This is a genomic window from Microlunatus spumicola (assembly GCF_039536445.1).
Classification (GTDB): Bacteria; Actinomycetota; Actinomycetes; order Propionibacteriales; family Propionibacteriaceae; genus Microlunatus; species Microlunatus spumicola.
On sequence record NZ_BAAAYR010000002.1, the window covers coordinates 149,501 to 205,566 of the forward strand.

Annotated in this window: 53 protein-coding genes and 1 tRNA gene (1 of these 54 cut by a window edge); 28 read left to right on the forward strand and 26 right to left on the reverse strand. The window is 73.1% G+C overall.

Features of this window, described 5'->3' with window-relative positions; translation table 11 throughout:
• Positions 1-23: 23 nt before the first annotated feature.
• From ABD665_RS09680 to dnaK, 5 genes are all read right to left on the reverse strand, one after another.
• Positions 24-1,043, reverse strand: a complete 1,020-nt coding sequence (locus ABD665_RS09680) for an LLM class flavin-dependent oxidoreductase (protein WP_204910844.1) — start codon at positions 1,041-1,043, stop codon at positions 24-26.
• Positions 1,044-1,263: 220 nt separating this feature from the next.
• Positions 1,264-1,710 carry a heat shock protein transcriptional repressor HspR gene (locus ABD665_RS09685; protein WP_204910843.1) on the reverse strand — a complete coding sequence of 149 codons (447 nt, stop codon included), beginning with the start codon at positions 1,708-1,710 and terminating at the stop codon, positions 1,264-1,266.
• Positions 1,711-1,763: 53 nt separating this feature from the next.
• Positions 1,764-2,942: a molecular chaperone DnaJ gene (gene dnaJ / locus ABD665_RS09690; protein WP_204910842.1), complete on the reverse strand. Its 1,179-nt coding sequence runs from the start codon at positions 2,940-2,942 to the stop codon at positions 1,764-1,766.
• 32 nt (positions 2,943-2,974) lie between these two features.
• Positions 2,975-3,700 (reverse strand): nucleotide exchange factor GrpE, encoded by a 726-nt coding sequence (grpE, locus tag ABD665_RS09695; protein ID WP_204910841.1) that lies wholly within the window; start codon positions 3,698-3,700, stop codon positions 2,975-2,977.
• On the reverse strand, positions 3,697-5,583 hold the full coding sequence (gene dnaK / locus ABD665_RS09700; protein ID WP_204910840.1) for a molecular chaperone DnaK: 1,887 nt from the start codon (positions 5,581-5,583) through the stop codon (positions 3,697-3,699). Before dnaK ends, grpE begins: the two co-directional genes overlap by 4 nt.
• 586 nt (positions 5,584-6,169) lie before the next feature.
• Between dnaK and ABD665_RS09705 the strand changes: the two genes are divergently transcribed.
• Positions 6,170-6,685, forward strand: a complete 516-nt coding sequence (locus ABD665_RS09705) for a DoxX family membrane protein (RefSeq protein WP_204910839.1) — start codon at positions 6,170-6,172, stop codon at positions 6,683-6,685.
• 15 nt (positions 6,686-6,700) lie between these two features.
• Here the strand turns inward: ABD665_RS09705 and ABD665_RS09710 are convergent, their stop codons facing one another.
• The gene (locus ABD665_RS09710; RefSeq protein WP_344742101.1) at positions 6,701-7,192 is read right to left on the reverse strand and encodes an RNA polymerase sigma factor; all 492 of its coding nucleotides are present in this window, start codon (positions 7,190-7,192) and stop codon (positions 6,701-6,703) included.
• Positions 7,193-7,308: 116 nt separating this feature from the next.
• Between ABD665_RS09710 and ABD665_RS09715 the strand changes: the two genes are divergently transcribed.
• Together ABD665_RS09715 and ABD665_RS09720 are read left to right on the forward strand one after the other, a co-directional pair.
• Positions 7,309-8,043 (forward strand): response regulator, encoded by a 735-nt coding sequence (locus tag ABD665_RS09715; protein WP_204910838.1) that lies wholly within the window; start codon positions 7,309-7,311, stop codon positions 8,041-8,043.
• Between the two features lie 110 nt (positions 8,044-8,153).
• A complete protein-coding gene (locus tag ABD665_RS09720) occupies positions 8,154-9,704 on the forward strand; it encodes a sensor histidine kinase (RefSeq protein ID WP_344742104.1) in 1,551 nt (516 codons plus the stop codon).
• A gap of 18 nt (positions 9,705-9,722) precedes the next feature.
• On the opposite strand, the gene ABD665_RS09725 is transcribed toward ABD665_RS09720, so the two are convergent.
• Positions 9,723-10,757, reverse strand: coding sequence for a substrate-binding domain-containing protein (locus tag ABD665_RS09725; protein ID WP_204910836.1), 1,035 nt, complete (start codon positions 10,755-10,757; stop codon positions 9,723-9,725).
• Positions 10,758-10,952: 195 nt separating this feature from the next.
• Between ABD665_RS09725 and ABD665_RS09730 the strand changes: the two genes are divergently transcribed.
• From ABD665_RS09730 to ABD665_RS09750, 5 genes are all read left to right on the forward strand, one after another.
• Complete coding sequence (locus ABD665_RS09730) at positions 10,953-12,290, forward strand: extracellular solute-binding protein (RefSeq protein WP_204910835.1); 1,338 nt, start codon at positions 10,953-10,955, stop codon at positions 12,288-12,290.
• Positions 12,287-13,243, forward strand: a complete 957-nt coding sequence (locus tag ABD665_RS09735) for an ABC transporter permease subunit (RefSeq protein WP_204910834.1) — start codon at positions 12,287-12,289, stop codon at positions 13,241-13,243. Before ABD665_RS09730 ends, ABD665_RS09735 begins: the two co-directional genes overlap by 4 nt.
• Positions 13,244-13,319: 76 nt before the next feature.
• Positions 13,320-14,198 (forward strand): carbohydrate ABC transporter permease, encoded by an 879-nt coding sequence (locus ABD665_RS09740; RefSeq protein WP_344742108.1) that lies wholly within the window; start codon positions 13,320-13,322, stop codon positions 14,196-14,198.
• 63 nt (positions 14,199-14,261) lie between these two features.
• Positions 14,262-16,397: a GMC oxidoreductase gene (locus tag ABD665_RS09745; protein ID WP_204910832.1), complete on the forward strand. Its 2,136-nt coding sequence runs from the start codon at positions 14,262-14,264 to the stop codon at positions 16,395-16,397.
• Positions 16,394-17,134, forward strand: a complete 741-nt coding sequence (locus ABD665_RS09750; protein ID WP_204910831.1) for a TIM barrel protein — start codon at positions 16,394-16,396, stop codon at positions 17,132-17,134. The genes ABD665_RS09745 and ABD665_RS09750 overlap by 4 nt, the downstream gene beginning before the upstream one ends.
• A gap of 55 nt (positions 17,135-17,189) precedes the next feature.
• Here ABD665_RS09750 and ABD665_RS09755 read toward each other — a convergent pair whose 3' ends face one another.
• Positions 17,190-18,956: an Ig-like domain-containing protein gene (locus tag ABD665_RS09755; RefSeq protein ID WP_344742111.1), complete on the reverse strand. Its 1,767-nt coding sequence runs from the start codon at positions 18,954-18,956 to the stop codon at positions 17,190-17,192.
• 93 nt (positions 18,957-19,049) lie between these two features.
• Positions 19,050-20,948: an ABC transporter transmembrane domain-containing protein gene (locus ABD665_RS09760; protein WP_204910829.1), complete on the reverse strand. Its 1,899-nt coding sequence runs from the start codon at positions 20,946-20,948 to the stop codon at positions 19,050-19,052.
• A gap of 152 nt (positions 20,949-21,100) precedes the next feature.
• Between ABD665_RS09760 and ABD665_RS09765 the strand changes: the two genes are divergently transcribed.
• The 6 genes from ABD665_RS09765 (at position 21,101) to ABD665_RS09790 (ending at position 27,987) form a co-directional block, all read left to right on the forward strand.
• Entirely contained in the window at positions 21,101-23,233 is a 2,133-nt protein-coding gene (locus tag ABD665_RS09765; RefSeq protein WP_204910828.1) for a mannosyltransferase YkcB-related protein, read from the forward strand.
• A 45-nt stretch (positions 23,234-23,278) separates the two neighbouring features.
• Positions 23,279-24,580, forward strand: a complete 1,302-nt coding sequence (locus ABD665_RS09770; RefSeq protein WP_344742114.1) for a glycosyltransferase — start codon at positions 23,279-23,281, stop codon at positions 24,578-24,580.
• Positions 24,581-24,684: 104 nt separating this feature from the next.
• A complete protein-coding gene (locus tag ABD665_RS09775) occupies positions 24,685-25,113 on the forward strand; it encodes a GtrA family protein (RefSeq protein WP_344742116.1) in 429 nt (142 codons plus the stop codon).
• A 15-nt stretch (positions 25,114-25,128) separates the two neighbouring features.
• The gene (ligD, locus tag ABD665_RS09780; protein ID WP_425562138.1) at positions 25,129-26,082 is read left to right on the forward strand and encodes a non-homologous end-joining DNA ligase; all 954 of its coding nucleotides are present in this window, start codon (positions 25,129-25,131) and stop codon (positions 26,080-26,082) included.
• A 154-nt stretch (positions 26,083-26,236) separates the two neighbouring features.
• Positions 26,237-27,007, forward strand: coding sequence for an SDR family oxidoreductase (locus ABD665_RS09785; protein WP_204910826.1), 771 nt, complete (start codon positions 26,237-26,239; stop codon positions 27,005-27,007).
• Positions 27,008-27,036: 29 nt separating this feature from the next.
• The gene (locus ABD665_RS09790) at positions 27,037-27,987 is read left to right on the forward strand and encodes a LysR substrate-binding domain-containing protein (protein WP_204910825.1); all 951 of its coding nucleotides are present in this window, start codon (positions 27,037-27,039) and stop codon (positions 27,985-27,987) included.
• 6 nt (positions 27,988-27,993) lie between these two features.
• Here the strand turns inward: ABD665_RS09790 and ABD665_RS09795 are convergent, their stop codons facing one another.
• Positions 27,994-28,572, reverse strand: a complete 579-nt coding sequence (locus ABD665_RS09795) for a DUF6197 family protein (protein ID WP_204910824.1) — start codon at positions 28,570-28,572, stop codon at positions 27,994-27,996.
• 101 nt (positions 28,573-28,673) lie between these two features.
• Here ABD665_RS09795 and ABD665_RS09800 point away from each other — a divergent pair, with 101 nt between their 5' ends.
• Positions 28,674-29,180 (forward strand): 2'-5' RNA ligase family protein, encoded by a 507-nt coding sequence (locus tag ABD665_RS09800; RefSeq protein WP_204910823.1) that lies wholly within the window; start codon positions 28,674-28,676, stop codon positions 29,178-29,180.
• An 81-nt stretch (positions 29,181-29,261) separates the two neighbouring features.
• Here the strand turns inward: ABD665_RS09800 and ABD665_RS09805 are convergent, their stop codons facing one another.
• Genes ABD665_RS09805 through ABD665_RS09820 form a run of 4 tightly spaced genes read right to left on the reverse strand, consistent with a single transcriptional unit; the run spans position 29,262 to position 33,239 of the window.
• The gene (locus ABD665_RS09805) at positions 29,262-30,197 is read right to left on the reverse strand and encodes a glycine betaine ABC transporter substrate-binding protein (RefSeq protein WP_204910822.1); all 936 of its coding nucleotides are present in this window, start codon (positions 30,195-30,197) and stop codon (positions 29,262-29,264) included.
• Between the two features lie 53 nt (positions 30,198-30,250).
• Positions 30,251-30,937 carry an ABC transporter permease subunit gene (locus ABD665_RS09810; protein WP_204910821.1) on the reverse strand — a complete coding sequence of 229 codons (687 nt, stop codon included), beginning with the start codon at positions 30,935-30,937 and terminating at the stop codon, positions 30,251-30,253.
• Positions 30,934-31,590 carry an ABC transporter permease subunit gene (locus tag ABD665_RS09815; RefSeq protein ID WP_204910820.1) on the reverse strand — a complete coding sequence of 219 codons (657 nt, stop codon included), beginning with the start codon at positions 31,588-31,590 and terminating at the stop codon, positions 30,934-30,936. The genes ABD665_RS09810 and ABD665_RS09815 overlap by 4 nt, the downstream gene beginning before the upstream one ends.
• Entirely contained in the window at positions 31,587-33,239 is a 1,653-nt protein-coding gene (locus ABD665_RS09820) for an ATP-binding cassette domain-containing protein (protein ID WP_204910819.1), read from the reverse strand. Before ABD665_RS09820 ends, ABD665_RS09815 begins: the two co-directional genes overlap by 4 nt.
• A gap of 245 nt (positions 33,240-33,484) precedes the next feature.
• On the opposite strand from ABD665_RS09820, the gene ABD665_RS09825 reads away from it, so the two are divergent.
• The 6 genes from ABD665_RS09825 (at position 33,485) to ABD665_RS09850 (ending at position 39,286) form a co-directional block, all read left to right on the forward strand.
• Positions 33,485-35,749 (forward strand): (Fe-S)-binding protein, encoded by a 2,265-nt coding sequence (locus ABD665_RS09825; protein WP_344742123.1) that lies wholly within the window; start codon positions 33,485-33,487, stop codon positions 35,747-35,749.
• Between the two features lie 158 nt (positions 35,750-35,907).
• Positions 35,908-36,081 (forward strand): zinc transporter permease, encoded by a 174-nt coding sequence (locus tag ABD665_RS09830; protein ID WP_204910818.1) that lies wholly within the window; start codon positions 35,908-35,910, stop codon positions 36,079-36,081.
• Between the two features lie 154 nt (positions 36,082-36,235).
• Positions 36,236-37,150 (forward strand): metal ABC transporter solute-binding protein, Zn/Mn family, encoded by a 915-nt coding sequence (locus ABD665_RS09835; RefSeq protein ID WP_204910817.1) that lies wholly within the window; start codon positions 36,236-36,238, stop codon positions 37,148-37,150.
• Positions 37,150-38,013, forward strand: coding sequence for a metal ABC transporter ATP-binding protein (locus ABD665_RS09840; RefSeq protein WP_204913753.1), 864 nt, complete (start codon positions 37,150-37,152; stop codon positions 38,011-38,013). Before ABD665_RS09835 ends, ABD665_RS09840 begins: the two co-directional genes overlap by 1 nt.
• Positions 38,013-38,903, forward strand: coding sequence for a metal ABC transporter permease (locus ABD665_RS09845; RefSeq protein WP_204910816.1), 891 nt, complete (start codon positions 38,013-38,015; stop codon positions 38,901-38,903). The genes ABD665_RS09840 and ABD665_RS09845 overlap by 1 nt, the downstream gene beginning before the upstream one ends.
• A complete protein-coding gene (locus ABD665_RS09850; RefSeq protein ID WP_204910815.1) occupies positions 38,903-39,286 on the forward strand; it encodes a transcriptional repressor in 384 nt (127 codons plus the stop codon). Before ABD665_RS09845 ends, ABD665_RS09850 begins: the two co-directional genes overlap by 1 nt.
• Positions 39,287-39,400: 114 nt before the next feature.
• On the opposite strand, the gene dcd is transcribed toward ABD665_RS09850, so the two are convergent.
• From dcd to ABD665_RS09870, 4 genes are all read right to left on the reverse strand, one after another.
• Positions 39,401-39,976 carry a dCTP deaminase gene (gene dcd, locus ABD665_RS09855; RefSeq protein ID WP_204910814.1) on the reverse strand — a complete coding sequence of 192 codons (576 nt, stop codon included), beginning with the start codon at positions 39,974-39,976 and terminating at the stop codon, positions 39,401-39,403.
• Between the two features lie 57 nt (positions 39,977-40,033).
• On the reverse strand, positions 40,034-41,137 hold the full coding sequence (locus tag ABD665_RS09860) for an RDD family protein (protein ID WP_204910813.1): 1,104 nt from the start codon (positions 41,135-41,137) through the stop codon (positions 40,034-40,036).
• Positions 41,138-41,233: 96 nt separating this feature from the next.
• Entirely contained in the window at positions 41,234-42,406 is a 1,173-nt protein-coding gene (locus tag ABD665_RS09865) for an FHA domain-containing protein (RefSeq protein ID WP_204910812.1), read from the reverse strand.
• A gap of 100 nt (positions 42,407-42,506) precedes the next feature.
• On the reverse strand, positions 42,507-43,361 hold the full coding sequence (locus ABD665_RS09870) for a siderophore-interacting protein (protein ID WP_344742131.1): 855 nt from the start codon (positions 43,359-43,361) through the stop codon (positions 42,507-42,509).
• A 165-nt stretch (positions 43,362-43,526) separates the two neighbouring features.
• Here ABD665_RS09870 and ABD665_RS09875 point away from each other — a divergent pair, with 165 nt between their 5' ends.
• Positions 43,527-44,561, forward strand: a complete 1,035-nt coding sequence (locus tag ABD665_RS09875; protein ID WP_204910811.1) for a methyltransferase — start codon at positions 43,527-43,529, stop codon at positions 44,559-44,561.
• Between the two features lie 93 nt (positions 44,562-44,654).
• Here ABD665_RS09875 and ABD665_RS09880 read toward each other — a convergent pair whose 3' ends face one another.
• The 5 genes from ABD665_RS09880 to ABD665_RS09900 all read right to left on the reverse strand — a co-directional run bounded on the left by ABD665_RS09880 (position 44,655) and on the right by ABD665_RS09900 (position 50,080).
• Positions 44,655-46,823: a YhgE/Pip family protein gene (locus tag ABD665_RS09880; protein WP_204910810.1), complete on the reverse strand. Its 2,169-nt coding sequence runs from the start codon at positions 46,821-46,823 to the stop codon at positions 44,655-44,657.
• Positions 46,823-47,572: an ATP-binding cassette domain-containing protein gene (locus ABD665_RS09885; RefSeq protein ID WP_204910809.1), complete on the reverse strand. Its 750-nt coding sequence runs from the start codon at positions 47,570-47,572 to the stop codon at positions 46,823-46,825. Before ABD665_RS09885 ends, ABD665_RS09880 begins: the two co-directional genes overlap by 1 nt.
• The gene (locus ABD665_RS09890; RefSeq protein WP_204910808.1) at positions 47,569-48,180 is read right to left on the reverse strand and encodes a TetR family transcriptional regulator; all 612 of its coding nucleotides are present in this window, start codon (positions 48,178-48,180) and stop codon (positions 47,569-47,571) included. Before ABD665_RS09890 ends, ABD665_RS09885 begins: the two co-directional genes overlap by 4 nt.
• A gap of 173 nt (positions 48,181-48,353) precedes the next feature.
• Positions 48,354-49,376 (reverse strand): 1-aminocyclopropane-1-carboxylate deaminase, encoded by a 1,023-nt coding sequence (locus ABD665_RS09895; protein WP_204910807.1) that lies wholly within the window; start codon positions 49,374-49,376, stop codon positions 48,354-48,356.
• A 221-nt stretch (positions 49,377-49,597) separates the two neighbouring features.
• Positions 49,598-50,080 carry a pyridoxamine 5'-phosphate oxidase family protein gene (locus ABD665_RS09900; protein ID WP_204910806.1) on the reverse strand — a complete coding sequence of 161 codons (483 nt, stop codon included), beginning with the start codon at positions 50,078-50,080 and terminating at the stop codon, positions 49,598-49,600.
• A gap of 96 nt (positions 50,081-50,176) precedes the next feature.
• Here ABD665_RS09900 and ABD665_RS09905 point away from each other — a divergent pair, with 96 nt between their 5' ends.
• The gene (locus ABD665_RS09905; RefSeq protein ID WP_204910805.1) at positions 50,177-51,178 is read left to right on the forward strand and encodes a Rossmann-fold NAD(P)-binding domain-containing protein; all 1,002 of its coding nucleotides are present in this window, start codon (positions 50,177-50,179) and stop codon (positions 51,176-51,178) included.
• 20 nt (positions 51,179-51,198) lie between these two features.
• Here the strand turns inward: ABD665_RS09905 and ABD665_RS09910 are convergent, their stop codons facing one another.
• Complete coding sequence (locus ABD665_RS09910) at positions 51,199-51,444, reverse strand: hypothetical protein (protein ID WP_204910804.1); 246 nt, start codon at positions 51,442-51,444, stop codon at positions 51,199-51,201.
• A gap of 99 nt (positions 51,445-51,543) precedes the next feature.
• Between ABD665_RS09910 and ABD665_RS09915 the strand changes: the two genes are divergently transcribed.
• Positions 51,544-51,924 carry a VOC family protein gene (locus ABD665_RS09915; protein ID WP_204910803.1) on the forward strand — a complete coding sequence of 127 codons (381 nt, stop codon included), beginning with the start codon at positions 51,544-51,546 and terminating at the stop codon, positions 51,922-51,924.
• Positions 51,925-51,997: 73 nt separating this feature from the next.
• Complete coding sequence (locus ABD665_RS09920; protein WP_204910802.1) at positions 51,998-52,327, forward strand: antibiotic biosynthesis monooxygenase; 330 nt, start codon at positions 51,998-52,000, stop codon at positions 52,325-52,327.
• Here ABD665_RS09920 and ABD665_RS09925 read toward each other — a convergent pair.
• Together ABD665_RS09925 and ABD665_RS09930 are read right to left on the reverse strand one after the other, a co-directional pair.
• Positions 52,263-52,739, reverse strand: coding sequence for a hypothetical protein (locus ABD665_RS09925; RefSeq protein ID WP_204910801.1), 477 nt, complete (start codon positions 52,737-52,739; stop codon positions 52,263-52,265). The genes ABD665_RS09920 and ABD665_RS09925 overlap by 65 nt on opposite strands.
• Positions 52,740-52,781: 42 nt before the next feature.
• Positions 52,782-52,855: transfer RNA gene (locus ABD665_RS09930), tRNA-Gly, on the reverse strand.
• Positions 52,856-53,010: 155 nt separating this feature from the next.
• On the opposite strand from ABD665_RS09930, the gene ABD665_RS09935 reads away from it, so the two are divergent.
• The 3 genes from ABD665_RS09935 to ABD665_RS09945 form a co-directional block, all read left to right on the forward strand.
• On the forward strand, positions 53,011-53,829 hold the full coding sequence (locus ABD665_RS09935) for a DUF1707 domain-containing protein (protein WP_204910800.1): 819 nt from the start codon (positions 53,011-53,013) through the stop codon (positions 53,827-53,829).
• Between the two features lie 175 nt (positions 53,830-54,004).
• The gene (locus ABD665_RS09940) at positions 54,005-54,496 is read left to right on the forward strand and encodes a PH domain-containing protein (protein ID WP_204910799.1); all 492 of its coding nucleotides are present in this window, start codon (positions 54,005-54,007) and stop codon (positions 54,494-54,496) included.
• A protein-coding gene (locus ABD665_RS09945; protein ID WP_204910798.1) for a PH domain-containing protein crosses the window boundary here: on the forward strand, positions 54,493-56,066 show its 5' portion. Its footprint extends 820 nt past the window's final position; the window shows 1,574 of its 2,394 coding nt (coding positions 1-1,574); it begins with the start codon at positions 54,493-54,495; its stop codon lies off the right edge, out of view. Before ABD665_RS09940 ends, ABD665_RS09945 begins: the two co-directional genes overlap by 4 nt.

The window sequence follows — 56,066 nt, forward strand, 5'->3', positions numbered from 1 at the left end:
CCCCGTTGATGTCGAGGTGAGGGTCAGCGCCAGCCGAGGGCCGGGGCCACGTCCTTCACGATCGACTCCAGGATGTGCAGGTTGTACTCGACGCCCAGCTGGTTCGGGATGGTGAGCAGCAGCGTGTCCGCCGCGTCCACCGCCTCGTCCTCCTTGAGGTCGCGGACCAGGTCCTCGATCTCGCCGGCGTACGTCTTGCCGAAGCGCGCCGCGCCGCCGTCGAGGATCCCGACCTGGTCGGAGCTGCGGGTCTCCCGGCCGAAGTAGGCCCGGTCGAGATCGGTCGTGATCGGGAAGACGCTCCGGCTGACCGAGACCCGCGGGGTGCGCTCGTGGCCGGCCGCGGCCCACGCGTCGCGGAAGACCTGGATCTGCTCGGCCTGCAGCTGGTGGAACGGCACGCCGGTGTCCTCGGACAGCAGCGTGGAGCTCATCAGGTTCATGCCCTGCTGGGCGGTCCACTCTGCCGTCGCGCGGGTGCCGGCGCCCCACCAGATGCGGTCGCGCAGGCCCGGGGCGTGCGGCTCGAGGCGCAGCAGGCCGGGCGGGTTCGCGAACATCGGGCGCGGGTTCGGCTGGGCGAAGCCCTCGCCCTCCAGCACCTGCAGGAAGACCTGCGTGTGCTCGCGCGCCATGTCGGCGTGGTCCGTGCCCTCGCGGGGGACGTAGCCGAAGTAGCGGTAGCCGTCGACGACCTGCTCGGGCGATCCCCGGCTCACGCCGAGCTGCAGGCGCCCGTTGCTGATGAGGTCCGCCGAACCGGCGTCCTCGGCCATGTAGAGCGGGTTCTCATAGCGCATGTCGATGACGCCGGTACCCAGCTCGATGGTGCTGGTCCGGGCGGCCATCGCCGCGAGCAGCGGGAACGGCGACGCGAGCTGGCGCGCGAAGTGGTGCACACGCACGTACGCGCCGTCAACGCCGAGCTCCTCCGCGCCCACCGCGAGGTCGATGGTCTGGTGCAGGACGTCCGAGGCCGACTGCGTCTGCGAGTGCGGCGACGGGTTCCAGTGACCGAAGGACAGGAAGCCGATCTTCTTCATGGTGTCCTCAACACTAGTTGAAGCCTAAATCTTCCGCCAGGCTTGGAGCGCAGAACGCCCCCTGAGCTTGTCGAAGGGCCACGGAGTGGTCGGCGCCCGATGCGAGAACAGGAGCCGACCTCTTCGAGGCCCTTCGACAGGCTCAGGGGGCGTTGCTGGGCCCTTCGACAGGCTCAGGGAGCGTTGCTGGGCCCTTCGACAGGCTCAGCGGGCGTTCTGCTCAGCGCGAGCCGATGGCGCGGGGGGCGCGCCAGGGGCGGTCGGCCCCGCCCATCTGGACGCCGCCGGCGGGGTCGGCCGTGAAGACCCGGCTCCCCGGCGGGGCGGAGCGGACGAGGTGCAGCAGCTGGGTCAGGTCGTTCACCCGGGTGCGCAGCTCGTCGATCTCGTCCTGCATCACCAGGACGCGACGGATGCCCTCGAGGTTGACGCCCTCGTCCTGGCTGAGGCGCTGGACGAGGCGGAGGCGGGCGACGTCGCGGCGCGAGTAGCGCCGGCCGCGCTTGGCCGTGCGGCGGGGCACCACCAGGCCCATCCGGTCGTACGTACGCAGGGTCTGCGGGTGCATGCCCGCGAGCTGCGCCGCGACCGAGATGACGAACACCGGCGCGTCGTGGTCGATGTGGCTCGGCACGTGCTGGGGGTCAGCTCCGTGTTCTGCCGTCATCGTTCCTCCTTCGCGCCGGTGTCTCGTCTGTCGTGGTCCTGCGGTGGGTCGGCTCAGGTCGTCCGGGCGAAGAGCCGCGCCCGCGGGTTGCCCGCACCGACGGCCTCGCCGTACGAGGTGAGCGCCTCGCGGGCCTGCTCGTTGAGCGACTGCGGCACGACCACCTCGACGGTGACGAGCAGGTCGCCCTTGCCGCCGTCGCGCTTGGTCACGCCCTTGCCGCGGACCCGGAAGGTCCGCCCGTTGGGCGTGCCCTGCGGGACGCGCAGCTTGACCGGGCCGCCGTCGAGCGTCGGCACCTCGATCTCCGCGCCGAGCGCCGCCTCGTTGAACGTGACGGGCGCGGTCAGGGTGAGGTTGTCGGCCTTGCGTCCGAAGATCGCGTGCTGGCTGACGTGGACGACGACGTAGAGGTCGCCGGCCGCGCCGCCGTTCTCGCCGGCACCGCCCTTGCCCTTGAGCCGGATCCGCTGACCGTCGGTGACGCCCGCGGGGATCCGGACCTGCATGGTCCGGGTCGACCGCGCGCGGCCGGAGCCGTGGCAGATCGGGCAGGGGTCCTCGACCACCATGCCGCGGCCGCGGCAGTCGCGGCACGGCTCGGTGACGGCGAAGACGCCGCCCGCGGCCGAGGTCTGCATCCCGCTGCCCTCGCAGGTCGGGCAGACCTTCGGGACGGTCCCGGCCTTGGCGCCGGTGCCGTGGCAGGCGTCGCACGCGGCGTCGGACACCATCTGCATCGGGACGGTGACGCCCTGGATCGAGTCGGTGAAGTCGACCGTCACCTCGCCCTCGACGTCGCTGCCCCGACGGGGGCCGCGGGTCGTCGAGGTCCGCGTACGCGTCTGCCCGTTCTGGCCGAAGAGCCCGCCGAACAGGTCACCCAGCCCGGCGTCGCCCGCCGCGCCGCCCGCGTTGCGGAACAGGTCCTCCATGGAGGGCCCGCCCTGCCCGCGGCCGCCGCCGTTCGAGCCGGGGAAGCGGAAGCCGCCCCCGCCGAACAGCCGGCGAGCCTCGTCGTACTCCTTGCGCTTCTCCGTGTGGGAGAGCACGTCGTTCGCCTCGGAGACGTCTTTGAAGCGCTGCTCCGCCGCCGGGTTCCCCGGGTTCTGGTCCGGGTGGTTGTCCCGGGCCAGCTTGCGGTAGGCCTTCTTGATCTCCTCGGGCTTGGCGTCCTTCGAGACGCCGAGGACCTTGTAGAAGTCCTTCTCGATCCAGTCCTTGGTGCTCATCGCACGCCTCCTCTCAGGAGGTCAGGGGGTTTCTAGGCCTGCTCGGACGAGCGGGGCTCGTCCGTCACGGTCTCGGCCGTGCCCGGGGTCGGCTCCGCGACGGGCTCGGGAGACGAGCCGTCCGGCTCCGCGACGGCGACCCTGGCCGGGCGCAGCACGCGCTCGCCCACCCGGTAGCCGGGCTGCAGGATCTCCACGCACGTCGGCCCGGTCACGTCGGGCGACAGGGAGTGCAGCAGCGCCTCGTGCACGTGCGGGTCGAAGGGGTCACCCTTCTCGCCGAACGCCACCAGCCCGTGCTTGGCGGTCACGCGGACGACCTCGTCGCCCACCGCCTTGAACGCGCCGGTCAGCTCGCCGTGCTCCTCCGCCGAACGGACGTCGTCGAGGACGCCGAGCAGGTCCTTCAGGACCGACTCCTCGCCCGTCTTGCGGGCCACGTCGCGGTCCCGGTCGACGCGGCGCTTGTAGTTGACGTACTCGGCCTGCAGCCGCTGCAGGTCAGCGGTCCGCTCGGCCAGCGCCGTCTCGAGCTCGGTCACGCTGCTGTCCTTCTCTGCGACCGGGATGTCGCCATGCTCGCTGGAGGGGTTGGTCGTGCCGGGGGCCCCGCCGGGGGCGGGAGCCGCGTCCTGCGGCTCCCGCACCTGGTAGGTGTCCGGGTCGATGCGGCGACGGTCGCGGACCGTCGGCCCGCTCTGCTCGCCCTGCTCGTGGTCCCCGCTGCGCCCGGGGTCGGACCCTGGGTCGGAGCTCATCGAGCGGAACCGGCGTTGCTGTTGTCGTCGTCGATGACCTCGGCGTCGACCACGTCGTCGTCGTCAGCGCTGGCGCCGTTCGACGACGAGCCGTCGGCCGACTGACCGTCGGTCGCGCCGTCGGTCGAGCCCTGCTGCGACGCCTGCGCGGCGGCGTACATGGACTGACCCAGCTGGGCGGCCGTGGTGTTCAGCTTCTCGACGGCCGACTTCACCGCGTCGTCGTCCGTGCCCTCGAGCGCGGTCTTGACCTCGGCGATGGCCTCCTCGACGGGCGCCTTGGTGGCGTCGTCGATCTTGTCGGCGTTCTCGCTGATCAGCTTCTCCGTGCGGAAGACCAGGTTGTCGGCCTCGTTGCGGAGCTCGATCGCCTCGCGACGCTTGCGGTCCTCCTCGGCGTGCGCCTCGGCCTCCTGGACCATCCGGCTGATGTCGTCCTTGCCCAGGGCGGAACCGCCCGTGATCTGCATGGACTGCTCCTTGCCGGTGGCGAGGTCCTTGGCGTGCACGTGGACGATGCCGTTGGCGTCGATGTCGAACGCGACCTCGATCTGCGGCACGCCACGGGGGGCCGGCGGCAGGCCGGTCAGCTCGAAGTTGCCGAGCGACTTATTGTCGCGGGCGAAGTCACGCTCGCCCTGGTAGACCTGGATCATCACGGACGGCTGGTTGTCGTCGGCCGTGGTGAAGACCTCGGAGCGCTTGGTCGGGATCGTGGTGTTGCGCTCGATGATCTTGGTCATCACGCCACCCTTGGTCTCGATGCCGAGGCTCAGCGGGGTGACGTCGAGCAGCAGGACGTCCTTGACCTCACCCTTGAGCACACCGGCCTGCAGGCTGGCGCCGAGGGCGACGACCTCGTCGGGGTTGACCGACTTGTTCGGCTCCTTGCCGCCCGTGAGCTCCTTGACCAGGTCGGCGACGGCCGGCATGCGGGTGGAGCCGCCGACGAGGATGACGTGGTCGATCTTGCCGACGCTGATGTTCGCGTCGCCGAGCACCGCGTTGAACGGGGTGCGGCAGCGGTCGAGCAGGTCGGAGGTCAGGCGCTGGAACTCGGAGCGCGTGAGCTTCTCCTCCAGGTGCAGCGGGCCCGAGGCGCCGAGCGTGATGTACGGGAGGTTGATCGAGGTCTCGCTCGCGCTCGACAGCTCGATCTTCGCCTTCTCCGCAGCCTCCTGCAGGCGCTGCTTGGCGATCTTGTCCTGGCTGAGGTCGGTGCCGTTCTTGTTCTTGAACTGCTTGACCAGCCAGTCGACGATCCGGGAGTCCCAGTCGTCGCCGCCGAGGCGGTTGTCGCCCTTGGTGGCCTTGACCTCGAAGACGCCGTCACCGATCTCCAGCAGCGACACGTCGAACGTGCCACCACCGAGGTCGAAGACGAGGATCGTCTGGTCGGAGCCGCCCTTGTCGAGGCCATACGCGAGCGCGGCCGCGGTGGGCTCGTTGATGATGCGGTCCACGGTCAGGCCCGCGATCTCGCCGGCCTCCTTGGTGGCCTGGCGCTCGGCGTCCGAGAAGTACGCCGGCACGGTGATCACGGCGTTGGTGACGGACTCACCGAGGTAGGCCTCGGCGTCCCGCTTCAGCTTCTGCAGCACGAACGCGCTGATCTGCTGGGGACGGTAGGACTTGTCGTCGATCTTGACGGTCCAGTCGGTGCCCATGTGGCGCTTGACGGACCGGATGGTGCGATCGACGTTGGTGACGGCCTGGCGCTTGGCGACCTCGCCGACCAGGACCTCGCCACCCTTGGTGAAGGCGACCACCGAGGGGGTGGTGCGGCTGCCCTCGGCGTTGGGGATGACGGTGGGTTCCCCACCCTCGAGCACGGCGACGACGGAGTTCGTCGTGCCCAGGTCGATGCCGACTGCACGAGCCATGGTGTGTGTTCCTCCAGATTGGGAGTGTGGTCTTCCGGTGCTTCCGGACGTTCCCCGGGATCTCCCGGTCGTCCTTGAGTGCACCTGGCTCAACTATGCCACCGGCAGGATCATTCCCTCAATCCAGGTTGAGCCTTCGGGGCTCAACCAGGGTTGTTCCTCGGCGGCCCGCACCTGGTCGGGGGTTCGTACGGGTCGCGAACGAGCGCTCGAGGCACACCGTTCCGACGAAGGCACACCGTCCTGACGAAGGCACACCGTCCTGACGAAGGCACACCGTCCTGACGAAGGCACACCGTCCTGACGAAGGCACACCGTCCTGACGAAGGCACACCGTCCTGACGAAGGCACACCGTCCTGACGGAGGCACACCCTGCAGGGTGTGCCTCCGCGAGCAGGGTGTGCCTCCGCGAACAGGGTGTGCCTCCGCGAACAGGGTGTGCCTCCGCGAACAGGGTGTGCGCGACGGTCGAGCGGAGGGCGTACGACGGTGGTCGGTGCCGATGACCCCGGCGTGGCACCCCGCTCCGGACACGCGGGCTGACTAGCGTCGACGCTGTCGGCGCCACCCTGCACAGGAGATCCCATGAGCCGCTTCGTCTCGTTCTGGCGCAGCTTCGCGCTGCTGGTCGCGCGGCTCGGGCTGGGCGGCATCCTGCTGCTGCACGGCGCCCACCGCTACCAGGCCGGCATCTCCACCCAGACGGAGTACCTGGCGCAGTTCTCGACGCCCTACCCCGAGATCGCCGCGTACGGCGCGACGACGTTCGAGATCGTCGGCGGGATCTTCCTCATCCTCGGCGCCCTGACGCCGCTGGTCGGCCTGGGCGTCCTGGTCCAGCAGGTGCTGACGATCGTGTGGACGAGCTACTACAAGGGTCCCGACCTGCTGAACGCCGACGGCACCTACAACGGCGGCTTCGAGTACTCCGTGGCGCTGGGCCTGCTCGGGCTCCTGTTCCTCGTGTCCGGCGGCGGCGTCGTCAGCCTGGACCGGGTCTTCCGCCGCAAGAAGCAGCCCGTCGAGGCCGACGAGCCCGTCGAGACCACGGACGACCCGGCCGTCCCGCCGCGCGCCTTCCCGGTGCGCGCGAACGTCTGACCGCTCTCCCCCGGCCTAGTCCCAGCCGCCCGTACGCCGTAGCGCCGCCACCCCGTCGGCACCGGCCCGGCGTGCGGCCGCCTCCGTGCCCCCGACGACCAGGGCCACCTCGGCCCAGCTCAGCCCGCCCAGGTGGTGCAGGGTGACGGCCCAGCGCTGCCGTTCCGGCAGGGCGGCCACCGCCTCCCGCACCGCGACCGCCTCCGCCGCCCCGCCGGGCTCGTCGGCTGCGGGGCCGACGGGTCCGTCGCCCACCGTGTCCGTCGGCACGGCCCGCCGGCGCTCGCTCCGGACGACGTCGACCGCCTTGCGGTGCGCCACGGTGACCAGCCAGGCCTGCAGGTTCGTCGCCGGGTCGAGGTCGGGGTAGGCGCGCAGCGCCGCCAGGAACGTCTCCTGCCAGGCGTCGTCGGCCTCGCCGGACGCGCCCAGGACCGCCCGGCAGACGCGCAGCACGACGGGCCCGTGCTCCCGCACGACGCGGTCGAACGGTGGCAGCCCCGGCACCCCGCGACGCTAACCCGCGGCGCTGACGAAGGACCCGCCGCGCAGTCCCCCGGCTTCACAGGAAGTTGACAGAATAGGCACAGCCCAGCACCACCCCACGATGCGAACCTGAGGCCATGGCCCGAACCGACACCGCCGCCGCACCGCTCACCCGCCCCGACGGGACGCCGATCCGCGTGCTCGCGGTCGACGACGAGTCGAGCCTGACCGAGCTGCTGTCGATGGCCATGCGCTACGAGGGCTGGCAGGTCACCACGGCGAGCTCGGGGACGACCGCGGTCAAGGCCGCGCGCGAGGTCCGCCCCGACGCGATCGTGCTCGACATGATGCTGCCCGACTTCGACGGGCTCGAGGTGATGCGGCGGATCCGTACGGAGGACCCCGACGTCCCGGTCATCTTCCTGACCGCCAAGGACGCCGTCGAGGACCGCATCGGCGGGCTCACCGCCGGCGGCGACGACTACGTGACCAAGCCCTTCAGCCTGGAGGAGGTCATCGCCCGCCTGCGCGCCCTGCTGCGCCGCAGCGGCGCCACCTCCACGCGCAGCGACTCGACCCTCGTGGTCGGCGACCTGACCCTGGACGAGGACAGCCACGAGGTGACCCGCGGCGGCACCGAGATCTCGCTGACCGCGACCGAGTTCGAGCTGCTGCGCTACCTGATGCGCAACCCGCGCCGGGTGCTGTCGAAGGCGCAGATCCTCGACCGCGTCTGGAACTACGACTTCGGCGGCCAGGCCAACGTCGTCGAGCTCTACATCTCCTACCTGCGCAAGAAGATCGACGTCGACCGCCCGCCGATGATCCACACCATGCGCGGCGCGGGCTACGTCCTGCGCCCCGCAAGCTGATGTCCGCGAGCGGACCGGAGTTCCTCGGCCCGGACGCTCCTGCCGCAGGTCCGCAGCCGCAGCCGCAGCCGCAGCCGGACGTTCTCGTGGTCCCTCCGGGGTCGACGCCCGTGCCCGCCGGGGCCGGCGCCTTCGGTCCCGGGACGTTGGCACGGCGCCTGGTCGTCCGGGTGACGGCGATGGTCGCCCTCGCGGCGGTGCTGCTCAGCGCGGCCACGTTCCTCGCCACCCGACAGCTGCTCGTGCGCGAGGTCGGGCGGCAGCTCGACACCGTCACCGGGCGGGTCCGCTTCCCCGGCAGCGGCTACGGCGATCCGGGCCGCGGGCCCGACACCACGCTGCTTCGTCCGGGGCAGCCCGTCGGGACCCTGGCGGTCATCTTCAACGGCGACGGGTCGCTCAAGGACAGCGGCCGCCTCGTCGAGAGCCGCGCGAACAACAGCTCCTCGTTCAACGTCGAGCGCCTGCCCGCGAGCGCCATCGACCGCCTGGACGACGTGAAGGCGAACGGTGCCGAGGAGACGGCCGCGCTGCCGGGGCTCGGGCAGTACCTCGTCTCGGGCTTCGAGGTACGGGACACCAACGGGACGCTGGTCCAGTCGATCGTCGTCGGCCTGCCGCTGGAGGAGGTCAACCACCAGCTCATCCAGCTCGTGGGGCTCGAGGCCGTCCTCGCCGCGCTCGCCGTCATGGCGGCGGTGGCCGGGTCCCGCACGGTCGTCCGCCGCAGCCTCCGTCCCCTGAACCGGGTGGCCGCCACCGCGCAGCAGGTGTCGCAGCTCCCGCTCGACCGGGGCGAGGTGGCGCTGGCCGTACGCGTCCCGCCCGAGGACGCCGACCCGACGTCGGAGGTCGGGCGCGTGGGGCAGGCGTTCAACCACATGCTCAACAACGTCGAGGACGCGCTCGCGGCTCGGCAGGCGAGCGAGACCAAGGTGCGCCAGTTCGTCGCCGACGCCTCGCACGAGCTGCGCAACCCGCTCGCCGCGATCCGCGGCTACGCCGAGCTCACCCGGCGCGAGCGCTCCTCGATGTCGGAGAACGCCGCCTTCGCCATGAGCCGCGTCGAGGCCGAGGCCGAGCGGATGTCGTACCTCGTCGAGGACCTCCTCCTGCTCGCGCGCCTCGACTCCGGGCCCAACCTCGACGTCGCCCCGGTCGACCTCAGCGAGGTCGTGATCAACGCCCTGAGCGACGCCCGCGCCGCCGGTCCGGACCACGTCTGGCAGCTCGACCTGCCGCCCGAGCCGGTGGTCGCCCTCGGCGACCGCTACCGGCTGCACCAGGTGGTCGCCAACCTGCTCGCCAACGCGCGGACGCACACGCCGCCCGGGACCCGGGTGAGCGCCTCCGTCGCCGTCGCCGGGACGGACACGGTGGTGACCGTGACCGACTCCGGCCCGGGCATCCCCGAGGACATCCAGAACCGCGTCTTCGAGCGCTTCACGCGGGCCGAGGTCAGCCGGGTCCGGACGCCGGGCGCGCAGACCGGGCGCAGCACGGGCCTCGGGCTCGCGATCGTGGCCGCGGTGGTGGAGGCGCACCACGGCTCGGTCGCGGTGTCGAGCCGGCCCGGGCACACGGCGTTCGTCGTGACGCTGCCCCTCGCCACCGCGACGGGACCCACGCTCAACCGTCCGAGCACCGCCGGCGTCGCCTGACGCTCCCCCGCAGCGGCGTCAGCGCCCCACGGGTCCGGTGCTGCGCCGCGGCACGAGCACGGTCCCCGGAACCTCCGTCCCCAGCTCGTCGTCGTCACCGCCGCTCTCGAGCACCTCGACGAGGCGTCGCGTCATGACGCGGCCCTGGTCGGCGATCGGATGGTGCAGCGCGGTGAGCGCCGGGGTCGACGCGGCGCACAGCGGCGAGTCGACGAACGAGGCGAGCGCGATGTCCTCCGGGACCGACAGCCCGGCCTCCAGGCAGACCGAGAGGCCGGTCAGCGCCATCACGTCGTTGTCGAAGACGATGAAGGTCGGCGGCCGGTCACGGGCCAGGAGCTCGAGGGCGGCCGCCGCACCCTGCTCGGGGCTGTGGTCGGTGAAGATCGTCGTGATCTCGACCCCGTGCTCCGCAGCCCAAGCCGCGCTCAGCCGCTTCCGCAGGACCGGCGCCACCTTCGCGGGGTCGCCCTCGATCCAGCCGACCCGACGGTGGCCGAGCGCGTACGCGTGGTCGAGGAGCGCGTGGACGCTGAGCGCCTGGTCCGCCCAGACGAACGGGACGCCGGGTGCCGGGACCTCCGTCGGAGCTCCCGGGAAGAAGGCGACGAGGGGGAGCTCGAGCTCCTGCAGGACCGCGGGCCGCGGGTCGTCGACGTAGATGTCGGTCAGCATGACGCCGTCGACCCGCCGCTCGGCCGCCCAGCGGCGGTAGAGGTCGAGCTCCTGCTCGTGGGAGAAGACCAGCTTGACGATCAGCGAGAGGTCGGTGCTGGCCAGCTCGAGCTCGACGCCGGAGAACATCTCCACGAAGAAGGGGTCGACCGAGGCCGACTTGGGCGAGCGCAGCAGCGCCCAGCCCACCGCCCCGGCCCGGGCCCCCGACAGCGCGCGGGCGGCGGCGTTGGGCGACCAGCCCAGGGCGGCCGCCGCCTCGTGCACGCGGACGCGGGTCGCGTCGGACACGCCCTTGTGGCCGTTCAACGCCTTGGACGCAGCGCCCTTGCTCACCCCGGCCGCGCGGGCGACGTCGGTGATGGTCGTACGCGCCACCCGTCACCTCCTCGCTCGCCCCGACCGGTCCGGCCCACCTCCCCGGCAGGACGCCGGTCCACCGCTCTCCGGGGGGACGACACGCTACTCCTTGACGGAGAAACCGGTTTCCCCTATCGTCCTGCGTACTGCGAGAAACCGGTTTCTCCTGCGAGATCCGGGACCGCTCGACACCTCAGACAAGGGAGTTTGATCATGGGACCTGGTTCTTCCCCTCTCGGCCGGCCGGTCTCGCGCCGGTCCCTGCTGCTGGGGTCGCTGGCCTCCGCGGGGGCCGCCACGTTCGGCTTCTCCGCCTGCAGCCCGCAGGTCCCCGGGACGAGCGGCGCCGCGCCGGCCGGCGGCACGATGACCTTCTGGGACATGGTCTGGGGCTCCGGCGCCGCCTACACCGCGTCGGCCAAGCAGGCCGTCAGCGCGTACGCCCCGAGCGGCGACAGCCTCGGCGTCACCTACCAGTCGGTCCCCTGGTCGAACTGGTACCAAACGTTCACGTCGGCAGCGGCCTCGCGCACGACCCCGGCCGTGAGCTCCGGCGCCGCGTTCCTGCCGTTCTCCTTCATCGAGCAGGGCGTCGTGGCGCCCGCCGACGACCTGGTGAAGCTGCTCGACACGAACAAGACGAACGACTTCCTCCCCGGGATCCTCGACCAGATGAAGACCTCGCAGGGGTACGCCGCAGTGCCGTGGTCGCTCGACCTGCGCGTGCTCTGGACGCGGACCTCGCTGCTCGAGAAGGCCGGCGCGGACGTCCCCACCGACTGGGACTCCTTCATCGCGACCGGCACGAAGCTGGCCAAGATCGGCGTCACCGGGCTGGCGCTGGCCGCCGGAAGCACGACGACGGACGCCCAGCACACCGTCTCGGCCCTGATGATCAACAACGGCGGCGGGATGTTCGCTCCCGACGGCACGCCCGACTGCGTCACCGACCGGAACATCGAGACGATGGACTTCCTGCGCGAGTGCGTCGCCAAGGGGATCATCGACCCGAACGCGGCCAGCTACACGAGCGACAACCTGACCGGCGACTGGGTCAAGGGCCGCGTCGGGATGGGCTGGGCGCAGACCGGGCTCGACAAGACCCTTCCCGAGGCGGACCAGAGCGACGTCGAGGTCGCCAGCCCGATCGCCGGGCCGCACGGGGACAAGGGCACCGTCTACTACATCAACCCGCTGATGATGTTCACGACGACGCCGTCGCAGGCGTCGTCCGAGGCCTTCCTCGCCTGGTACCTCGACCAGATCCACACCTTCTGGACCGAGGGCGTCACGACGGACCTGCCGGTGAAGCAGAGCATCGCCCAGCTGCCCGTCATCCAGCAGAACAAGAACCTCGTCCGCTCGATCGACGAGTGGCAGCCGATCGGCAAGACCATCGGCGCCCAGGCCCCCGCCGCGTTCGCCTCGCTGAACGCCGTCGACGGCGGCGCGGCCAGCGCGGGCTTCGTCCAGCAGATCGTCGCGGGCAAGACGGACTCCCGCGCGCTCCTGGAGACCCTGCAGGCGGGCCTCGAAAAAGTCACCAAGTGACCGTGCTCGGCTCGACCCGGGGCGCGAGCGCACGCCCCGGGTCTGCGGCGGAGGCCTCCTCGCCCGCGCCCCGACCCCGCCGTGACGAGCGGCTGCGGCGTACGGCGACGATGGCCGGGCTGGCGCTCCCCTCGCTCGTGCTGATGCTGGTGATCAACGGCTACCCCGTGGTGTTCGCGGCGGTCCAATCCGTCCACGGTGGCGGCCTGATCCGGCTGGGCCCGCTCGTCGGCGCGCAGAACTACACCACGGCCCTGACCGACCCGGCCTTCTGGTCCGCGGCCCGCTTCACCCTCGTCTTCACCCTGTGCGGCGTCTTCGGCAGCTGGGTCGTCGGCTACGCCCTCGCCCTGCTCACCCGCCGCGCCTTCCCCGGCCAGGCGCTCTTCCGGGTGCTGCTCCTGCTGCCCTGGATCGTGCCGGTCGTCGTCTCGTCGATGAGCTGGAACTGGCTCGTCGCGACGCGCGACAGCCTGCTGCCGGAGCTGGCCCGCGCGCTCGGCTTCGGGAACGTGCTCTTCCTCGCGAACCCCACCCTCGCGGTGATCACCGTCTGCGTGTTCAAGGTCTGGATCAGCTACCCGTTCATGATGATGATGTCCGCTGCGGCCCTCGAGGCCGTCGACGAGCAGGTCTACGAGGCGGCCACCGTCGACGGCGCCTCACGCTGGCAGCAGCTGCGCCACATCACGCTGCCCGTCACGGCGCGGTCCACCTACATCAGCTGGATCCTCATGGCGATGTTCTCGGTGAACGACTTCGCCACCATCTACCTCCTCACCGGCGGCGGCCCCGTGAACGCGACGACCTCGCTGGTGGTGCTCGCCTACCGCGCCGTGTTCCAGGACTTCCTGCCCGGCTACGGGGTCGCGGTGTCGTTCATCATGACCGCCGTCCTCGTCGTCGTCTCGGTCGTGCTGTTCCGTCAGATCCGGCGATCGGCGATGGCGTGACGACCTCGCCCGTACGCCCCTCAGCCCGTCCGACCACCCGGGCCACCGCCCGTCCGACCGCCGCCCCGGAGGCACGATGACCACGCAGGCCACGGTGGGTCCGCGGACCCTCGACCCGACGTCCGTACGCCCCCGCCTGGTCGAGGCGCGGCGGCGGCGCGAGGGCTGGGGCCGCACGCTGCTGGTCGGGGTCATCACCCTGGTCGCGCTCGTCCCGATCCTGGTCGTCGTGTGGCTGGCGCTGCGGCCCCGCCTCTACTCCGGGGAGTCGGGTCCGACGCTGTCGACCTTCGTCTACATCTTCCAGAGCACGAACATCCTGTGGTGGCTCCGCAACAGCCTCCTGGTCGCCGTGACCGCGACGGTCCTGTCCGTGGTCGTCGCCGCGCCCGCGGGCTACGTGCTGTCGCGCGGCCGGGGCAAGGGGGTCGCGGGCTTCTCGCTGCTGATCTTCGTGATCCAGAGCTTCCCGATCGTGGTCTTCGTCATCCCGCTCTTCATCATGTTCGCCAAGCTCGGCCTGGTCGACTCGATCTGGGGCGTCGCGATCGTCTACGTCGCCTCGTCGGTCTCGGTCGCCTGCTGGATGATGTCGTCCTACTTCGACACCATCCCGATGGCGCTGGAGGAGGCCGCCTGGATCGACGGCGCCTCCGTCTTCGGCGGCTTCGTCCGAATCGTGCTGCGGAACTCGCTGCCGGGCGTCCTGTCGACCGCGATCTTCTCGTTCCTGCTGGCCTGGAACGACTACCTCGTCGCGCTGGTCTTCCTGCGCTCGGACCTGCAGTTCACGCTGCCCGTCGGCCTGCAGACCTTCTTCCAGCAGAACGCGACCGACTGGGGGCCGGTGATGGCCTGCGCGGTCGTCATGGCCCTGCCCCCGGTGCTCGTGTTCGCCGTCCTCGGCCGCTACTTCAGCGTCGGCGGGATCGGCGGCTCGCTCGCGGGCAGCTGAGCCCGCTGCCGACCGACGAACCGCACCGCGACGCAGCCCAACCCCCGCTCGAGAAAGGCCCCGATGGAAGACACGGTCGGCGCAGCATCCTTCGTCCTCACCGAGCAGCCGCGCCTCAGCTGCCTGGTCGACACGATCGTCCCGCCCGACGAGCACCCGTCTGGGGTCGAGGCCGGCGGGCTGCGCTTCCTCGAGCGGCTGCTCGCCGAACGCCCCGACTGGGTCGAGCGGGTCGTGGCCGTGCTGGCGGCGTGCGAGCGGGCGAGCCGGGAGACCCACGCAGCCGCGTTCACCGCGCTCGACGCGGAGCAGCGGCTGGCCGTGCTCGAGTCGCTCCTCGACGACGCCGACTACCGATGGTTCGCGGGGATCGTGAACGGCGGCTACTACGCCGACCCCGGCAACGGCGGGAACGACGACGCCGCCTCGTGGTCGATGGTCGGGTGGCAGCCCTGGCCCGGCACCAGCCGGCGGCCCGCGTCCTCCGCACTCCCGTCGGACCGGCGGACGATCGAGCCGGCCGAGGTCCTCGACCGCTACGACGCGATCGTCGTCGGCTCCGGCGCGGGCGGTGGCGTGGCCGCCTGCGGGCTGTCCGAGGCCGGCCGTACGGTGCTGGTCGTCGAGGCCGGCAGCTGGCCCGACACCCGCACGCTCGCCACCGACCACCTGCGGAACCCCCGCTCGATGTGGGGCCTGGAGGCGTGGAGCGGGCCCCGGTGGCCGCAGAATCCCCGCGTGCTCGACCTCGAGGACGGCGAGCGCCAGGTCGGGCCCGGCGACCCCGCGTGGGGCAGCAACGCCATGACGGCCGGCGGCGGGACCCGCGTCTACGGCGCGCAGGCCTGGCGCTTCAGCCCCGAGGACTTCACGATGGCCAGCCGCTACGGCGTGCCCGACGGGAGCGCGCTCGCCGACTGGCCGTTCGGCTACGACGAGCTCGAGCCCTACTACGTCCGCGCTGAGTGGGAGATCGGCGTCAGCGGCGACGAGCACGACGGTCGCCACGCCGGTCCCCGGAGCCGTCCCTTCCCGATGAAGCCCCTCCCGGCCGGCCGGGCGCGCGACCGGCTGGAGGCCGGCGCACGGAACCTGGGCCTCGGCACCCTCGCGGTGCCGCTGCTGATCAATTCGACGCCGTACCTCGACCGGCCCGCCTGCAGCCAGTGCGCGATGTGCGTCGGCTTCGCCTGCCCGGTCGACGCGAAGAACGGCAGCCAGAACACGGTCCTCGCCCGGGCCCTCGCGACCGGGCGCACCTCGGTCCTCGTCGACACCACCGTGGAGCGGCTGACCGTCGACGGCACCGGGCGAGTGACGGGCGTGGCGGTCGTGGGCGTGCGCGACGGCGTGGTGTGGCGCCGCGAGGTCCGCGCCGACGAGGTGGTCCTCTCGGCCGGTGCCGTCGAGACCGCTCGGCTGCTGCTGAACAGCCGCACGGAGCGGGAGCCGGCCGGCATCGGCAACAACGCCGACCAGGTCGGGCGCCACCTCCAGGGCCACGCGTACGGCGGCTCGCTCGGGATCTTCTCCGACGAGCTCGAGGAGCTCATCGGCCCCGGGCCCTCGATCGCCACGGCCGACTTCCGGCACGGCAACGACGGGATCGTGGGCGGCGGCATCATCGCCAACGAGTTCGTCCCGACCCCCTCGAACACCTACCTCTACCTGAGCGGCGCGGGCGTGATCCCGCGGCACGGGCCGGGGACGAAGCGGGGGATGCGGGACCTGAGCCGCCGGATGGTGCGGCTGATGGGCCCCGTGCAGGAGATGACGAGCGCCGACTCCCGCGTACGGGTCGACGACCGCGTCCGCGACCGGTTCGGGAACCCGGTCGCCCGGCTGGGCGGCGGGCTCCACCCGGAGGACTACCGCGCCCGCGACTTCCTCACGGCCCGCACGGTCGACTGGATGACCGCCGCCGGCGCCGACCTGGTCGTGCCGATGGACGGCGGCCGGCTCCGGACGCCGAGCGGGGGCCAGCACCAGGCGGGTACGTGCCGGATGGGCGAGGACCCCGCCTCCTCGGTCGTCGACCCCTGGGGCCGGGTCTGGGGCCACGACAACCTGCGGGTGGCCGACGGGTCGGTCCACGTGACCAACGGCGGCGTGAACCCCGTCCTGACCATCTTCGCCAACGCGTTCCGCATCGTCGACCACATGGTCGGCGCCCCGACAGCAGGAGGACCACCCCGATGAACGACCAGCTCTCCGTCCAGCTCTACACCGTCCGCGAGGCGCTCGACGCCGACATGGCCGGCACCCTCCGCCGCCTCGCCGACATCGGGTTCACCCAGGTGGAGCCGTACGGGATCGCCGACCGTCCGGCGCTGGTGCAGGGCCTCGCGGAGGCGGGCCTGGCCGCTCCCACCGCCCACGCGCACCTCGTCGGCGAGGCCACGCCGGAGCTGTTCCGGCTCGCCCGGGAGCTCGGGGTCGCGACGCTCATCGACCCGTTCACCCCGGTCGCGCGGTGGCAGACCCGTGAGGACGTCGCCGCCCTCGCCGCCGAGCTGAACGCGGCAGCGCAGGTCGCCGCGGACCACGGCCTGCGGGTGGGTTACCACAACCACGAGCACGAGCTGGAGAGCGTGATCGACGGCGTGACGGCCCTGGAGGTGTTCGCGGAGCACCTCGACGACGCCGTCGTCCTGGAGGTCGACACCTACTGGGTCGCGGCCGGCGGCCAGGACCCGGTCGCCCTGCTGCACCGCCTCGGCGACAGGGTCACCGCCCTGCACATCAAGGACGGCCCGGCGACGAAGGACCCCGTCGACCAGGTCGCGGTCGGGGCCGGCAGCATGCCCGTGCTCGAGATCCTCCGGGCCGCCCCGGACGCGCTCCGCGTGATCGAGCTCGACGACTCCCGCGGCGACCGCTTCGCCGCCGTGTCCGACAGCCACGTGTGGCTGACGGCGCACGCGGGCGCGGTCTGACGGGACGACCGGGGACCCCCTCCTCGGCCGTCTCGCCAGCGCCCCGCCCCGCGCCTCAGCGCGTGACGGTGACCGTGGCCTGGGCGGCGTTGTTCCGCAGGACCGGGTCCTTCGTCTGCACCGAGGCGGTGGCGGCGGTCAGGGTCTTCGCGCCGCGCACGCTGCGGTCGACCGTCACGATCACCGGGTAGGTGAGGGTGGCGCCGGGCGCGAGCGTGGCGGCGAGGTAACCGACGTTGCGCCGGTCTCCCGTCACGGCACCCCCGCTGGCCCGCGCGATCGTGAGCCCGGACGGCAGGTTGAGCCCGCTGGCCACCTGCGTCGCCGTGCCCGGCCCGACGTTGCGCACCACCAGCGTCGCGTCGACCGTGCCGCCCGCGGTGGCGCCGGCCGGGAGCGAGAGGCTGACCGCCAGGTCGGCCGTCCGCGTGACGGTGAGCGTCACGGTGGTCGGCGTGGCCGTGCCGTCGTCGGTCAGGTAGGAGAACCGGTCGGTGCCCGAGAAGCCGGGCGCCGGGGTGTAGGTGAACGACCCGTCGGCCTTCAGCGCGAAGTCCGAGGCCTGGGTCGGCGGGGTGCGCAGCAGGACCGTACGGCTGCGGTCGGCGTCGTTGGCCAGCACGCCGGGTGCGGCGACGTTCAGCGTCGTGGCCTGGTCGACGCGGTAGGCGTCGGCCTTCGCCGACGTGGTGCCGACCTTGGCGCAGACGGCGCTGAGCCCGATGTGACGCGAGATCGGTGTGGTGGCGAACGTGCCCGGTGCCGAGCAGCGGCCCGTCGGCGAGGTGAGGACGTGGTCGACATCGCGCGTCGGTTCGCCCTGGCAGGTGTCCAGGCCGGCGTGCGACGGCGGGCAGTACGTGGGCAGGTCCGAGGCGGTCACGGGCGTGTAGCCATTGTTCAGCAGCAGCTGGTACGCCTCGGGCTGGTACTGCGCGCCGGTGTTGAAGGTGCCCACGGCGACGTCCACGCCGGCTGCCCCGCCGGTGTGCTCGAGCAGGTCCTGGGCCGTCTCCGGCTGCAACGCGCCGGTCTGCAGCGGGCCGAGGCCGGCGTCGATGTCCGCGATGGCGTTGTTCGGCCAGTCGACGAAGGCGATCCGGACGCCGGCCACCGTCGCGTACAGGTTCACGCGGCGGATCAGGTAGGTCTCGAAGTCGACGGTCGTGACGTCGGTGAGCGGGTAGCGGCTCAGGACGAGCTGACCGGGCAGACCGCCGCTCGAGTACTTGACCCCGTTGCCCGCCGCGGCGAGGGGGATGGCCTGGAGCGCCCCCTGCCCCTTGGGCAGGATCTGCATCGTGGCCTGCAGGGTCTCGAACGCCGGCTGGGACAGGAAGGCGACGTTGACCCCCAGGAACGCGCAGGTCGGGTCGACCGGCGGGACCGGCTGGACGACGGTCTGGGTGTCGGCCCCACGTCCGATGAGGCAGTTGAGGTAGTTCTCCTGCTCCGTGCGGGGGGCGCTGTTGGTGGTGCCCTGCGCCTGCTGCTTGCCCGGGAGGAAGTACGAGTACGGGTACTGCTGCTTGACGGTGGCGTCACCCGTGATCCGGTCGGCCGCGGCCTGGGAAAAGATCCCCTGCAGCCCGAGCACGTCGAACCGCGACGCCTTGACCGTCTCGACGACCTCGTCCTCGTGCGGTATCCAGGGGAACAGGTTGGCGTTGAAGGTGCCGATGCTCAGCCCGGGGCCGACCGGGTCCGGGACGGCCGCACGGGCCGTGGTCGTCGGGAGCACCAGGCCGCCGAGCGCAAGGGCGACGAGCAGGACCAGTCCGGCGCGGAGGCTGGACGGCAGGACGAAGCGGGCTGTACGCACCTGAGAAACGTAAGGCGGTTGCCTCAGCCTGCCCATGGACCGAGGTCCGGTACGCGACTGGACCTGGCTACGGTCCGACCGGCCGCCCAACCGTCAGCGCAGGCTCTGGAGCTCCTGCTCGGCCTCGGCCTCGCTGGTCGCGAACTGGGTGCGGTAGAGCTCGGCGTAGCGGCCGCCCAGCGCGAGCAGCTCGGAGTGTCGGCCCTGCTCGACGACCCGGCCGTCCTCGAGCACGACGATGGTGTCGGCCGCGCGGACCGTGGAGAGCCGGTGCGCAATGACCAGCGCCGTACGCCCCTCGAGCGCCTCCCCCAGCGCCGCGGTCACGGCGGCCTCGGAGGTCGAGTCGAGCGACGCGGTCGCCTCGTCGAGGATGACCACGCGCGGGTGCGCGAGCAGCAGCCGGGCGATGGTCAGGCGCTGGCGCTCGCCGCCGGACAGCCGGTAGCCGCGCTCGCCCACCACGGTGTCGAGACCGGCGGGCAAGCTCTCGATGAGGTCCTTCAGCCGGGCGCGGGTGAGCGCCGACCACAGCTCGTCCTCGGTCGCGGTGACCTTGGCCAGCAGCAGGTTGCTGCGGATCGTGTCGTGGAAGAGGTGCCCGTCCTGGGTGACCATGCCGAGCGTGGAACGGATCGCCTCGAAGCTCAGGTCGCGCACGTCGACGCCGCCGATCCGGACGGCGCCGCCGTCGACGTCGTACAGGCGGGACAGCAGGGAGGCGATGGTCGACTTGCCGGCGCCCGAGGACCCGACGAGGGCGACCATCTGGCCGGCCTCGGCGCGGAACGACACGTCGTGGATGACCTCGACGCCGCCGCGGTTGTCGAGCACGGCCACCTCCTCGAGCGAGGCGAGGGAGACCTTGTCGGCGGTCGGGTAGGCGAACGTGACGTGGTCGAACGTGACGGAGGCGGGGCCCGGCGGGACCTCGACCGGGTGCTCGGCCTCCGTGATCAGCGGCTTGAGGTCGAGGATCTCGAAGACGCGCTCGAAGCTGACGAGGGCGCTCATCACCTCGACGCGCGCGCCGGCGAGCTGGGTGAGCGGGGCGTAGAGCCGGGTGAGCAGCAGCGCCATGGTCACGACCGAACCGGCCTCGAGCGTGCCGCGCAGGGCGAAGAAGCCGCCGAGCCCGTAGACGAGGGCGAGCGCCAGCGCGGACACGAGGGTCAGCGCCGTCACGAAGACCATCTGCACGGTGCTCGAGCGGACGCCGATGTCGCGGACCCGCCGGGCGCGCTCGGAGAACTCGACCGACTCGCGCTCGGGCGAGGAGAAGAGCTTGACCAGCGTGGCGCCGGGCGCGGAGAAGCGCTCGGTCATCTGCGTGCTCATGAACGAGTTCAGGTTGGCCGCCTCGAGCCGCATGCGGGCCAGCCGCGAGCCCATCCGGCGGGCGGGCAGCACGAACACCGGCAGCAGCACGAGCGCGAGCACGGTGATGGGCCAGGAGATGGTGAGCATGGTGACCAGCGCGAGGACCACGGCCACGAGGTTCGTGACGACGCCGGACAGGGTGTCGGAGAAGGCGCGCTGGGCGCCGATGACGTCGTTGTTGAGCCGGCTGACCAGCGCACCGGTGCGGGTCCGGGTGAAGAAGGCGACGGGCATCGTCTGCACGTGGTCGAAGACCGCGCGGCGCAGGTCGAGGATGAGCGTCTCGCCGATGCGGGCCGACAGCCAGCGCACGACCAGGCCGACCCCGGCCTCGGCGACCGCGATGAGCGCGATCAGCACGGCGAGGCGGACGACGACCCGGACCGACCCGTTGGTGGTGATCGCGTCGACCACCTGGCCGGCGAGCAGCGGGGTGGCGATCGCCAGGAACGCCGTGACGACGCTGAGCACCAGGAACACCGACAGCACCCGCCGCTGCGGGCGTGCGAAGCCCCAGATGCGGCGGACCGTCGCCCACGAGAACGGCCGGCGCTCCGTCTGGGCCACCATCGTCCGGTAGAGGGCCGACCAGGCCACGCTCTCCATGCTCATGCCGCAACTCCCTCGTCAGACGGCTTCCGAACGAGTTCACGGTAGGCGCCGGTACTGACAACGCCGGGCCGCGCGCGTGGCTTCCCGCGCTCACAGGCGGGTCACGGTCGCGCCCGCACGTCGCCACAGCCCGCGACCGGAGGGTCTGTCCCATGACCTCGACCCTCTCCGGCCCGACGCTCCAGGGCCCGCCCGCACGTGCGGCCGCCGCCGCCGACGGGACCGACCCCACCCGCCCCGCCGCGACCCCGCCCTCCGCGCCGGGCGCCGACGTCGCACCGACCCGGTCCCGCGGCCCGCGCGTCGGCCGGACGGTCGCCGTCGTGGCGCTGCTCGTCGGCACCGCCGTGCTCTACCTCTGGAGCCTCTCGGCGTCGGGCTACGGCAACTCCTTCTACGCCGCCGCGGTGCAGGCGGGCTCGCAGAGCTGGAAGGCCTTCTTCTTCGGCTCGCTCGACGCGGGCAACGCGATCACCGTCGACAAGCCGCCGGCCTCGCTGTGGCTGATGGCGCTTTCGGTCCGGGTCTTCGGCCTCAGCTCGTGGAGCATCCTCGCGCCGCAGGCCCTGCTCGGCGTCGCGACGGTCGGGGTCACGTACGCCTCGGTGCGCCGGACGTTCGAGGGCCACGGGCCCCTCGGCCGGCGGTTCGACGGCGTCGCCGACGGGCACGTGGCCGGGCTGGTGGCCGGTGCCCTGCTCGCGCTCACGCCGGCCGCGGCGCTGATGTTCCGCTTCGACAACCCCGACGCGCTGCTCGTCTTCCTGATGACGCTTGCCGCGTACGTGACGCTGCGGGCGACCGAGAAGGCCGACGGCAAGACGCTGGCCTGGGCCGGCGTGCTGATCGGGTTCGCGTTCCTCACCAAGATGCTGCAGGCCTTCCTGGTGCTGCCGGCCCTCGTGCTCGTCTACCTGATCGCCGCGCCGACGACGCTGAGGAAGCGGCTGCTGCACCTCGTGGGGGCGTTCGCGGCGATGGTCGTGTCGCTCGGCTGGTGGGTCGCCGTCGTCGAGCTGGTGCCCGCGTCCTGGCGCCCGTACGTCGGCGGGTCGACGAACGACTCCGTCCTCGACCTGGTGTTCGGCTACAACGGGCTCGCCCGGATCCTCGGGCGTTCGGCGGGCGTCGCCGGCGCGGGCAGCCAGGCCGGTGGCGGCGGGGGCGGCGGCTTCGGCGGCACCCCGGGCCTGACCCGGCTCTTCGAGCAGGTGTCGGGCGGGATGATCACCTGGCTGCTGCCGGCCGCACTGCTCCTCGCCGTGGTCGCCCTCGTCGCGATCGGCCGCGCACCGCGCACCGACGGACCGCGCGCCGCGCTGGTCCTGTGGACCGGCTGGACCGTCGTCACCGGGCTGACGTTCTCGCTGATGGAGGGCACCTACCACGACTACTACGTCGTGGCCCTGGCCCCGGCGGTCGCCGCCGGCGTCACCGTCGCCGCGACCGTGCTGTGGCGCCGCAAGCACACCTGGCTGGGACGGGCCGGGCTCGCCCTCGGCGTGGCCGTCAGCGCCGCCTGGGCCTTCGTGCTCCTCGGTCGCGCGACCGGGGTCTACGAGTCGCTGCGGTGGCCGGTGCTCGTCGTCGGGGTGCTCGCGGCCCTCGCGCTGCTCGTCGCGAACCGGCTCCCGCGCGTCGCCGCGAACGTCGTCCTCGCCGTCGCCCTCGCCGGTGCGGTGACCGGGCCGGCCGCGTACACGCTGAACACCGTCGCCACCCCGCACACCGGCTCGATCGTCACCGCCGGGCCCGTCAGCAGCCAGAGCGGTCCGGGCGGCGGGACCGGCCGGACCGCCCGCGACGGGCAGGACGGTCGCGGCGCGTTCCCGGGCGGGGGCACCCCGCCGCAGGGCCAGACCGGCCAGACCGGTCAGGCCCCCGTCGGCCAGGCCCCGGGCGCGGGCACCACCGGCCGCACCGGGGGGATGGGCCAGGGCGGCACGGCGAGCACCGAGCTCGTCCAGCTCCTGCAGGCCGACGCGGGCAGCCACCGCTGGGCCGCGGCGACCATCGGCTCGCAGAGCGCGGCGACCTACCAGCTGGCGAGCGAGCAGCCGGTGATGGCGATCGGCGGGTTCACGGGCAGCGACCCGAGCCCGACGCTCGCCCAGTTCCAGGCCTACGTCGCGGCCGGCGACGTGCACTACTTCATCGCCGGCGGCGGGTTCGGGGGCGGCGGACGGGCCGGCTCGTCCGAGATCTCCACCTGGGTCACCGAGCACTACACCGCCACGACGGTGGGCGGGGTCACGGTCTACGACCTCACCCAGCCGGCCTCCTGACCGGCGCTTCCCCGCCTCCCCCACGCCCCTTCCCCTGGCCCCGTCATGCCCAGAAAGCGACCCGCGACCATGACCGACCTGCTCCTCGAGACCCCTCATGAGGGGGGACGACCCCCCGCACCCTCCGCTGGCGTCCAGCCCGGACGCCCCGCGCACCGCAGCACCCCGACCGCCGTGATGGTCGACGTCGTCGTCCCGGTCTTCAACGAGGAGGCGGACCTACGACCCTCCGTCGAACGCCTGCACGCCTTCCTCGCCGCCGAGCTCCCGTACGGCTTCCGCGTCACGATCGCCGACAACGCCAGCACCGACGCCACCTGGGCGCAGGCGCAAGCGCTGGCCGCCGAGCTCGACCACGTACGGGCGGTGCACCTCGACGCCAAGGGCCGCGGCCGCGCGCTCAAGGCCGTGTGGTCGGCGTCCGAGGCCCCGGTCCTCGCCTACATGGACGTCGACCTGTCGACCGACCTCCGGGCGCTGCTGCCGCTCGTCGCGCCGCTCATCTCCGGCCACTCGGACCTGGCGATCGGGACCCGGCTCTCGCGCTCGAGCCGGGTCGTCCGCGGACCGAAGCGGGAGATCATCTCGCGCAGCTACAACCTGCTGCTGCGCGGTGCGCTGTCGGCGTCGTTCTCGGACGCGCAGTGCGGCTTCAAGGCCATCCGCGCGGAGGTGGCGCACGACCTGCTGCCGCTGGTCGAGGACGACAACTGGTTCTTCGACACCGAGCTGCTGGTCATCGCGCAGCGGGCCGGGCTGCGGATCCACGAGGTGCCGGTGGACTGGGTCGACGACCCGGACAGCCGCGTCGACATCGTCGCGACGGCACGGGAGGACCTGCACGGCGTCGTCCGGCTGCTGCGCGGGTTCGCGGGCGGGCGCATCCCGGTGACCCGGCTGCGCGCGGAGCTCGGCCGGGACACGCAGGTCCCGTCGACGGTGCCCGGGGTGCCGCGGGGGATGTTCGCCCAGCTGCTGCGGTTCGGCGGGGTGGGCGTGCTGAGCACGCTGGTCTACTTCGTCCTCTACCTCGGGATGCGCGACCTCACCGGCCCGCAGGCCGCGAACCTGGTCGCGCTCCTGGTCACCGCGGTCGCCAACACGGCCGCGAACCGGCGGGTGACGTTCGGCGTACGGGGTTCCGACGGCGCCCTGCGCCACCACGCCGGCGGCCTGGTCGCCTTCCTCGTCGGGCTCGGACTCACCAGCGGCTCGCTCTGGGTGCTGCACCAGCTCTCCCCCGACCCGAACCGCGGCATCGAGGTCGCGATCCTCGTCCTCGCGAACGCCGTCTCCACCCTCGTCCGCTTCCTCGCCCTCCGCCAGCTGATGGCCCACCGCCGCTGAGGCGAACACCCCGTCGGTCGCGCCGGAGGCGCAACGGGGAAGATCTGGCACCTCTGCGGTGCCGGATCCTCCCCGTTGTCCTGGAACCGGGGAGGATGGGTCCCGTGAACCGGGTCGCGCGTCCGCGACCGACGTCGCGCCAGCTCGTGAGGTTCGCGGTGATCGGGGCGGCGAGCGCCGCGGCGTACCTGCTGCTCTACCTCCTGCTGCGCACGGTGACGGGCGCGCAGGTGGCGAACGTGGTCGCCCTCGTCGTCACGCAGGTCGCGAACACCGCGACCAACCGTCGCCTCACCTTCGGCCTGCGCGGGTCGCAGGGTGCGCTGCGCCACCAGGCGGGCGGGCTGGCGGCGTTCGCCTTCGGGCTCGTGCTGTCGGCCGGGGCGCTCTGGCTGCTGCACCGCGTCGACCCGGGCGCCGGGCGGGCCCTCGAGGTCGCGGTCCTCGTGGTCGCGCAGGGGATCGCGACGTGCGTCCGGTTCCTGACCCTGCACGCGATGATGGCCCGACGCGACCTTCCTGCGGAGGCCTAGGCCTAGGCTCACCGCGTGGCCACGGAACGTCTCGCCCTCGACGTCGACGGCCGTACGGTCTCGATGAGCAACCCGCACCGCGTCTACTTCTCGGCGCGCGGCGAGACCAAGCTCGACCTCGCGAACTATTACCTCTCGGTCGGCGACGGCATCGTCAACGCCCTGCGCCACCGGCCGTGCATGCTGCACCGCTTCCCGGACGGGGTCGACGGCGAGAAGGTGCACCAGAAGCGCCTGCCGAACGGCGCCCCGCCCTGGGTCGAGACGGTGCGCGTGCACTTCCCGCGCTACAACCGCGACGCGGACGAGCTGTGCGTCACGCACGTGGCCGACGTCGTGTGGGCCGTGCAGATGTCGACCGTCGAGTTCCATCCCTGGAACTCCCGCCGCGAGGACGTCGAGTCGCCCGACGAGTGGCGCATCGACCTCGACCCGATGCCGCTGGCGACCTTCGCCGACGTGCAGCAGACCGCCGGGATCGTCCGGGAGCTGCTGGGGGAGCTCGGCGCCGTCGGCTACCCCAAGACCTCGGGCGGGCGGGGCCTGCACGTCTACGTCCGCATCCACGCCGACCACGGCTTCGCCGACGTGCGCCGGGCGGCCTGGGCCTTCGCGCGCGAGGTCGAGCGCCGCAGCGACGGGGGCGTCGACACGACCTGGTGGCGCAAGGACCGCGACCCCGGCTCGATCTTCGTCGACTACAACCAGAACGCCCGCGACCACACGATCGCCAGCGCCTACTCCGTACGCGGGACGCCCGAGGGCCTGGTCTCGGCCCCCGTGACGTGGGACGAGGTGCCCGACGTCGACCCGAGGGACTTCTCCATCGCCACGATGCCGGCCCGCTACGCCGAGATCGGCGACCTGCACGCCGACATCGACGCCCACCCGTACGCGATCGACGAGCTCCTGGAGTGGGCCGACCGGGACGAGCGCGACAGCGACGCGCGGCCGGCCGAGCCGGAGTAGCCGACCGCGCCGGCTCGCGCGCCGACGAAGCAAGGAGGAGGTCGCGACGACACGCTTCTCCGTCGTCACGAGCGACGACGCGGTCGTCGGGTCAGAGCGCGAGCCGCGTCCGAGCGGAGCGAGGACAGGAAGCACGCGCCCGTACAGTCAGCGCGTGAACGCCACCTCCGCCCGCACCGACGTCCGCGCGACCCGCCTCACCGGCTGCGTGGTCCTGGTGACCGGGGGTGCCCGGGGGCAGGGGGCCTCGCACGCGCACCGGCTGGCGAGCGAGGGGGCGACGGTCTGGGCGTGCGACGTCCTCGACGACGACGGCGCGGCGCTGGCGGGCCGGCTGGGGGCGGAGGGCCTGGACGTCCGCTACCGCCACCTCGACGTCACCGACCCGGAGGCCTGGGCGTCCGTCGTGGCGGAGGTCGAGGCCGCGCACGGGCGGCTCGACGGCCTCGTGAACAACGCCGGGATCATCCACGTCACGCCGATCGAGGACGAGCCGCTCGAGGCCTGGAACGCGCTCTTCGCCGTCAACGTCACCGGCGCCCTGCTCGGCATCCAGGCGGCGCTGCCGCTGCTGCGCCGCAGCGACTACGCCTCGATCGTCAACGTGGCCTCGATCTTCGGCGTCATCGGTGCCCCCGGCTACGTCGCCTACTGCGCCAGCAAGGGCGCGCTGACCTCGCTGTCCAAGGTCGCCGCCCTCGAGCTCGCGCCCGACCAGATCCGGGTGAACACGATCGTCCCCGGCGGCGTCAGCACCCCGATGAACGAGCACGAGAAGGAGGGCGGCGTCATCCCCGACACCCCGCTCGGGCGCCGCGCCCACGTCTCGGAGATCTCCGCCGCGGTCGCCTTCCTGCTGTCCTCGGACGCCTCGTTCGTCACGGGCACCGAGCTCGTCGTCGACGGCGGCTACCTGAGCCGCTGACCCCGCTCGCGGGCTGAGGAGGCGCCGACGTGGCGAACGGACGCCCGACCTTGCAGCAGCTCGTCTACTTCCTCGCGGCCGTCGAGCACCGGTCGTTCGCGGCGGCGGCGCAGGCGCTCTACGTCGCGCAGCCGAGCCTGTCCGACCAGGTCCGCCGGCTCGAGGGCACGCTCGGCGTCACGCTCTTCACGCGGACGAACCGGCAGCTCCAGCTGACCGACGCGGGCCGGATGCTGATCCCCTGGGCCGAGAAGGTCCTGCGCGACGTCGAGGACCTGACGTCGGCCGTGCGTGACGTCCGCGAGCTCGCCGGCGGCACGGTCTCCTTCGGCACGTTCAGCAGCGCCCACCTCTACCTGCTGCCGGCCCTCACCGCGGAGTTCGGCCGGCTGCACCCCGACGTCTCGATCCGGGTCCAGGGCCTGAACTCCTCCGAGGTCGCCGACGCCGTCCGTTCCGGCGACCTCGAGGGCGGGCTCGTGCAGCTGCCGATCGACGACCGCGGGCTCTGGGTGAGCCACCCGGTGCTGACCGACACCGTCGTCTACGTCAGCGCCGACCCGGCCCGCGCCGACCGGCCCGTCGACGTCGAGCAGCTGAGCCGGCGCCGGCTGATCCTGTCCGAGGCCCGCTGGACCCGCGACGACCCGCTGCGTCGCAGCCTCACCGAACGGGCCCAGCGCGCCGGCGTCACGCTGCACCCGTCGGTGGAGGTGGAGTTCCAGACGGCGGCGGTGGAGCTGGCCGCGTACGGGGTGGGCGACTCGCTCGTGTCCTACCTCGTCACGCAGTGGACGGGCTTCCCGCGGACGCTGCACTGGGCGCACCTCGACCCCGTGTTCGAGGAGCACTTCGCGTTCGTCACGCGGCCCGGCGGTTCGTTGTCCCCCGCGACACGGGCGTTCATGGACCTGGCCGAGCAGCACATCCGCGCGCTCCAGGCCAAGGCCGACGCGGGCCGCGCGTCGCGTCCCGGCTGAGAGCCGTCAGCCGCAGGCGCCGACGAGCGTCCGGCTCACGGCGCGGTCGAGCAGGTCGAGGACGTCCTCGCGGCGGGTCGTGCGTTCGTCGTTCCACGCGGTGAGCACGCCGAGCTTGTCGTGCCGACGGGCGTGGGTGTCGACCCGGCCGGGCGGCATCGCGTGGTGGCCCATCCGCTCGTGCAGCGCCTCGTAGAGCTCGTCGACCGCACCCCACACGTCCGCGTGCGTGGTGGCCCGGTCCGGGTCCTCGGCCCGGCGCAGGAGCGCGCCGACCAGACAGGCACCGCCGACGGTCGAGGTCGGGCGGACCAGGTCGAACGACTCCGCGACCGTCGCGGGCCGCACCGTCCCACCGGTGTCGACCGCGAACCACGCGCGCTGCGTCCAGCCCTGCTCGACGAGGTCGGCCCGGGCCTGCTCGAGGGCCGCCTGCACCCGGTCGAGGCGGCGCAGCCAGGCCACCCGCGGGTCGTCCTGGGGCTCGACGTACGAGGGCGGCGGCGCGACCGGCAGGGCCGCGCGGAACCGGGACAGCGCCGCGCGCAGGGCCTCGGCCGGGCGGCTCCGATGGGTGGTCGTCACAGTCGTGAGCATGCGCCAGCACGCACAGTGGGCACAAGAGCCCGGAGGGGTGCTCCTGCCGCCTCCCGCCGGACCGGCTCCTGACCAGGGGAAGGACCCACATGCCGGACGACCACGCACCGCTGGTGGTGACGCTCGCCCTGCCCGACGACGTCCAGGACGAGCTGGACGCGCTCCGGCGGCGGTGGTTCCCGGCGGGCCGGACGGCCGTCGGCGCGCACCTCACCCTGTTCCACGCGGTGCCCGGCGCGCTCGAGGGGCAGGTGCGCGCGGACCTCGAGGAGGTGGCCGGGCGCGGTCCCGTCGCCGTGCGGCTCAGCGGCGTGCTGAGCCTGGGCCGCGGGGCGGCGTACGCGGTCGACAGCCCCGACCTCGCGCGCCGCCACGACGAGCTCCAGCGGGCCTGGTGGGCGCACCTGACCCGGCAGGACCAGCAGCGCCTGCGGGCGCACGTGACGCTGCAGAACAAGGTCGAGGCCGCCGTGGCCCGGCAGACGGTCGAGACGCTGCGCGGCGGCTTCGAGCCCCGCGACGTCGAGGCGCCCGGCTTCGACCTGTGGCGCTACGACGGCGGCCCGTGGACCCACCTGGAGCGGTTCACCGGCTGAGCCCGACGATCGAGCCGCGCCGCCCCCGGACGCACGAAACCCCCGGTGCGGCAGCACCGGGGGCGTCGTACGGGGCGTCGGTCAGCCGAGGTTCTTGCTCTTCAGCCAGGCGCTCGCGACCTCGTTCGGGTCCATCTTGTCGACGTCGACCTGCTTGTTGAGGGCGGTGAGCTCCTCGGTGGTCAGGGCGGCCTGGACCGGGTCGAGCGCCGCCTTCACCTGCGGGTTGTCGGCCACGTCGGAGCGCATCAGCGGCACGACGTTCTGCGGCAGGATCATCGACTGCGGGTCGGCCAGCGGGACGAACCCGTTGTCGACGATCGCGCTCTCCGTCGTGAAGTACTCGCCCATCTGGATCTTGCCGTCCAGCAGGTCCTTGGTCTTCACGGCCGGGGAGTCGTACGGCTTGAACTGCTTGAGCGTGGCGCCGTAGACGCCCTTCAGGCCCTCGGGACCGTACGCGCGGGTGGCCAGCTCGGAGGGTCCGCCGAGGACGACGTTGGAGGAGACCTTGCTCAGGTCGGCCAGCGAGGTCAGGTTGTTCTGCTGCGAGAACTCCTTCGTGACCACGTAGACGTCCTGGTCGGCAGCGGCGGAGATGGTGCCGATCTTCAGGTTGTCGGGCTGCAGCGCGGTGGGCAGGGCGCTCGCGAGCTCCTCCTGCGTGGTGGCCGTCGCGTTCTTGTCCACGAAGAGCAGCAGGTTGCCGGTGTACTCCGGCACGATCTGGATCGAGTTGTCCTGCAGGGCCTTGACGTAGACCTCGCGCGAGCCGATCGGCGGCTTGGTCGACGCGTCCAGGCCCTTGGCCTTGAGCGCCTGCGCGTAGACCTCGGCGAGGACCTGGGACTCGGTGAAGTTCGCGGCGCCGACGACGATCGGGGTGCCGCCGGACGAGGCCGCTCCGGAGGGGGGCGCCGAGCTGCCGAGCGGGTTGGCGCTGCCGCCACCGCACGCGGCCAGGACGAGCGTCGTGATGGTGAGGCCGAGGGCGGCCAACGATCGCTTGATGGTCATGGGGACTGTTCTCCGTGTTCTGGGCGGGAGGGATTCCCGACCGTCGGACTAGGTTAGGCGGGCGCCGGAGCGGCGCTCGTGCGCGTCTTGGCGGCGGGGCGGACCCGTCGGGCGGCCAGCAGGCCGATGGTGCCGATGAGCAGGTCGAGGACGATGGCGAGCGCGGCGATCAGCACAGCGCCGGCCAGCATCTGGGAGTAGTCGCGGCTGCGCTGGCCGCTGATGAGCAGCTGCCCCAGCCCGCCGCCGGCCGCGAAGGCGGCGACCGTGGCGGTGGCCACGACCTGCAGCGTCGCGCTCCGCAGGCCGGAGATGACGAGCGGGACGGCCAGCGGCCACTCCACCCGGCTGACGATCTGCCCGCCGGTCATGCCGAGGGCGCGGGCGGCGTAGACCGCGTCGGGGTCGGCGCCGGCCACCCCCGTGGCCGTCGCGGTGAGGATCGCCGGCAGGGCGAGGACGGCGAGGACGAGGACGGTCGGGGCGAAGCCCGTGCCCAGCAGCAGCACGATCAGGACCAGCAGCCCGATCGACGGGATCGCGCGCGCCGCGTTGCTGAGGCCGATGACGAGGAACCCGCCGCGCCCGGTGTGCCCGATGAGCACGCCGAGCGGGACGGCGACGATCGCACCGAGGAGGACGGCCACGACCGTGTACTCGAGGTGCTGCAGCACCAGCTGGCCCGTGCCGCCCTGGCCACCCCAGTTGGCGGCGTCGAAGAGGTAGGAGAAGTAGCTCATGCGGTGCGCCGCCTCCTGGCCCAGGGCAGGGTCCCGCGTTGGACCAGCAGGATGATCGCGTCCGCGACCAGCGCCAGCAGCAGCGTCAGGACGAGGCCCACGACGATCGGGGTGAAGAAGTTCCGGTTGAAGCCGGTGTCGAACAGCTGCCCGAGCGCCCCGCCGCCGACGACCACGGCGACGCTCACGAGCGCGATGTTGGAGACGGTGACGACCCGGAGCCCCGAGAACACCACCGGCATGGCCAGCGGCAGCTCGACCTTGACCAGCCGCGCGAACCAGCCGTAGCCGACCGCCGAGGCGGACTGCTTGACCGCCGAGGGCACGGACCGCAGGCCGTCGACCACGCTGCGGACGAGCAGGGCGACGGAGTAGATCGCCAGGGCGACCGCGATGTTCACGGGGTCGAGGATCTGGGTCCCGAGGATGACGGGCAGCGCGACGAACAGCGCCAGCGACGGGATCGAGTAGATGACGCCCAGCACGGACAGGATGACGTTGGCGGCGCGCCCCGTCCGGTAGACGAGGAAGCCGAGCGGGATCGAGACGACCAGCGCGGCGAGCACCGGCAGGACCGCCAGCACGGCGTGCTGCGCGGTGAGCCCGCCGATGTAGCCCAGGTTGCGGCTGATCCAGCGCCAGTCGAGGTTCATCCGCGCTCCGCCGGGTCGTGCGGCAGCGACCGGGGCTGGGTGTAGGCGCCCGACCCCGTACGCCCCTCGGCCGCGTCGGCCCGCGCCTCGTCGCCCGGCGGGTCCTCGGCCGGGACCGGGACGCCGCGGACCGTGGTGGGCTGCTCGTCCTCGGTGAACCCGTCACGTCGGCCCGCGTCCTGCACCGGCTCGTCGACCGGGGTCCCGTCGTTGGCGGTTCCGGGCGCGCCCAGCTCGACGGCGCTCGCCCCGCCCGGACCGAGCTCCTGCTCGGCCGCCGGCTCGCCGGCCACCTGGGGCTCGCCGGTCGTGCGCTCGTCGCGGGTGCTCTCGACGGCCGCGGGCTCGTCGGCCGCAGCATGGTCGGTCACGGCCTCGTCCCGCGCGGGCTCGTCGGCCGTGGTCACGTCACCCGCAGGCGCCTCGGCCGCAGCCTCGTCGCTGACGGGCTCGTCACGCACGGGCTCGTCGCTCGCGGAACCGTCGTCGTGCGCGTCCAGCTGCGTGTACGCCGTCGCGACGGCGGTCTGCGCGTCCGCGGACTGCTGCTCGCGCGCCTCGGCGGCCTGCAGCGTGACCGACTCCGGCGAGCCGGTGCGCTGGGTGGCGACCTGGGCCAGGATCGCGTCGGCCGGGACCACGCCGGCGTAGCGGCCGGTCTCGGGGTCGAGCGCGACGGCGAGGGCGTACGGGGAGGTCAGCGCGGAGTCGAGCGCGGCCCGGAGGGTGTCGGTCTCGCGGACGAAGGTCGAGCCCATCGGGTGCACGAGGCCGGGGCGCTCGGTGTCGACCCAGCCGACCGGTCGGGCGTCGCCGTCGAGGACGAGCGTCGGACCCTCGCCGCGCCCGGAGGCCGCCTCCCGGATCACGGCGACCTCGTCGAGGTGGAGCCCGGACGCGGGCAGGAAGTTCAGCGAGCGGTAGCCGCGGTCGCGGCCCACGAACCCCTCGACGAAGGCGTCCGCCGGCTCGTCGAGCAGCTCCTGCGGCGGCCCGAACTGGGCCAGACGGCCGCCGACCCGGAGGATCGCGACCTGGTCGCCGAGCTTGATGGCCTCGTCGATGTCGTGGGTGATCAGCACGATGGTCTTGCTGATCTGGCGCTGCAGCCCGAGGAAGAACTCGTGCAGCTCGGTCCGCACCACCGGGTCGACCGCGGAGAAGGGCTCGTCCATCAGCATCACGAGCGGGTCGGCGGCGAGGGCGCGGGCGACGCCCACGCGCTGCTGCTGGCCGCCGGACAGCTGGGCGGGGTAGCGGTCGGCCATGACCCGGTCGAGGCCGACGTTGCCCAGCAGCTCCAGCGAACGCTTGCGCGTCTTGTCCTTGCCCCAGCCCAGGAGGCCCGGGACGGTGCCGATGTTCTCCAGCACGGTGCGATGCGGGAACAGCCCGCCGCTCTGGATGACGTAGCCCATCTGGCGCCGCAGCGTGGTCTTGCGCCGGCTCTTGAGGGGCGTCCCGTCCCAGGTGATCCGGCCTTTGGACGGCTCCAGCATCCGGTTGATCATCCGCAGCGTGGTCGTCTTGCCGCAGCCCGACGGGCCCACGATCACGGTGATCTTGTCGGAGGGGATGGTCAGGCTGAGGTCCTGGACGGCGTGCGTGCCCCCGGCGAACGTCTTGCTCACGGACTCGAACTCGATCACGCTGAACCCCACCGACCCTGTCGACCCACATCCGGACGTCTGGTGCCCGACACTAACGGGGGTCGCCGACATTTCCGACGGGAGCGACCGGCGCGCCCGCACCTCGGACGTCGCTCCCGCGTACGTGATCCGCCGGCGCGCAAGTTACCCGTGAGTAACATGCGGGGACCGGTCCTGCGCCACCGCCTCGCACGAGGCGGCGCCGCGGAGCAGGACCGCCCGTCCCAGCGGAGCGGAGACACAGGGTGCAGCAGCTCGTGGTCGTCGGTGCGATCGTCGTCGCGCTGGCGGTGTCGGTGGTGGGCGTGGCGATGTTCGTCCGGGCCGTCCGCGCGATCGTCGGGGTGGTGGCCCTCGGCGGCCCCGCGAACCGCAGCGACGCGCCCGGCCGGCGCTGGCGGAACATGCTGACCGAGACCCTCGGCCACACCCGGATGCTGCAGCGCCCGCTCGTCGGCGCCGCGCACTGGTTCGTCTTCATCGCCTTCGGCGCCCTCTTCTTCACGCTCGTGACGGCGTACGGGCAGCTGTTCGACCCCCGCTTCGTGCTGCCGGTGATCGGGCGCTGGAAGGCGTACGCCTGGGCCGCCGAGCTGATCGCCTGGGCCGGGCTGCTGGCGATCCTGCTCCTGATCGGGATCCGGGTGTCCCAGCGCGGGCGTGGCCGGGCGTCGCGGTTCTTCGGCTCGCACGGGGGCAAGGGCCTCTACGTCGAGCTGACGATCCTCGGCATCGTCGTCTGCGTCCTGCTGCTCCGCGCCATGGAGGCGCAGCTGCTCGCCGGGGAGACGACGCGGTGGGACTTCCCGCTGACGTGGTTCCTGCTGCCGGCGGGCCTCGGCACGGGGGCGCTGGAGACCGCCGTCGTGCTGGTCGCCGCAGCCAAGATCGTCATCTCGATGGCCTGGTTCGTGGCGCTCGGCCGGGACACGACGATGGGCGTCGCGTGGCACCGCTTCACCGTCTGGCCGAACGTCTGGTTCAAGCGGGAGGCGTCGGGTGCGCCGGCCCTCGGTGCGCTGCCGGCGCTGCGGGCCGGCGGCAAGCCGGTCGACTTCGACGACCTGGACGCCCTCGACGAGGACGCCAACCTCGGCACCGCGGCCATCGAGGACTTCACCTGGAAGGGCCTGCTGGACCTCACCTCCTGCACCGAGTGCGGCCGCTGCCAGGACGCCTGCCCGGCGTGGGCGACGGACAAGCCGCTGTCGCCGAAGCTGATCGTGATGGGCCTGCGCGACCACGCGTACGCCAAGGCCCCCTGGCTGCAGACCCCGGAGGGCGAGCGGGCCGGGCTGCCCGAGGCGCTGCAGCACGAGGCCGGGCGGGCGCTCGTCGGGCCGACCGGGGCGGGCGGCACCCGGGGGACGGGCGTCAGCGGCGTGAACCGCGCCGGCGAGCCGGACCCCATCACGATCGAGGACGGCCTGGTCGCCGTCCTGGACGCCGACGCCCTCTGGTCCTGCACCACCTGCGGCGCCTGCGTGCAGGCCTGCCCGGTGGACATCGAGCACGTCGACCACGTCGTCGACCTGCGGCGCAACCAGGTGCTGATGGAGTCGGAGTTCCCGGCCGCCCTGAACGGGCTGTTCAAGGGGCTGGAGACCAAGGGCAACCCCTGGAACGCGAGCCCGCGCACCCGGATGGACTGGGCGAAGGACCTGCCGTTCCCGGTGCCGGTCGTCGGCGGCCCCGGCGAGCACGACGTCGAGGACCTGAGCGGGGTCGACTACCTCTTCTGGGTCGGCTGCGCCGGCGCGTACGACGACAGGGCCAAGGTGACGACCCGGGCCGTCGCGGAGCTGCTCCACACGGCCGGGGTGTCGTACGCGGTCCTCGGCAAGGGCGAGACCTGCAGCGGCGACCCGGCCCGCCGCGCGGGCAACGAGCTCGTCTTCCAGCAGCTCGCCGCGCAGAACACCGACACGCTCCGCGAGGCGGGGGCGACCAAGGTCGTGGCCACCTGCGCGCACTGCCTGAACACGCTCAAGAACGAGTACCCGCAGCTCGGGCTGTCGATGGAGGTCGTGCACCACACGCAGCTGCTGAACCGGCTCGTGCGCGAGGGCCGGCTGACCCCGGTCCCGCCGGCCGCGGGCGAGGACCAGCGCACCATCACCTACCACGACCCCTGCTACCTCGGCCGGCACAACCAGGTCTACGAACCCCCGCGCGAGCTGCTCGGCGCGCTGCCCGGCACGACCGTGGCGGAGATGCCGCGCTCGGGCAAGGAGTCCTTCTGCTGCGGGGCCGGCGGGGCGCGGATGTGGATGGAGGAGGACCTCGGGACGCGGATCAACGCGAACCGGACCGAGGAGGCCGTCGCCACCCTCACCGCGGCCGGAGCGGGCACGACCGCGAAGCCGGGAGCGATCGCCACCGGCTGCCCCTTCTGCCGCACGATGCTCACCGACGGGGTCGACGCCCTGCCGGACGGCACGACGGCCGCACCGGTCGAGGTCCTCGACGTCGCCCAGCTGCTGCTCGAGTCCGTACGGCGGGGCGGCTGACCGCTCCCTCGGCGACGCCCCCACCCACGCCCCTGTCGACGGCCCGGACGGTGTCGGCAACGGGTGTCGTCGTCGTGTTGCTTCTGCCCCGCCGACGGCTTTGACTGGCGGAGCCGACCCCCCACCAGCGGCACCACGACCACCAGGAGGAACCACCGATGACGCAGCAGACCGACGAGACCGTCGCCGAGCACCGCTCCCACGACGAGGACCACGCGCACGAGCACGGCACGGACTGCGGGCACGAGACCGTCACGCACGACGACCACGTCGACTACGTGCACGACGGGCACCGCCACTTCGTGCACGAGGGCCACTACGACGAGCACTGAGCCCGACTCCCCGGCCTGACGGTCCCCCGTCACGCCGGGCCGCACGACCCCGAGGTCGGCCGCCGTCCGGTGGTCGGCCTCTCGTCGTCCTCCCCGGCCCGCCCCTCCCGCTAACGCTTTTGACAACCGTTTTCACTTTCGTTAACGTCGGGGCATGCCTCGACTGCTCGCCGTACCCGTCGCCGCGCTCGCGCTCGGCCTGGCCGCCTGCTCCGGCACGGCGACCCCTGCTCCGGGCTCGGCGGGCGGCTCCGACGGGACGGTGGCCGTCGTCGCCTCCACGAACGTCTACGGAGACATCGTCAAGACGATCGGCGGCGACGCGGTCCAGGTGACGTCGATCATCGACAGCCCCGACAAGGACCCGCACGAGTACACGGCCGACGCCCGTACGCAGCTCGCCGTGAGCAAGGCGCAGGTCGTCGTCGAGAACGGCGGCGGCTACGACGACTTCGTCGCGACGATGCTCTCCGCGAGCAGCGCGAAGCCGCGGGTCGTGAACGTCGCCGACGTGTCCGGCTACGACCAGGAGCCCGCGGACGGGGAGTTCAACGAGCACCTCTGGTACGACGTCCCGACCATGGTCAAGCTCGTCGACCGGCTGAGCCAGGACCTCACGGCGGTCGCGCCGGACCGCGCGGACACGTTCCGCACCAACGCCGCCGCCCTCACGACCCGCCTGCAGGGCCTCGAGAAGTCCGAGGCCGACCTGAAGGCCGCCCACGACGGGACCGGGGTGGCGATCACCGAGCCCGTGCCGCTCTACCTCCTCGAGGCGTCCGGTCTCGTCGACAAGACGCCCGAGGCGTTCAGCGAGGCGATCGAGGAGGGTTCCGACGTCGCTCCGGCGGTGCTGCAGCAGACCGAGGCCCTGTTCACCGGACGCCAGGTCGGGCTGCTCGCGTACAACGAGCAGACCACCGGGCCGCAGACCGAGGCCGTGCTGAAGGCCGCGCGCGACAACGGCGTGCCGGTCGTCCCTGTCACCGAGACCCTCCCGGCCGGCCAGGACTACGTGGGCTGGATGCAGGGCAACCTCGACGCCGTGGGGTCGGCGCTCAAGGGATGATGACCACCGTGACCAGCGCGGCGACCGACCACGTCGAGGCCGGCGCCGTGCGGCCCGTGCTGTCGATCCGGGACGCGTCGCTCGGCTACGGCGACCGGCTGCTGTGGGCCGGGCTCGACCTGGACGTCGCCCCGGGGCAGTTCGTCGCGATCCTCGGCCCGAACGGGTCGGGCAAGACGAGCCTGCTGCGCGCGGTCCTGGGCACGCAGCCGCTGACCGGCGGCCGCATCGAGATCCTCGGCGAACCCGTCCGGCGCGGCCACCGGCTCGTCGGCTACGTCCCCCAGCAGCACCTCGCGGACCGCGGCACCCCGCTGCGCGCGCGCGACTTCCTGGCGCTGGGGATCGACGGCGACCGGTTCGGGCCGCCGCTGCCGTCGCGGGGCCGGCGGGCGCGGGTCGACGCGATGCTCGCGACGGTGCACGCGGAGGCGTTCGCGGACGCGCGCATCGGCAGCCTGTCGGGCGGCGAGCAGCAGCGGCTGCGGATCGGGCAGGCGCTGATCGGCGACTCGCGCCTGCTGCTCTGCGACGAGCCGCTGATCTCGCTCGATCTCAACCAGCAGCGTTCCGTGAGCGACCTGATCGACGCCAGCCGGCGCGAGCCGGGCCGGGCGGTGCTGATGATCACGCACGACGTGAACCCGGTGCTCGACATGGTCGACACCGTCGTCTACCTCGCCAACGGCAAGGCCCTCGTCGGGTCGGTGGACGACGTCTTCACCTCCGAGGTGCTGAGCGACCTCTACGACACCCCGGTCGAGGTCGTCCGCGTACGCGACCGGATCGTCGTCGTCGGGCTGCCCGACCACGCCCACGAGGGCCACGAGCACGCCCCGCACGGGGACGGGAGCAGGCACTGATGCACGACGCGTTCGCCTCGCTGTGGGGCCAGCTCTTCTCGTTCTCCGACTACGGCGAGCTGATCGCCCTGGTGCGGAACTCGATCATCGCCGGCGCCGTCCTCGGCCTGACCGGTGGCCTGGTCGGCGTCTTCGTCATGGCCCGGGACCTGGCGTTCGCGGTGCACGCGATCAGCGAGCTGTCGTTCGCCGGCGCGGCCGCCGGGCTGCTGTTCGGCGTCGGGGTGGTCGAGGGCTCGCTGGCGGGCTCGCTGGCCGCCGCCCTGCTGATCGGGGTCCTCGGCAGCCGCGCGCGCAACCGGAACTCGATCATCGCCGTGCTCATGCCCTTCGGCCTCGGGCTCGGGATCCTCTGCCTCGCCCTCTACTCGGGACGGGCGGCCAACAAGTTCGGGCTGCTGACCGGGCAGATCGTGGCCGTGGACAACCCGCGGCTGACCGCGCTGCTGGTCATCTGCGGCATCGTCGTCGTCAGCCTGCTGCTCGTCTGGCGGCCGCTGATGTTCGCCAGCATCGATGCCCAGGTCGCCGAGGCGCGCGGGGTGCCGACGGTCGCCCTGTCCATCGTGTTCATGCTGCTGCTCGGCCTCGCCGTCGCGGTGTCGGTGCAGATCGTCGGCTCGCTGCTCGTGCTCTCCGTGCTCGTCACGCCCGCGGCCGCCGCGCTGCGGATCTCGGCCTCGCCGGTGCTCGTGCCGCTGCTGTCGACGCTCTTCGCCGTGGTCTCCATGGTCGGCGGGATCCTGCTCGCCCTCGGCGGCGCCATCCCGATCAGCCCGTACGTGACCACGCTGTCGTTCCTGATCTACGTCGTCTGCCGGGTGGTGGGCGGCGTGCGCGACCGCCGGCGCCCGCGGACGCCCCGCTTCGCCACGGAGGTGGCCGCCTGATGGCCCAGCGCAACACCCGCCAGCGCGCGGCGGTCGGCGAGCTGCTCGGGCGGACCTCCGAGTTCCGTACGGCCAGCCAGATCCACGACGACCTGCGCCACGCCGGGGAGGACATCGGGCTGACCACCGTCTACCGCACCCTGCAGCTGATGGTCGAGGCGCAGCAGCTCGACGCCATCCGCACCGACGACGGCGAGACGGCCTACCGCCGTTGCTCCACCGGGCACCACCACCACCTGGTGTGCCGGACCTGCGGCCGTACGGTCGAGGTCGAGGGCCCCGCGATCGAGCGCTGGACCGACCAGGTCGCCGCCGACCACGGCTTCACCGACGTGCAGCACCAGCTCGAGATCTTCGGCGTCTGCGGCAACTGCCAGCACTGACCGAAGGTCGGTGCTGGTGTGCCGGGGCCGCGAGCGGTACCGCTTCCCGGTTGCTGACGCGCCGCGAGCGGGATCAGGTACCGCTCGGCGGGTCGAGGTACCGGTCGAGTTCTTCTACACACCACCGCGGACGAAGCCCAGGTGCGAACGGCTGGGGGTCGGGCCGCGCTGGCCCTGGTAGCGCGAGCCGTAGACGGCGGAGCCGTACGGGTGCTCGGCCGGTGAGGTCAGGCTGAAGAAGCAGAGCTGGCCGATCTTCATGCCCGGCCAGAGCTTGATCGGCAGGGTGGCGACGTTCGACAGCTCGAGGGTCACGTGCCCGGAGAAGCCGGGGTCGATGAAGCCGGCCGTCGCGTGGGTCAGCAGCCCGAGGCGGCCGAGCGAGGACTTGCCCTCCACGCGCGCGGCGACGTCGTCGGGCAGCGTGACGACCTCGTAGATCGACCCGAGCGCGAACTCGCCGGGGTGCAGGATGAACGGCTCGTCGACGGGCACCTCGACCGCTCGGGTCAGGTCGGCCTGCTCCTCCGCGGGGTCGATGTGCGGGTAGCGGTGGTTCTCGAAGACGCGGAAGTAGCGGTCCAGCCGCACGTCGATGCTCGACGGCTGCACGAGCCCCGCGTCGTAGGGCTCGAGCCCGATCCGACCCTCCTCGACCTGGGCGCGGATGTCGCGGTCGGAGAGCAGCATGGGCGTGACCCTATCCGGCGGAACGGGCGCGGGGTCCGGGCCGCCGTCGGTCCGGGATCAGCGGGCGTCGCGCCGGATCCGCACCCAGTGGTCGCCGATCGAGACCACGGAACCCTCGGTGACCGGCACGGCGTGGAACGGCCCGACGGGCACGGTGGGCTGGCCGGGCGGGGTGATGGTCGACCCGTTGGTCGACCCGCGGTCCACGACGAAGAGGCCGGCGTCGTCGACGCCGAGCGCGAGGTGGGTCTTGGAGACGGTGCGCGACTCGTCGGGCAGCTTGACCAGCTGCGCGTCGGTCTCGCCGTCCTCCGGCTGCGGGTTGCGGCCGAGCAGCACCAGCCCGCGGACGACGATCTCGCGGCCGTCGTCGAGCTCGGCGACCCAGCCGTCGAGGATCGTGCGCCGGGCACCCGCGACGACGGTGCGGCCGTCCTCGGCCGGGGACGGCTCGCCCGACGGGTCGGGCTCGCCGGCGAGCGGGGCGAGCTCGGGTCCGATGGCCGGGTCCCCGGCCACGGCGGGCGCGGTCGCGGGGACCGGGCGCACGCCGGCGCTGCGCGGAGGACCGACGGGGAACTGGGCGTTCGGCACCGGACGGCCGTCGGACGCCGGGTCGACGGCGGGCGCTGCAGCCGCGGCGGGCGGCGTCGCGGGACGCGCGGTGCGGGCCTTGCCGGCCCGCGGGGCCAGCGGGCGCTCGACGATGACGACGGCCTTGGCCGCCCGGTCGTGCCAGCCCTGGTGACGCGGGCTCACGAGGAGCGAGCCGAGGACCAGCAGCAGCCCGACGCCGGTGGCGGAGAGGACGGTCCAGACCAGCCAGCGGAGCAGCACGCGGCCCCACCCGACCGGGCGTCCGTCGAAGAAGCCGACGAGCTGGAGCTTGAGCAGCCGCATGCCCGGGGAGGCGGCGACGGTCGCCAGCTGCTGCCAGCAGACGACGCCCCAGGCCAGGCCGAGGACCACGCCGACCACGACGAGGGGCACGTTCGTGCCGTCACCGCCGTCGCGCGCGCCCAGGTTGACCAGCAGGCCCGCGACGGCCGGGACGACGGCGTCGATGACGTACGCGCCGAAGCGACGTCCCAGCGGGCCCACCTGGACGCCTGGGGGCAGCCCCGTGTCGCGGGCGGGTGCCGGTGGTCGTGCCGAGCTCATGTCGCTCCTCCTGTGCGGGCCGCGTACGGACGACCGCGCGCGTGTCCGACCGCTCCGGAGGATTCCGGGGCGGCCGTATCGGGGGCGCGCCCCAACCTACTGCGGAAAGTCGATCAGCACGGAGACCCCGTCGGCCAGCTCCAGCGAGGTGCCGAGCACCACGCCCGTGGTCTCGCCGGGGTCCATGGTCCGGATCGACCCGTCGGGCCCGACGAGGTCGGTGCCGTTGGTCGAGTGCAGGTCGGTCACGCCGACGTCCCACCCGGAGGCGAAGACCTCGAGGTGCGTACGGCTGATGTCGTGGCTGGGGCTCGTGACCGTCAGCAGCACGGGGTCCGGGTGACGGGCACGGTCGCGGGCCGGCGCGCGGCCGACGAGGACCGAGCCGACCACCTCCGCGGTCGCGCCGCTGCTCGCACGCAGGACGGCGAGGACGGGCGCCGGGACCTCGCGGGGCGTCTGGACGGCGATGAGCGCGGTGCACACGCGGCAGCGGTCGGCGCCCGGCGGGTTGGGGTGGCCCCACGCGCAGAACACGGCCGCCACCGTCGGCACGCCCCCGTCAGCCCCGCCCTCGTCGGTGCCGGGCGCGAGCGGCGGGACCGGCAGCTCGGAGGGTGACATCAGGCGGGTCTCGGCGTTCTCGTGCTCGGTCCGGGAGGTCGGCTCGGGCTCGTCGACCGGCCGGGGCTCCTCGGGCACGGGCGGGGTCGCCCCGGCCGGGGTCTCGTCGGCGGCGGTCTCGTCGGCCGTCGTCTCGTCGGCCGAGCTGTCCGGACCGACCTGCTGCGGGGAGTCGAGCGCGGCCTCGTCGGTGGCGTCCAGGAACACGGCCGAAACACCGACGGCCCCGACCACGAGCGGGAGGGGGAACACACCCTCGGGACGTTCGGCGGGGAGCTCGACGCGGACCTGCCGCAGGTCACCCAGCCCGGTCTCGACCCAGGTCTGCACGCCCGCGCCGGTCGCCACGACCTCGTTGCTGTCGGCGTCGACCACGCGGACGTCGCCACGGACGAGCGAGCGCATGCCGTCCGGACCCCAGAAGAAGGCGGCGAAGCTCGGCATGCTGTCGATGCGGTACCAGGCGAGGCGGGCGGCGAGGTCGGCGATCGACTCGGCGGAGACGACCTCGTCCCAGAGCGTCTCGACGAGGTCCGACCAGGTGGCGTCGGCGGGTTCGAGGACCACGGCCGCCGCGGGGCCGCAGAGCAGCAGCCAGGAACCCGGTGTGTAGGTGGCGCGCCAGCGCCCCATGTCCCCGCTCATCCGGCCTCCTCGGGCCGGACCGCCGACGGTCCTGACCGCTCGGCATCGTAGCCCGCGCGCAGGCTGCGCACCTGGCGTACGGGGACCGGCGACGCTCCGGTCAGGCGGAGATCGCCGTGGCGTACGCGGGCGGTGCGCTCGCCTCGGCCTCGGCGCTGAACTCGCGCTTGGTGGCCTGCCACAGGTCCTCGGTCGCACCGGGGCGCCAGTAGCCGGACATCGAGATGGCGGACCGCGTGGTCCCCCGCTCGGCGCAGAGGTAGCGGCGCAGGTCGCGGACCATGTAGGCGTTGCCGTGCACGAAGATGCTCAGGCACCCCTCGGGCAGGCGCGCCGCCCGGACGGCCTCGGCCAGCGCCTCGCCGTGCGGACGGTCGCCGCGGGCGACCCAGGTCAGGTGCAGGCCGTCGGGCCCGGCGACGGGCTGGCGGCAGTCGTCCTCCTCGATCTCGAGGAAGACGTGCGCCCGGGCGTCGCGGGGCAGGCGCTCGAGGCTCGCCGCGATGGCCGGCAGCGCGGCCTCGTCGCCGATCATCAGGTGCGCGTCGGCCGCGAGGTCGGGGGTGAAGGCCCCGCCCGGGCCGTAGAAGCCGATCTCGGCGCCGGGCTTGACGCGACGGGCCCAGGGCCCCGCGATGCCCTCGTCGCCGTGGACGACGAAGTCGACGGCCATGGTCCCGGTGAGCTCGTCGTAGCTGCGGACGGTGTAGGTCCGGGTGATCGGCCAGTGCTCGGGCGCGTGCTCGGCCTTGACCTGCTCCGGGTCGAACGGCCACGCGTACGGCGCCCCCGCCGGCGGGAACAGCATCTTGATGTAGTGGTCGCTGTACGGGAGGTCACGCATCACGTCGAGGTCGGGTCCGGTGAAGCCGATCCGCACCATCGAGGGGCTGAGCCACTCCGTCGAGACGACGGTCGCGCGACGCAGGACCCTCTTGCGCTGCGGTCGTTCCACGTCGTCCTCGCTTCCGTCGGGTCGAGCTGTATTTGTAAGGCTAACCTAACCCGCCCTGCCTCGCACCATGACCTGCGGCACACGGAGGGGGTCGGGGAAGGCGGTGACGGGGACACCCACCGTCGCCGCCCTCCGCAGACACTTCGGAGCCGCGACACTGTCCGGATGACCGAACCCGACGGCGTCGACCGCCTGCTGCTCGAGGAGGCCGCCGCGTACGCGGGCCGGCGCACCGTGGTGCTCGACGACGTGACGGGGAGCCTGGTCGCCGGGCTGCCCGGGGTGGCCGGCTTCTTCTGCGACTCGCTGGTGGACGAGCGGACGGTCCGCGCGGCGGCCCCCGCGGCGGCGCCGTCGGAATGGCCGGACCGCGAGCTCCTCGAGGGCGCCGGGCTCGTCGTCGCGCGCCTGCCCAAGAGCCTCGCCGCCCTGGACGAGCTCGCCGGGGCCGTCGCGGCGTACGCGGCCCCCGACGTCGTGCTGCTGGCCGGCGGGCTGGTGCGGCACCTGAGCCGGGGCATGAACGACGTGCTGAGCCAGCACTTCGGCGAGGTGCACGCGACCCTGGGCCGGCACAAGGCGCGGGCGCTGGTCGCCGAGCGGCCGCGGGACGGGGCGGCCGGCCCGGAGACCTGGCCGCACGGCGAGCGGCACGAGGCCGAGGACCTGACGGTCCTGGCGCACGGGGGCGTGTTCGCGGGGACGGGGATCGACGTCGGCACCCGGGTGCTGCTCGACGTGCTCGACCGGCTGCCCCAGGACGCGACCGAGGTGGTCGACCTGGGCTGCGGCAACGGGGTGCTGAGCGTCGGCGTGGCCCGCGCGCTGCCCGCAGCGCGGGTCCTCGGGACCGACGTGTCGGCCGCCGCGGTGGACTCGACGCTGGCCACGGCCGAGGCCAACGGGGTGCTCGACCAGGTCCACGCGGTCCGTACGGACGGGCTCGAGGGCGTCGAGCCCGGGTCGCTCGACCTCGTCGTGTGCAACCCGCCCTTCCACCGCGGGACCGCGCTGGACCGGAGCACGACGCCGCACCTCTTCGGCGAGGTCGGGAAGGCGCTGCGGCCGGGCGGCGAGCTGTGGACGGTGTGGAACTCCCACCTGCCCTACCTGCCGATGCTGCGCGCCCGGGTCGGCTCGACCTCCGTGGTCACGCAGAACCCGCGGTTCACGGTCACGCGGTCGCGGCGGCCGGGCTGATCCCCTGATATCCGCTCACTCGATGACGGGTCGGCCGGCGGCTGAGCGCAGGCGCGCGGTCCAGCCCGCATCGAGTGGGCGTAGCTCAGGGGGCTAGGGCGCGACCAGCGGCGGGTGCAGGTCCTTCACGCTCAGCTGCTTGCGCTTCGCGACGGTGAGCACCGTGAGGGTCAGCGCCACGACCGCCATCGCGGCCAGGATCGCGACGTCGCGCGCGAGGTGCGACGCGAGCCCGCCCGACACGACCACCCGGAACGCGTCGATGAGGTAGCTCATCGGCAGGAACGGGTGGATGGCCGCGAAGAACCGCGGCAGGATCGGTGACGGGTAGGTGCCCCCCGCGGCGGCCAGCTGCAGGATCAGCGTCACCAGCAGCAGGCTCGAGCCCACCGTGCCGAGCGCCGTCCGCAGCAGGTGCGCGAAGGACGAGAAGGCCACGGCCCCGAGGGTGACGACGCCGAAGGCGAGCACCGGGTGCTTCGGGTCGAGGCCGAGCGTCAGCCAGACCACCCCGAGCATCAGCCACCCGGCGGCCACGGCGATGGCACCGACGGGCGCCCACCCCGCCAGCCCGAGGCGCAGGGCGCTGGCCCGGCCGACGAGCGCGCGGCCCGAGATCGGCCGGACGACCAGGAACACCGAGATCCCGAACACCCACAGCGCGATCGAGAAGAACAGCGGGGCCAGCCCCCGGCCGTAGAAGGTCGCCGGGTTGTCGATCGTCATGCTGACGTCGGCCGGGGAGGACAGCACCTGCACGGCGCGGTCCTGCTCGTCCGCCGTGTAGGTCGGGATGCGGTCGGTGCCCTTCTGCAGCTGGGTGGCCAGCGTCTTCGAGCCCGAGTCGAGCGTGCCGAGACCTTCGTGCAGGTCGTCCGCGCCGTCGGACAGGTCGTGCAGCCCGGAGGCGAGCGTCGCGGAACCGCCGCTGAGCTGCGTCGCGCCGGTCGCCGCGGTGCCGATGCCCGCGTCCAGCGTGCGGGCCCCGGACTCGGCGCTGCCCAGGCCGCGGTCCAAGGTCTTCGCGCCGGAGGCCACGTCGTGCGCGCCGTCGTTCAGCGTGTCGAGGTCGCGGCTGGCCTTGGCCGCCTGGGCGGCCAGGTCGCCGGCGGACTGCACCAGCCGGTTCGCCTGGTGCACCCGCGCGGCGCCGTCCTTGACGTCGTCGGCGATCTCGTCCGCGCGCCCGGAGGCGTCCTGGACGCGCTGCCGGGCCCGCTGGAACGCCGGGTCGTCGGCGAGCGCCGGGTCGGCCTTCTGCAGCGCGTCCAGGGAGTCGTCGATCGTCGACAGGTCGCTGCTGATGGAACCGGTGCTGCCGGCGGCGGTCTGCGCCAGCGCGTCGAGGTCGTTCGCGACCGCCTTGGTCTCGCGCTCCACGTCGGGCAGGTCGCGGGCGGCGAGCTTGAGCACGGGCTGGGCCTTGTCGTTCAGCTGCTGCGTGCCGTCGGCCACCTGGTCCGCGCCGTCGGCCAGCCGGCCGGCGCCCGTGTGCAGGGTGTCGAGGCCGGTGACCAGGTCCCCGGAACCCTTCTTGGCCGTCCCCAGCCCCGTCGCGAGCTGGCGCGCACCGTCGTGCAGGTCGTCCGCCCCGCTCGCGGCCGTACGGGCGCCGTCGGCCAGGTCCGCGGAACCGTCGTCCGCCGAGGCGATGCCCTTGTGCAGCTTGTCCGCGCCGTCCGTCGCGTCGGACAGGCCGCCCCGGATGACGTCCAGGTTGGCGAACACCGCGTCGAAGTAGCTCGCGGTCGCCGACTCGTCGACCGAGCGCGCGATGGCGTTCTGCGCCTGGTTGGTGATGCTGCCGATGACGAAGCCGTTGGCGTCGTTGCGACGGAGCAGGATCCCGGCGCGCCGCGGGTCGTCGCCCTGCCCGCTGACGAGGTCGCGGGAGAAGTCGGCCGGGACCGTGATCGCCAGGTAGTAGTCGCCCTCGCGCAGCCCGCGGTCCGCCTCGGCGGCGGTCACGTCGCGGTAGTCGAAGTTGTGCTCGTCGTGGAGGCTGTCGACGAAGTCGTCGCCCGCGTGCACGTCCTTCTTGTCGTACGTCGTCCCCGTGTCGAGGTTCACCACGGCGACCGGCAGGCGGTCGAGCTTGCCGTAGGGGTCCCAGTTCGCGGCGAGGTAGATGGCGCCGTAGAGGAGCGGGACGAGCAGCACGAAGGCGAGCGCCAGCTTGGGCAGGCGGCCCTTGAAGCGGTGCAGCTCGAAGCGCCCGAGGAGCGGCAGGTGGCGCGGGGAGAGGTGCGGGAGCGAGGACATCACGGTTCCTGGGGTGGGGCGAGGGGGACGAGCACGGCGGCGTCGGGGACGGACTCCCGCTCGGTGGTGCTGGCGAGGACCGCGGGGCCGGCCGCGGCGACGCGGACGAGCGCGTCGAGCAGCCGCCGCTGGTCGTCGGTGTCGAGGTCGGCGTCGAGGTCGTCGAGGACGACCAGGTCGGCCGGGCCGACGAGGGCGAGCGCGACGGCGAGGACCGTCTGCTCGTACGCGGTCAGCCGCTCGGTGGCGGTGCGGCGGTCGAGGTGGGTCCCGAGCAGCTCCTCGGCGGCGGCGAAGGCCCGCTCGGCGTCGGCCGGCCGGACGCCGTCGAGCAGCGCCCGCTCGACGACCGACTCGGCGACGGTGAGGCGGGCCTCGGGCTGCACGACGTCGGAGATCCGGGCCACGGAGGTCCGGCGGCGCAGCGCGCGCAGGTCACGGCCGGACCGGACGACGTGGCCCTGGGCCCCGATGGTGCCCGTGGTGCCGCGCATCCGGCCGCAGAGCGCGAGCAGCAGGCTCGAGCGGCCGCTGCCGCCCGGACCGGCGACGACGGTGACGAGCCCGGGCCGTACGGCGAGGGTGACGTCGCGGAACACCGGCCCCTCGGGACCGACGAGGCTCAGGTGCCGGGCCTCGACGACCGCGGGCGGGCGCTGCTCGGGCGCCGGCTGATCGGCGGGCTGCTCGGGGGCGGCGTGCTGCGGGGCGTGCTGGGGGGCGGCGTGCTGGGGGGTCGGGGCGCTCACGCGAGGATCCCCTCGAGGACGTGGGCGAAGAGGCCCTCGACGAGGGCCGTGGGGATCGCGTCGGGCGCGGCGAGGCGTTCGACCGAGAGCCCGTGGACGCAGGTGAGCAGCAGGGTGGCGGCGACCTCGAGGTCGAGGTCGGGCCGCAGCGCGACCTGCTCGCCCGCGCGGCGCAGGGCCTCGACGAGCTGGGCGCGCTGCGCGACGCGGAGGTCGGAGTAGAGGTCGCGGAGCGCGGGCTCGGCGGCGACCACCGAGCGGAACTCGCCCAGCAGGGTCGGCCAGCGTTCGCCGAGCAGGACGTTCTCGGCCAGCGCGTGGGCCATGGCCCGGGCCGGCGGACGGTCGGTCACCGCCGCGGCGGCGCCGAGGGCGTCCGCGAACGCGCCGACGACCGCCTCGGTGAAGTAGGCCTGCATCGCCGCCGCGAAGAGCTCGGGCTTGCCGCCGAAGTTCGAGTAGACGGCGCCCTTGGTGAAGCCGGCGCGGGCGGCGACCTGCGCGACCGACGTGCCGGCGTAGCCGCGCTCGGCGAACTCCTCGCCGGCCGCCGCGACGATCTGCTCGCGGACGTCGGCCCGTAGCGGGCGGACCCGGGTGGTGGTCATGGCGACTCCCTTCGATACCTAGGGTATCGAAGAGGCGCCGCTTTCGGTACCCCGGGTATCGAGTGATGTCGGCCACCGTCCCCGGGCAGGCCCACGGAGGGTGGGTTCCCGTGGGGGCACGGCCCGAAACGGCGCCGGGGCTCCGGCCCGAGGAGGGTGCCCGCGGTGGAGGCTCAGCCGGCGAAGAGGCTCGCGTACGCGTTCAGCGCCGGCTGGCCGCCGAGGTGGGCGTACAGCACGGTCGAGTCGGGCCCGATGTCGCCGCTCGTCACGAGGTCGATCAGCCCGGCCATCGACTTCCCCTCGTAGACGGGGTCGATGATCATGGCCTCGAGCCGGCCGCTGAGCCTGATGGCCTCCAGCGTCGAGTCGACCGGGACGCCGTACTCGTCGCCGGCCCAGCCCTCGAGCACCGTGATCTCGTCGTCGCGCAGGACGCGCTCGAGGCCGATGAGCTCGGCGGTGTGCCGGGCGATCCGCCCGACCTGGTCCCGGGTCTTCTCCAGCGTCGCCGACGCGTCGATGCCGATCACGCGGCGGGGACGACCGCCGGCGTCCTCCAGCGCGGCGAACCCGGCGATCATCCCGGCGTGGGTCGAGCCGGTGACCGTGCAGACGACGATCGTGTCGAAGAAGACGTCGAGCTCACGCTCCTGCTGCGCCACCTCGTACGCCCAGCCGGCGAAGCCCAGGCCGCCGAGGGGGTGTTCCGAGGCGCCGGCCGGGATCCCGTACGGCGTGCCCCCGGCCTCCTCGACCTCGCGCAGCGCGTCGGTCCAGGACGCCCGGATGCCGATGTCGAAGCCGGCCGGGTCGAGCCTGGAGTCGGCGCCCATGACACGGGACAGCAGCAGGTTGCCGACGTCGGTGTAGCCCGGCTCGTCCCAGTTCACCCAGTGCTCCTGCACGAGGCGGCACTTCAGCCCGAGGTGCGCGGCGACGGCGGCGACCTGGCGGGTGTGGTTCGACTGGTAGCCGCCGATGGAGACCAGCGTGTCCGCGCCCGAGGCGAGGACGTCCGGGACGATGTACTCGAGCTTGCGGGTCTTGTTGCCCCCGTACGCCAGCCCGCTGCTGACGTCCTCCCGCTTGGCCCAGACCTGCGCGCCGCCGAGGTGCTCCGTCAGGCGGCGCAGCGGGTGGACCGGGCTCGGCCCGAAGGTCAGCGGGTAGCGCGCGAAGTCGGCGAGGCTCATGGCCGAACTCTGCCAGCGGTCCCGCGGGCCACCGCCTCCCGTCCCCGGCGGCCGCCGCCGCCCCGCCGGCCGTACGAGTCCCAGGACTTTCACGTAAACGTGAAAAACCAGTACTGACCACGGCAGATCTGCCGTGGTCAGTAGGGGAGTTTCACGTAAACGTGAAAGTCCTGTGGCGCCTGGGACCCGCCGCTGGCGGAGCCGAGTGCGCGGGTGGAGGCCTAGAGGTCGAGCTTCTTGACCTCGTTGCCGTCGAAGGGCTCGCCGGTGGCCTTGGCCTTCACGAAGCTGAAGACGGAGGCGACGCGGCCGCCGGGGGTGTCCCAGTACTCCGCGGAGTCGCTGTCGACGTAGATCAGGGCGACGCTGGCGTCCTCGGGGCCCTGGGGCAGCCACGCCTCGGCGCCGGCGTTCCAGAGCTCCTTCTTCTTGTCGACGTCGTCGACGATGGTCGCGGTGCCGGCGATGGACACCCAGACGCTGGCCGAGCTGAGCGCCACGCCGACGTGCGGGTTCGCGGCGATGTTGCGGACGATGTTCGAGTCGCGCTCGGTGAAGAAGTAGAGGGAGCCGTCGGCCTGGACCTCCTGCTGCGCCATCGGGCGGGCGGCGAAGGCGCCGTCCTCCTCGACCGTGGTGAGCATGGCGATCCTGATGTCCTTGGTCAGGTCGACCAGCTTGGCGATCTCGTCCGGGGTGGCCATGGTGGCGTCCTCTCGTAGGTGGGTCTTCGCTCCCGACCGTACCCAGCACGGCGCAGCCGCCGACCCGAGGTGCCCACCCCCGTCTAGCCTCGCGCCATGCGACTCCTGGTCCTCGGCGGCGGCGGTTTCCTCGGCTACCACGTCGTCACGGCGGCGCTGGCCGCCGGGCACGAGGTGACGGTCCTGAGCCGCTCCGGACAGGCTCCCGTGGACGGCGTCGACGTCGTCACCGGCGACCGGCAGGGCGACCTCTCGGGGCTCCGCGGGCGTACGTGGGACGCCGTCTTCGACACCTTCAACGACACCGGCGAGGGCGCCCCGGCGATCGCGGCGACGACGGCGCTCCTCGCGGGCTCTGTGGGGACGTACGGCTACGTCTCCGGCATGAGCGTCTACGCCCCCACCGGTCCCGAGGTCCCGGACGAGGACGGTCCCGTCCGGACGGCGGGCCGCGAGACCGACCGGCTCCAGGAACGCTCGCTGGCCAAGCTGGCCGGCGAGGCGGCGGTCCGGGAGCGGTTCGGGGAGCAGGCGTTCTTCCCGCGGGTCGGGATCATGGTCGGCCCGCGCTCGGACCGCTACACCTACTGGCCGGTCCGCCTGGCCGGCGCGCTGGACGGCTCGCTCCCCCGTACGGTCCTGCTGCCCGGCGACCTCGACCGCCCCGTGCAGTACTCCGACGCCCGCGACATCGCCGCCTGGTCGGTGCGGATGCTCGCCGAGGGCCGCGGCGGGACGTTCAACGCCGTCGGCCCGGGTCGCCCGGACACCCTGCGCGAGGTGCTCGACGCCTGCGTGGTCGCCGGGGGCGGCACGTCGCTGGCCGACCTCGACGCGGTGGTCGCGCCCGAGGACCTGATGCGGCGCCTGCTGCTCGGCGTCGACGAGGAGGAGCGTCCCCTCTGGTTCCCCGAGGACCAGATCCCGCAGCTCGCGATCGACTCGTCCAGGGCGCTCGCTACGGGGCTGGTCTTCTCGTCGCCGATCGAGCTGGCGACGGCGACCCTCGCCTGGGCGCGGGAGGCGGGCGAGGCAGCGCTCACCGACGGGTCGTTCGCCGACCTCGAGCCGGAGCTCGTCGGGCGTGTCCGGGGCTGACACGACCCCGCCCGGCGAGGTCAGTCCCGGACGAGGAACAGCCGGTAGATCCGTGCGTCCAACGAGGTCGGGGACGAGGGCGTGATGTCGGTCGCGACCCGGGCGTCGTAGTAGTCGACGCACGACGACACGACCCGGTAGTCCTGCTGGTCCAGGTACTCGAACACCGCCGGCCAGCCGACCAGCTCGCCGTGGTCGGGCACCCGGCACAGCCAGACGTGCCGGTCGAGGTCGAAGCCGACGATGATCATCGCGTTGTGCGTCACCCAGCGATTGTGGGGGCACGCAGGAGGGCGCGTCCGGCCGGTCTAGCGTGCTGGACCACCGCCGGAGGACGCCGGACGCCCGCCACGAGAGGACGCGCGATGCACCGCAGCCGCCTGTCGACCCTGCTCGTCGACAGCCCCCGCGACCAGGCCGCGGCCAGCGCCGCCTTCTGGACGGCCGCGCTCGGCGTCGCGGCTCACGAGGCACCCGGTGAACCTCAGTTCACGAGCCTCGAGGGCGGGTTCGGCGGGCTCGTCGCCGCCGTCCAGGCTGTCGACGACGAGCCGCGCTACCACCTCGACGTCGAGACCGACGACGTCCCGGCGGAGGTGGCGCGCCTCGAGGCGCTCGGCGCCGTCGAGGTCTCGACGTGGCTGGACTGCCACACGCTCCGCGTGCCGGGCGGGCACCTGCTCTGCGTCATCCCCGTGCACAGCGACCCCGAGGCGTTCGCCACCCTGGCCCGCACCTGGCCGTGACCGCCGGGCAGAGTGGGGACCCGGCCCGGGAGCGACCCCCGGCGCCGTCCGCACACCCGACCCAGGAGCGCCCGTGATCTTCATCGTCGTCAAGTGGCCCGTCCGCCCCGAGTACGCCGACGACTGGCCGGGGATCGTCGCCGACTTCACCGAGGGCACGCGCGGCGAGGTCGGGAACCTCTTCTTCGACTGGTCGCGCAGCGTCGACGACCCGAACGAGTGGGTGCTGGTCGAGGGCTTCCGGGACGGCGAGGCCGGCGCGGACCACGTGGGCAGCGACCACTTCAAGGCCGCGGTCGCGAAGCTCCCCGACTACGTGAGCGCCACGCCGAAGATCATCAGCGAGACGATCGGGGCGACGGGCTGGGGCGAGATGGCGGAGGTCCGTCCGAGCCGGCCGTAGCGCGCCGGGCGAGGCGCTCCCGGAACCGCCGCCTCCGTACGAGGCCGAGGACCGGCAGCGCACCCGCGGCCACGAACGGCGCGAGGACGAAGGCGGCGTCGAACCACCGGCCCGGACCGGCCTGGCGGTCGCGGCTCGCGTCGTCGGGGTCGGCGTAGACGGCGGTCGGCGCCGGGCGTACAGGCGCCTCGCGGGGGTCGTTCAGGGTGCGCGGCTCGCCGTGCACCTCGTAGTAGACGATGCCGGCGTCGTTCGTGGCGGGCACCCGCTCCCCGGTCCAGTAGACGAGCGACGGCGACTGCAGCTCGACGAGGACGCAGAGCACCCCGAGCACGAGCAGCACGACGGCGGCGACGCGGTAGGGCTTCAGGAGCTCGTCACGGTCACGACGAGCGGCGCGGGGGGTGCGCACCCGTCCATGGTGCTGGCGAGGGGTGGCCCCGGCAAGGGGCCGTGGAGCGGACGACGGGAATCGAACCCGCACTATCAGCTTGGGAAGCTGAAGTTCTACCATTGAACTACGTCCGCAGCGCCGCGCCGATGCTTCTCGAGCGGCGGTTGGAGAGTCTAGCGGACGGCGGCCAGGGTCCAACCCTCCCGCCGTACGGGGACCCCCGGAACCGACCCTGAAGGCGTTCCCACACCCTCGCCAGCAGGCCCGGAGCAGTCCTAGCGTGAACCCCGTGAGCACCTGGACCCCGATGGACAGCCCGACCGGCGCAGCCGGTGGCCCGCAGCACCACGACGCGTACGCGCCCTCCCCCTTCCCCGGGACCATCGACGGCACCATCCGCGAGACGACGCCCGAGCCCACGGGCGTCGGACCCGCCGCCGGCGGTTCGCTGCGCGCCTCGGACGGCGACCGCGACCAGGTCGCCTCGCTCCTCGACGCCGCGTACGCGGAGGGCCGGCTCACCCACGAGGAGCACGACGAGCGCCTCGAGCGGGTGCTCGCCGCCCGCACCTTCGACGACCTCGTCCCGCTCACCTCCGACCTCGTGCCGCTCGACCCGGCACCGACGACGGTCTCGTCGAGCACGCCGCAGTTCGTCGTCGGGACCGGCGCCAACCCCGAGGTCGACCGGATGGTCGCCGTCTTCGGCGGGGTCGAGCGCAAGGGCCGCTGGCGCGTCCGCGCCCGCAACCAGATCACCGCCGTCTTCGGCGGGGTCGACCTCGACCTGCGGGAGGCCGACTTCGACGCCCCCGTCATCGAGCTCCACGTGCAGGCCTGCTTCGGCGGCGTCGAGCTCAAGGTCCCCGCGGGCCTGACGGTCCGCAACGAGACCGTGAACATCTTCGGCGGCACCGAGGTCAAGAACATCGGCGAACCCGTCGAGGGCGCCCCGACGCTCGTGATCAAGGGCAACGTGCTGTTCGGCGGCGTCTCGGTCAAGGGCCCCCGCCCGAAGCTCTTCGGCCGCGGCTCCGCCCGCCCGGGCCTCACCGCCCTCGACCCGCGGCCCGAGGCGCACCAGCGCCGCAACGGCTGCGGGCACTGACGCCCGACCGGAACGCCCCCTGAGCTCGCCCACACCCCCTGAGCCTGTCGAAGGGCCTCGTCAGAGGTCGGCTCCTCCTGGTGATGAAGAGGCGCCGACCACTTCGTGGCCCTTCGACAGGCTCAGGGGGCGTTCGGAGAACGGGTGGACCCGGCCTGCGTACCCTGGCAGCACCATGGACGACCTGTTCGCCCCGCCGGCCTACGCGTGGCAACGGCTCTCGCCGCGCTACGTGTCCCTGCGGCGCGTGACCACCCTGGTGGTCGCCCCGCTCCTGCTCTTCGTCCCCGCCCTGATCGTCGGGCTGGGCTTCGGGCTCTGGTGGCTGGCCGCGGTGTTCTGGGGCCTGGCCGTCGTGATCGTCGTGGTGCGCTTCGTGCTCATCGGGCGGACCTACCGGTCGTGGGGCTACGTCGAGCGCGAGGACGACCTCTACATCACCCGCGGCGTGCTGTTCCGCAGCCTCGTCGCGGTGCCGTACGGGCGGATGCAGCTGGTCGAGGTCGCCTCCGGCCCGCTCGAACGGTCCTTCGGGCTCGCGACGGTGACGCTCAAGACGGCCAGCGCCGAGACCGACGCCTCCATCCCGGGCCTCGACCCGGCGGAGGCCGCGCGGCTGCGTGACCGGCTGACCGAGCTGGGCGAGGCCCAGGCCTCCGGGCTGTGAGCCAGCCCCCGGTCCCCACCACCGAGGTCCCGGAGGTCCCGGAGCCGGACGCCGCGCCGGTGGTCGAGGGCGCACCGGTCGTCAAGCAGACCGAGCGTCCGCACCCGCTGACCCCGTTCATCCGCGGCTGGATCGTCTTCGTCGCCATCGTCATCAGCTTCGGGCAGCGCTTCGTCGAGAACGCCAGCAACGGCGAGGGGCTCGCCGGGCTCGGGATCGGCTGGGTCCTCGCCGTCGTGCTCGGCCTCGCGCTCCTGGCCGGCGGTGCGGGCTACGTCTCCTGGCGCTTCACGCGGTTCGTCATCGACGACGAGGAGCTGCGGGTCGAGACGGGGGTGCTCTTCAAGACCTCCCGCAAGATCGCCTTCGAGCGGATCCAGTCGGTCGACGTCATCCAGCCGCTGGCCGCCCGGATCTTCTCCCTCGCCGAGCTCCGCATCGAGGCCGGGGCCGGCGACAGCGGCATCCGGCTGCGCTACCTCTCGCGCGTCAAGGCGGCCCGGCTGCGCGACTACCTGCTGGCCCGCGCCCACGGGACCGCGACGCGGCTCTCCGACACCGCGGACGCGCCCGCCCCGGACGTCCTCTTCGACGCCGGCGTGGCCGACCGCAAGCTCGTCACGGTCACCCCCGGCGCCCTGGTCGGCAGCTTCCTGCTGTCGACGGAGTTCCTCGTGCCGACGCTGGTCCTGGTGGGCTTCGCGGTGGCGGCCGGCCTGACCGGCATCGGCATCGTCGCGCTCGGCGGGGTCGTGCCGATGCTCTTCGGCGTGTTCTCGCTGGTCAGCCGGCGGGTGATCGCGATGTTCCACTTCACGCTGGCCGAGTCGTCCCGCGGCCTGCGCGTGACCCGCGGCCTCACGAACCTCTCCAGCCAGTCCGTGCCGGTCGACCGGATCCAGGGCGTACGCCTGTGCCAGCCCGTCCTGTGGAAGCCCTTCGGCTGGTGGCGCGTCGACGTCGACATCGTCGGCTACGGGTCGAGCGACCGGGAGGACAACTCCGGCGGGGCCACGAGCGTGCTGCTGCCCGTCGCGTCCTGGGCGCAGGTGCGCGTCGCGCTGAGCCGGGTGCTGCCGGGCTTCCGGGTGGAGGAGATCGCCCTGACCGGGGCGCCCCGCCGGGCCCGCGCCTTCCGGTGGTTCGACTGGTGGACGCTGCGCTACGGCTGGGACGACCGCGCGATCGTCACCGAGCAGGGCTGGGTCGTGCACGAGCGCCACATCGTGCCGCACGCCAAGACCCAGTCGGTCCGCATCGAGCAGGGGCCCCTGCAGCGCCGGCTGCGCCTGGCCGACGTGCACATCGACACCCCGAAGGGCCCGGTCCACGCCGTCGCGCACCAGATGGACGCCGACGCGGCCCGTGCCCTCGCCCTCAGCCAGCTGGACCGGGCCCGGGCGGCCCGCGCGGCCGCCGAGCTCGAGGTGCTGCACCCCGGCGAGGTGCGGCCGGAGTCCGAGGAGGAGCGCGCCGCGACCGACGCCGTGCTCGCCGAGCTCGGCACGGACCGGGACCGCTTCCTCGGCGAGGGCGGCGAGAGCCAGGTCTTCGCCCTCGACGACGCGCG

What these genes read in the sequence shown, in the direction of transcription:
- ABD665_RS09895 (WP_204910807.1), bottom strand. Translation starts at nt 49,376, where the DNA reads ATGAGCCTCGCCGACTTCGCGCGCTACCCGCTGACCTTCGGGCCGAGC.
- ABD665_RS09810 (WP_204910821.1), bottom strand. Translation starts at nt 30,937, where the DNA reads ATGAGCTACTTCTCCTACCTCTTCGACGCCGCCAACTGGGGTGGCCAG.
- ABD665_RS09760 (WP_204910829.1), bottom strand. Translation starts at nt 20,948, where the DNA reads ATGAGCATGGAGAGCGTGGCCTGGTCGGCCCTCTACCGGACGATGGTG.
- ABD665_RS09850 (WP_204910815.1), top strand. Translation starts at nt 38,903, where the DNA reads ATGGCCCAGCGCAACACCCGCCAGCGCGCGGCGGTCGGCGAGCTGCTC.
- ABD665_RS09685 (WP_204910843.1), bottom strand. Translation starts at nt 1,710, where the DNA reads ATGACGGCAGAACACGGAGCTGACCCCCAGCACGTGCCGAGCCACATC.
- ABD665_RS09835 (WP_204910817.1), top strand. Translation starts at nt 36,236, where the DNA reads ATGCCTCGACTGCTCGCCGTACCCGTCGCCGCGCTCGCGCTCGGCCTG.
- ABD665_RS09880 (WP_204910810.1), bottom strand. Translation starts at nt 46,823, where the DNA reads ATGTCCTCGCTCCCGCACCTCTCCCCGCGCCACCTGCCGCTCCTCGGG.
- ABD665_RS09770 (WP_344742114.1), top strand. Translation starts at nt 23,279, where the DNA reads ATGCCCAGAAAGCGACCCGCGACCATGACCGACCTGCTCCTCGAGACC.
- ABD665_RS09860 (WP_204910813.1), bottom strand. Translation starts at nt 41,137, where the DNA reads ATGAGCTCGGCACGACCACCGGCACCCGCCCGCGACACGGGGCTGCCC.
- ABD665_RS09890 (WP_204910808.1), bottom strand. Translation starts at nt 48,180, where the DNA reads ATGACCACCACCCGGGTCCGCCCGCTACGGGCCGACGTCCGCGAGCAG.
- ABD665_RS09940 (WP_204910799.1), top strand. Translation starts at nt 54,005, where the DNA reads ATGGACGACCTGTTCGCCCCGCCGGCCTACGCGTGGCAACGGCTCTCG.
- ABD665_RS09740 (WP_344742108.1), top strand. Translation starts at nt 13,320, where the DNA reads ATGACCACGCAGGCCACGGTGGGTCCGCGGACCCTCGACCCGACGTCC.
- ABD665_RS09905 (WP_204910805.1), top strand. Translation starts at nt 50,177, where the DNA reads ATGCGACTCCTGGTCCTCGGCGGCGGCGGTTTCCTCGGCTACCACGTC.
- ABD665_RS09750 (WP_204910831.1), top strand. Translation starts at nt 16,394, where the DNA reads ATGAACGACCAGCTCTCCGTCCAGCTCTACACCGTCCGCGAGGCGCTC.
- dnaJ (WP_204910842.1), bottom strand. Translation starts at nt 2,942, where the DNA reads ATGAGCACCAAGGACTGGATCGAGAAGGACTTCTACAAGGTCCTCGGC.
- ABD665_RS09765 (WP_204910828.1), top strand. Translation starts at nt 21,101, where the DNA reads ATGACCTCGACCCTCTCCGGCCCGACGCTCCAGGGCCCGCCCGCACGT.
- grpE (WP_204910841.1), bottom strand. Translation starts at nt 3,700, where the DNA reads ATGAGCTCCGACCCAGGGTCCGACCCCGGGCGCAGCGGGGACCACGAG.
- ABD665_RS09865 (WP_204910812.1), bottom strand. Translation starts at nt 42,406, where the DNA reads ATGAGCGGGGACATGGGGCGCTGGCGCGCCACCTACACACCGGGTTCC.
- ABD665_RS09745 (WP_204910832.1), top strand. Translation starts at nt 14,262, where the DNA reads ATGGAAGACACGGTCGGCGCAGCATCCTTCGTCCTCACCGAGCAGCCG.
- ABD665_RS09830 (WP_204910818.1), top strand. Translation starts at nt 35,908, where the DNA reads ATGACGCAGCAGACCGACGAGACCGTCGCCGAGCACCGCTCCCACGAC.
- ABD665_RS09705 (WP_204910839.1), top strand. Translation starts at nt 6,170, where the DNA reads ATGAGCCGCTTCGTCTCGTTCTGGCGCAGCTTCGCGCTGCTGGTCGCG.
- ABD665_RS09715 (WP_204910838.1), top strand. Translation starts at nt 7,309, where the DNA reads ATGGCCCGAACCGACACCGCCGCCGCACCGCTCACCCGCCCCGACGGG.
- ABD665_RS09730 (WP_204910835.1), top strand. Translation starts at nt 10,953, where the DNA reads ATGGGACCTGGTTCTTCCCCTCTCGGCCGGCCGGTCTCGCGCCGGTCC.
- ABD665_RS09845 (WP_204910816.1), top strand. Translation starts at nt 38,013, where the DNA reads ATGCACGACGCGTTCGCCTCGCTGTGGGGCCAGCTCTTCTCGTTCTCC.
- ABD665_RS09680 (WP_204910844.1), bottom strand. Translation starts at nt 1,043, where the DNA reads ATGAAGAAGATCGGCTTCCTGTCCTTCGGTCACTGGAACCCGTCGCCG.
- ABD665_RS09915 (WP_204910803.1), top strand. Translation starts at nt 51,544, where the DNA reads ATGCACCGCAGCCGCCTGTCGACCCTGCTCGTCGACAGCCCCCGCGAC.
- ABD665_RS09840 (WP_204913753.1), top strand. Translation starts at nt 37,150, where the DNA reads ATGACCACCGTGACCAGCGCGGCGACCGACCACGTCGAGGCCGGCGCC.
- ABD665_RS09800 (WP_204910823.1), top strand. Translation starts at nt 28,674, where the DNA reads ATGCCGGACGACCACGCACCGCTGGTGGTGACGCTCGCCCTGCCCGAC.
- ABD665_RS09815 (WP_204910820.1), bottom strand. Translation starts at nt 31,590, where the DNA reads ATGAACCTCGACTGGCGCTGGATCAGCCGCAACCTGGGCTACATCGGC.
- ABD665_RS09805 (WP_204910822.1), bottom strand. Translation starts at nt 30,197, where the DNA reads ATGACCATCAAGCGATCGTTGGCCGCCCTCGGCCTCACCATCACGACG.
- dcd (WP_204910814.1), bottom strand. Translation starts at nt 39,976, where the DNA reads ATGCTGCTCTCCGACCGCGACATCCGCGCCCAGGTCGAGGAGGGTCGG.
- dnaK (WP_204910840.1), bottom strand. Translation starts at nt 5,583, where the DNA reads ATGGCTCGTGCAGTCGGCATCGACCTGGGCACGACGAACTCCGTCGTC.
- ABD665_RS09875 (WP_204910811.1), top strand. Translation starts at nt 43,527, where the DNA reads ATGACCGAACCCGACGGCGTCGACCGCCTGCTGCTCGAGGAGGCCGCC.
- ABD665_RS09900 (WP_204910806.1), bottom strand. Translation starts at nt 50,080, where the DNA reads ATGGCCACCCCGGACGAGATCGCCAAGCTGGTCGACCTGACCAAGGAC.